The sequence below is a fragment of the Collinsella sp. TF09-1AT genome (genome assembly GCF_003436895.1).
In the GTDB taxonomy this organism is placed as follows: Bacteria; Actinomycetota; Coriobacteriia; order Coriobacteriales; family Coriobacteriaceae; genus Collinsella.
On the sequence record NZ_QSRC01000002.1, the window covers coordinates 114,278 to 171,948 of the forward strand.

The window sequence follows — 57,671 nt, forward strand, 5'->3', positions numbered from 1 at the left end:
GGCATGAGTGCTGGCGCCTGCGCAGTCAGCGCCATGTCGCCCATCATGATCATGAACTCGCTAGCCGGCTTCGACAATCAAAACGGATGGGAGCGCTATCGGGCAACGCTGCCCTTCTCGCGCAAAGACATCGTCTGCGCACGTTACCTGTGTATCGTTGCTTTCTCGGCCATCATGGCATGTGCGGCCGCGCTGTTGAACATCGTCACCATCCCACTCTTCAATAATGCAGGCATTTTCCCGACGGGACAGGTCGTATTTGAGATCGCAATTGCCTCGGCAGCCTCGATGCTCATCTCCCTCATGATGGTGTTTTTGGCGCAGCCGCTGTTCTTTCGTTTTGGACACATGGAGGCGCTGCGCCTGTCCGTTGGTCTGTTTGCCTTGCTCGGTTGCCTTGCTATGGCCACGCTGAGCTCCTCCAACCCCATCAGCAACTGGCTCATGTCGATTGCCGGGGCAAATCCCGATTCCGCCGTCCTCGGCTGCCTGTGCGCAGGAATTGCCGTCCTGGCCCTCGCGCTATGCGCAATCAGCTGCACCGTCAGCACCAAGGTTTATCGAGTACGCGACCTGTAATCGACAGCTAAAGGACTTGGGCGGCACCCCACCTCATTTACTAGATAAGACGAAGCAGTAACAACGTCGTTACCACCCTTCACGGCATGCCGTTCACTTCTCGGAAAAACATTCACCTTCAATTCGAGCCCTAACCAAATGGCTCCCCGGAACATGGCCCCGTCTCGCCGCGGCCATATCAAACCTTCATGGTGGGGCGGTATCCTTATGTCCATAAAACTCGCAGGATAAACCCATTATCCAAGGAGGCACCGCACCCGTGTCGTGGGTCGTCGCAGCATTTGCGTCAGCATTCTTTGCCGGCATCATATCCATCTTGGCCAAATGCGGTATCAAGCAGACCGACTCCGATATCGCGACGGCCATTCGCACCTGCGTGGTGCTCGTTTTCGCCTGGGCAATGGCGGGCATTTCTAGATCCATTGGGACCATTGGCAGTATCGAACCCAGATCCTGGCTCTTTCTCGTCCTCTCGGGACTCGCTACAGGTGCTTCGTGGATCTGTTACTTTAAGGCGTTGAGCATCGGAGACGTCAATAAGGTCGTACCGGTCGACAAGATGAGCACCGTGCTCGCCGCGCTGGTCGCCATCGCGCTTTTTGGTGAGACGAGCAACCTTGCGGTTAAGCTCGTGGGAACCGCTGTCATCACCCTCGGCACGTTTTTAATGATCGAGAAGAAGCAGTCCGCCGGACCCGAGCAGCAGCAAGACCGGACCTGGCTCGCTTACGCCCTCGGCGCCGCCGTGTTCGCGGCACTCACCTCCATCCTCGCCAAGATCGGCATCGAAGGCGTCGAGTCAAACCTGGCCACGGCAATCCGCACCTGCGTGGTACTGGTTATGGCATGGGCAATCGTGGCAGCCAAGGGAAAACTGGAGCAGGTCGCGCACGTTGACCGGCGCGAACTCACATTTCTCGTAACATCGGGCATCGCAACCGGAGCATCGTGGCTGCTCTATTACTACGCCATCGCTGCAGGCCAGGTGAGCGTCGCGGTGCAGATCGACAAACTATCGATTGTCGTATCGGTACTATTTGCGCGTCTGGCATTCAACGAAAAACTCTCACGACGCAGCGCCATCGGTCTCGCCCTCATCGTACTGGGCACCGCCGCGCTTGCAATTTGGAAGTAGCGCCGATACCGAACGAAATCCAGTCCACCCGCAAATCCGTGACACAGCGCCCGCACCGGACTTGAGATGTTTGTACTGACTGCGCGCTATCGTGCTACTTGCGCAGCGGCTTGGGCAGCGGAATGCCAGCGGCAATAACGGCGGCGATGATCATGCAGACGATACCCTTGAGTGGGAAGCACATGAGCAGCAGGCCCACGACCATGACCGGCTGACGCATGACCGCACCCATCGTCGATGCCGTGCAGACGGCGACGCAAAAGACCGGATCGGCGCCGGTGAGGACAGCAAGGCCGTAGCCCAGGCTTACGCCCGAGAAGATAACCGGGAAGAAGTGGCCGCCGCGCCAGCCCATGTTGATAAGGGCGGGCGTCAGCATGGCCTTGACAAGACCGGTTGCAATGAGTACGCCAGCGGGAATGGTCATATAGGTCTCCATGAGCACGTCGGCCTGCGTCTCGCCGGCAAACATGGTGTAGGGCAGGACCGTGCCGCAAATGGCGAGCGCCAAACCGGCCAGCATGGCCTTGATGACAGGGTGCTCCCCCATGGCGTGGGCCAGTGCCTCGCTCGCGTGCTCCGAAACAAAGTACAGCCAGCCACAGACAGTGCCGATGAGCGCCAGGGGAATAAGCCAGGCAAGCTCGAGGTTGCCCACCTGAGCAGCCTCGAACCTCGGCATACCCATACCGCCGCCCATAAGCTGGCCGAGCAACAGATAGGTGCCCAAGCCGCCGGCAATCGCGATGCCGTAGACCACGGTCTTTTGCGCCTTGGGCAGCTTGATGGTGATCTCGTCGGACGCTGAGTCCTCATCGTCGTCGGCGCCCTGGCCGTCGGCGCTGCCGGCGAGCGGCGCCACAAAGCCAAAGACAGGCGCGGTAAAGAGCGCCGTCAGGGCAGCCTGGGTACCCAGCAGCGTGAGTTGCCTAAACTCGGCGCCAAAGCAACGCATGCGGTCGCCGACCCAGCTGCACAGACCTGCAATGACACCGGTCAGGCCAGCCTCCGGTCCAATGCTTCCGCCAAACAGCAACGGCAGCAATGCCGCAAGAGATAGCTTGCCGAGGTTGTCGTACGGGTAGCGGCAGTCGCGCTTTACCTTGGCCATCACCTGGTTGAGGTCATCGGTCTTGGTGCCCGTCATCTTTTCGTACAGACCGATCAGCAGGCCGCCCAGCAGGCAGACGAAAAACGGGTACGGTAAAAAACCGAACGGACCGCTCGCGAGCTCGGGCGAAGCGACGCCCAGCATTTGCGGAATCTCGGTCCATAGATAGTCGATACCGTGCTCCATCGCAAAAAAGAACAGCCAGACCGCAGCGCCTGCGAAAGCGCCAGTCACAGCAACGCTAGCTAAAAACAGCGCACGGTTTTTGGGTTTTGCCAGGTTACCCATCGGGTCCTCCCGTGGTCAAAGTCAACATAGATACGCCTTATTGTAGGGCGAGCATTGTCCAGACGAGCCAACCATCTGCGCCCCAAACGACACCATTGAGTGCCAGGGCACTACGGATGCGAACCTCAACTCCCAATAATCGAGGCAATCTCGCGCAAATCGTCGGCAAAGTAGATGCCTTGCTGGCGCTGCGGACTCGATAAGCCCTTATCGATCATATGCCCGAGCAGCGCCTTGAGGTCGTTGTAGTAACCGTCCAGGTTATACAGGATGCACGGAGCACTCAGGTGTCCCAACGATACCGCAGACATGACCTCGGCAATCTCCTCGAGCGTGCCCGTCCCGCCGGGAAAGGCAATGAAGGCATCGCCAAGCTCAATCATCTTGGCTTTGCGCTCAGCCATATCGCTCGTCACGATAAGGTCGTCAATACCTTCGTGTTGAAACTCTGCCTCGATAAAAAAGCTCGGCTCAACGCCCGTCACATGCCCGCCAGCATCGAGCACGCTATCGGCAAGCGCGCCCATCAGGCCCGATTTAGACCCGCCGTATACCAGCGCGTGCCCGTTGGAGCCAATCCAGTTGCCCAGCTCTTGCACCGCAGGCAGAAACGCCGGGTCATTGCCGACGCTGGCGCCCAGATACACGGTGATATTCATATTCAGTCCCCCTCGTCGTGACGCACGGCGCCCGTTCTAGCGTTGGCGTCGGCGATATTCGCGTACGCGGCGCGACAGGTCAGCGAGCTCGTCACGATCGAGCTCTTCCAAATGCTCAAGATCATCCATAAAGCGCGCCATGGTGTCCTTTTGGCGCAGTTTAATGAGCGTATTGCAGTAGTTCACCGCCACACCCGTGAGCATGGCGATGTAGAAGATGCTGATGACGCTCAGGACGACGGTAATAGCGCGGGCGACCGGCGTTTCGGCCGGGATATCGCCAAAGCCGATGGTCGAGACCGTCTCAAAGCTAAACCAGAGACCATCGCCAAACGTGAGGGTCGTGGGCTCGGACAGCCAGACAGCCGTCGAGCACAGCAGGTAAAAGATAAGAAACAGGCCCGTGATGCGTGCAAAGCCAGCCTGTCGCAACACGTCGGCAAGCGTCCTCAACTTGTTCATCGCGACCCCTTTTCCCAGACGCCCAATCACATTCGCTCGGTATTGTCCCACGCCTTCCCCGCAAACGGAACCAGTCGTCGGGGACGCTTCTAAACGGCGGGTTATGAAGGACCGTCCCCGTGGCAAAACGGCATACGTTTCAATCTGCGACAAATAGGACATCCCCACAGGTCTCACGGCCCGAACGAGTATCTTGATATAGACATACCGCCCACCGCCGTGCCCGCAGCACGCAAAAAGAAAGGGAGTCCACAATGTTTAGGCCTCTTCGCAGAAAAAAGCGCGCCATCACCGATAAACAGGCGCGAGAGCTGCTCGCCGATTGCAAGCGCGGCGTTTTTGCCGTCAACGGCGACGATGGCTATCCCTATGCCATTCCCGTCAATTACTTCTTTGACACCGAGCACGACAAAATTTATTTTCATGGTGCCAAGGCAGGACACAAGGTCGACGCACTCAAACGAAACGACAAAGTCTGCTTTACCGTCTATGGCAACGATTGGTATAAGGATGACGACTGGGCACCCTATGTTCAGAGCACCGTGGTTTTTGGCCGCTGTCGCCTCGTGAACGATGACCCGGCATTTGTCGAAGATACAATCCGCCAGCTCGCCCTCAAATACTACCCTTCCGCCGAGGAGGCCGAAGAGGAGATCAAACAAAGCATAGGGGGCGTCCAGCTGTATGAAATTACGGTTGAGCACCTTTGCGGCAAGCAGATTCAGGAAAAATAGCAAACGCGGAAAACGTGCTCGCAGCCCTCTGTGCCCTCTGTGCCCTATGCGCCCACGCACGCTAACGGCGTGGGCGCAGACCGCGGCGGCCGAATCGCTTGCCCCCTATACCCCAAAAACGTAGCGGTCCAAGCGGTCGCACGCCTCCCTTACACGCGAAAGCGGCAGTGCTAGATTCACGCGAATGTGGCAAGATCCGTGGAACGGACGGCCGTCCTGATAGCCCACGCCCACACGCGCGCCCTCATCGAGCAGCCACTGAATATCGCGGCCATGCTCGCGGCACCACTCCGTGCAGTCTAGGAACACCATATAGGTGCCCTGCGGGCGCGAATAGGACACGCCCTCAAAATGCTCGTCCACGTAATCGCAGAAGTAGTCAATGTTGCCCTCGATGACCTCGTTGAGTTCATCGACCCACTCGTAGCCCTGCGGCTGGTAGGCGCCGATAAGCGCATGCATCGAAAGGACATTCATCTCGTTATAGTGGGTCATATTGGACACGGCGCACACGCGATCGCGCAGCGTCTCGTTATAGATGATGTGGTAGCTGCCGACCAGGCCCGCCAGGTTAAACGTCTTGCTCGGCGCATAGAGGGCGACCGTGCGCATGCGGGCATCCTCGCTCACCGACTGCGTCGGGATATGCTTGTGGCCGGGCATGATGATGTCGGACCAGATCTCGTCCGAGATCACCACGCAATCGAGCCGGCGATAGATGTCCATGGCGCGCTCAATCTCATCGCGCTCCCATACGCGGCCGCAGGGGTTATGCGGCGAGCAGAACACCGCGGCATGGATATGGTTTTGGACGAGCTTGCGCTCCATGTCCTCAAAGTCCATGCGCCACACACCCTGGTCGTCGAGCTTAAGCGGGCTGTGGACAATGCGATAGCCCGCGGCTTCGATAGACTTGGTAAAGCCGATGTAGGTAGGGCTGTGGACCAGCACCGCATCGCCTGGCTGAACATACGCACGCAGCGTCGACACGACACCGCCCAGCACGCCGTTTTCGTAGCCGATATGTTCAGGGCGCAGACCCTCGACGCCATTGCGGCGGCTCTGCCATTCGATGATGCGGTCGAAATACTCGGAGCGCGGGTTAAAGTAGCCAAACATGGGATGCTGAGCGCGCTGAATGATGTGCTCCTGGACCGTAGGCACCGTGGCAAAGTTCATGTCGGCCACCCACATGGGAATGCGGTCGAAGCCCTCGTCAGGCGCGTTCGGAGCCATGCCGGGGATCTCGCCCCAAGAGTCAGCGGCGATGGAGTCCATGCCGTGGCGGTCGATGATTGAAGTGAAGTCGTATTTCATGCTGGACTCCCGTGCAAAGTAGACTGTTTCGATAGGCGCTATTGTCCACCAGCGTGGGCGGTTTTGGCGCGGGGTTTGGCGCTTAATTTGACGGGTGCAGACGAATGGCAGGTTAGTCTTGCGCGTCGTTGACGGCAACTACGGTTAGCTGGGTTTCGTCGACCGTAAAAGATATGTCGAGCCCGGCGAAGGCCAGATGATAGACGCGGTTCGGCTCGTGCTTGCTGCCTGCGCGGCGCGGGTCTTGGCGCAGGACCTCGACCAGGCCGGGGAGCTTTGTGGGCGGGACCATATCCTGCAGCGTCTGCGGGAACTCGATGTCGAGCTCTTGCCACGGAGCATCCTCAATCCAGCCGCCGGTCGCATCCGGGTGACAGTCCGCAAACGGAATGTAGGGCTTAATGTCGTAGATGGGCGTGCCGTCGCGCAGATCGGCCCCCAGCACATGGATGATGGGGCCATCGTCGGTGAGCTCAACGTGATCGAGCCTTACGCAGGTAAGTCCGATAGGATTGGGGCGAAACGGGCTGCGCGTGGCAAAGACGCCCACGCGCTCGGCTCCGCCCAGACGCGGCGGGCGCACAGTTTTCGACCACTTGGCATTGGTGCCGGACCTGTCCTGCGTCTTGGCATCGACGGCGATGTCTTCGGCCGTGCCGCCGGGCGTTCCGTTTTCAAAGCGCCAGAGCAGCCACAGGTGAGAGAAGGAGTCCAGACCCTCAACTGACGCGCTGGAAGCATATTCCGGCTCAAAGACAATGCGCCCCTCAAGATGGGGCGCCAAAAAGCTGTTGCGCGGAATGCCGAACTTCTGCGGCAGGTCGGTATGTATGTGTGCGATAGGTTCCATGCCGGTCATTGTACGGCATGGAGGCGTGGGGCGTTGCGCGCAATTCTTCGCCGCGGTCCTCCGTCGTGCAACCAACGGTTGCTTGGAAGGGCACCTGCTGCCGCGTATGCTTAAGCCATCAACCAGCAGAAAGGAGCCGCTATGGCCTTTGCAGAAAAGCTCATCGCCGTCCGTCGCGCCCATCACCTTACCCAGGAGCAGCTCGCCGCCAAGCTCTTCGTCACACGCCAAGCCGTCAGCCGTTGGGAGCGTGGCGAGGTCATACCGGGCATCGACATGATGAAGCTCATCGCCGCCGTGACCGGCGAGCCACTGTCTCATCTGCTTGAAATGCCCGAGCACTATTGCCAGAGCTGCGGCATGATACTCACGCCCGACGACTGCGGCACCGATGCTGCGGGTACCGCGACCGACCATTACTGCAAGTGGTGCTACGACCATGGCCAGTACACCTACGACACCACCATGGAGGCAATGATCGAGGATTGTGCCCCGCGGCTGGCGCAAAACACCGGCATGTCGCTCGACGAAGCCGTCTCGCTCATGGGCGCCGTCCTGCCGCAACTGGAGCGCTGGCACACCGTGCAGGAAAACGAGGAGCGCTACGGCGCCGAAGCGCGGGCGCGCTATGGCGATGAGGCTATCGATGCAGCAAACGAAACATTGTTGGATATGGACCCCGAAACCTGGAACGACATGAAAGAACTCGAGCGCGCGATTCTGGGCCAGCTCTCGATTGCCATGGACGACGGCGACCCAAAGAGCGTCGAGGCCCAAAAACTTGTTGCGATGCATCGTCGTTGGATTAGCCTCAACTGGGGACGCGAGCCCCAAGACGACGCATACCTAGGCCTCGCCCACGGCTACCTTGCCGACCAACGCTTTGTTGACTACTACGACAAGCCCTGCGGCACCGGGGCCACAGCGTTTTTGGTTCAGGCCATCGAGTCGTCGCTGGCTCGCGCATAGACCGCGGCGGCTTTGGGTATCTCAATCGAAACCTCAACCGATTGGAGACCTATGGCTACTGATCACGAGCTCGAGCTGTACGTTATGACCGGCTGCCCGTATTGCTTAAAGGTCAAGCACTTTTTGGCCGATAACGGCGTGACCATTCCCGAGCGCAATATCTCGACCGATTCCGATGCCGAACAGACACTCATCGCCGTCGGCGGAAAACGCCAGGTTCCCTGCCTGTTCATCGACGGCAAACCACTCTACGAATCGAGCGACATCATCGCGTGGGTGCAGGAAAACCTGCTCTAGTACGCACGCTCTGTCCGTCCAGGGCCCCAACCCATACGACCCAAACATGTACACCAGCATCCAAAGTCGACATTTTTCGACATCTTTGGATGCTGGCGTACAGCTTTTTGGTAGTCATGGACGCTCTTGGCCGGCTAATTGTTTGAGGAGACCTTTGGATTATGGCTGTTTGACGCCTCTGGAAAGGTTTCCGAGAGGGCTGTGGTCAAAAAAGGGCAAATATGAGTACTGCTACCTGTTTAGTAGCAGCGATTTTGATCACTTCAGGAACTATTCAACGTTCCACTCGTCCGCAGACGACGTTATTTCTCCTCATATGTTCAATAAAAGTAGCTCTTAATGGGAACAAATCTCATCAGGAGCTACAATTTATAGCAAATAAATGCAACCATAATGGCAACAGTACTCATATTTGCCTTTTTTGACCACGACCCTCCAGAATAGTCGCTGAGAGCGACACTAAATGACAAAATCCGACACTTGAACGTTCTTATATGAGTAGCCATTGAAGGACACCTAACGACTACTCCCATTCGCGACACACTGTGTCGCGAATTAAGCTGGCCCCATTACCGAAGACCAGTGAGAGCTCCTGCCCAGAATCTCAATAGCTTAATAAAGGGCTCCCCTCCGGAAGTTCAATGAGCATCCAAATTCCAAGCTGAAAAGCAAAGGAGTATCGAAGCCGTCAATGCTCATTTCCTATCGAACAGGCAGGTCAAAACAAGCTAATTAGCCCGATGAACTGCTTGTATTTTTGTCTACAAAATTGTATACAAAAAGAGAATCCGAGAACCGGCGCTCGACATTATGTCGATCGATAGGAGGCGCCATGGATGCTAAGCAGCTCGAAAAGATGATGGGGTTTGCTCCCGGAGAGTTGAAGAAAGCCGCGGAAGCCTACGAAAAAGATGAGTGGCCGAAAGGTCGCACCATCAAGTTGGGAAGGCCACCAATCTCCGATGAGCCGAGCGTCGTTATATCAGCACGTGTGGGCGAATCGATTCTTGAGGCGTTTGGCGAAAAAGCCAAACGCCATGGGCAAACACGCACGGAGCGGCTCAGAGAGCTCATTACACTTGATGCACTGATTGCCTAGGCCCGCTCCCCCGTCGGACCCAAACATGTACACCAGCATCCAAAGTCGACATTTTTCGACATCTTTGGATGCTGGCGTACAGCTTTTTGCATGGGCCCAGCACAGGCGATCCGTTCTTCTCCGTCCCCAAGGGATCATTTAGCCACAAAAGCGGGCGATGGGCGCAAGTGGCTGCTCGCGAAAGACACGCTCGACGGCGGCACGGTATTCATCGACCTTTTTGGTCTTGCGTACGAGCTTGTGAACGGTCGCGGGATCGGCGAAGGCGCATTTGGCGTAGAACCACCACTCCTTCATGCGAAAGACCGCGTTGCCCCCAATCTCGTCCGCATAGGCCGCAAACAGCATGTCATGGAAGCGTTGCAGCTCAGCGGCGGTAGCGGCAGGGTCGCCCTTAACCATGCGAGCCAGCGCGGGATTCGCAAGCAAGCCGCGCCCCAACATTACGTGACGTGTTCCGGGATAGGCCTTCACCAGCGCATCCATGTCCTCAAGATCAAAGATGTCGCCGTTATAGGCCACGGGGAACGGCGCCCGTTCCAGCGTCTCGCCGTAAAACTCTTTGCGCGGTGAGCCCGTATAACGGTCCTTTTGCACGCGCGGATGCACGATCAACTCCGCCAGCGGCATTCGGCAATAGAGGTCGAGCACGCGCTCGTACTCGTCATCGCATTCGAGCCCCAGCCTGGTCTTTACCGACACCGGCAACGGCGACCGCTCGCACACATCGCTTAAGAACGCCTCGAGCTCGTCGAGATTGCGCAAGAAACCCGAGCCCTTGCCCTTGGCGACAACCGTTCCCGAAGGGCAACCCAGGTTGAGATTGACCTCGCGGTAGCCCATGTCGGCGAGCACCTGTGCCGCCCACACAAACTCGTCCGCATTCTTGGACATCAGCTGGGGCACCACGTTAAGTCCCTGGTTATTAGCAGGGTCGATCTCTTTAAACGCCTTGCCGCCAAAGCGATTGCCCACCCGCGGCGGCGGCAAAAACGGCGTGTAATAACAATCGAGCGCGCCGAAGCACTCCGCATGCACGCGACGGAACACATGCCCGGTAATCCCCTCCATAGGGGCCAGCGATAAATACATCAACATCCATTCTCAAATCAATGTGACAAAGGGACAGTCCCTTTGTCACATTATTCGGAGCGCAGGGCCTCCACGGGGTCTTTCTTGGATGCACTGCGGGCCGGCAGCAAACCGGCAACGACCGTCAGCAGCACCGAAATCGCGATGAGCACCAGCGCATCCTGCACGGGCAGGCTCATCAGATTGGGTACCTGTTTGGCAGCAAGCGCCCAGGCATTAACCGGAAAGCTCACGGCCACCACGACGACAATAGCAAAGACGCCGGCAATGAGGCCCTCGATAAAGGTCTCGGCATTGAACACGTTGGCCACGTTGCGCTTTGACGCGCCGATCGCGCGCAGGATGCCAATCTCCTTTTTTCGCTCCAGCACGCTGATGTAGGTGATGATGCCGATCATGATGGAGCTCACCACCAGGCTGATGCTCACGAATGCGATGAGCACCAAGCTGATGGTGTTCACGATGTCGGTCACCGAACCCATGATGATGCCCATGTAGTCGGTGTACGAGATCGCCTGTTCATCGTGGCCAGCAGCTTTGACCTGTTTGTTGTACGCATCGATGTGATCGAGTACGCGCTCCTTGGCCTCAAAGTCACGCGGGAAAATCTTGACCGAGATGGGGTCTGCCTCGTCCGCATAGCCCAACGTGCTCAGATTGTTATCGTAGGTGAGCTTTGACGCCTTGGCATAGCTCATCATGAGCGAGCTCAGGTCCTCGGCGTCCATGTTGAAGTGGATGGCGCGAGCGAAGGCACCCACATCCACGCGCATGGCGCTCGCCAAGTTGGCAAAACTCGAAGACATCTGCGTCGCCATTTGGTCCATAAGTCCCGCCGCACCCATCTTGAGCTGGGCCGATACCGTCGTCGCAATCTGTTCGCTGATTGTCTTGGTCACCTGGTCCATAGCCTGCTGCAGATACGGAGCCAGCTGCTTTTGCACATAGTCGGCCATCGCCTGCTGCAGGCGCTCGGCCAGGGCATCGCCGCCGAGGGCCTTGAGCTGAGCCAGGTATTGCTGGGCGGCGGCATCATGCTCAAGATACGTCGAGAATGCGGCAGCAAGCTTTGACGCGTCTTTAAGATCTTCGGGTGACAGCGCCTTAAACTGATCCGACTGCATAAAGCCCTCAAACAGCTGGTTGACAAGCGTTCCCACCTGCTGCATTTGCTCAGGCGTGAGTTCCAGGCCCTCAAAGATACCCGAGAAATCTGGAGCCGGCGCTTTGGCCATGATGTCGCTGAAGTCGACGTCCTTCCCAACGCCCGAAAGGTCAATGTCCAGACCGGACAAGTCGATACCAGAAAGGTCCATACCGCTGGCCGCACCCGAGAGCGCAGACGTATCGAGCGAGAACGCGCTCTTTAGCGCCGCCTCGTCCACGCTGAACATGCTGCCCAGATCAACGCCTTGCTTGGCCTCGCCTTGCAGCTCATCAAAGGTTTTACCCGTAAAGACATCCGTCTCGGGGCGGGCAAGCTGCTCCTGCACGATCTGCGAATCGGCAGCGCGCTCCATAAGCTGGCGAGTCAGCGCATGCGTGTAGGCAATGCCCGGGGACAATGCACTCGCGTTAGCCGTCTCGTTGGGTCGCACCACGCCCACAATGCGCACGTCGATACCGTCAGCAACCTTGGACGCCATAAAGTCGGCATCGCCAGACATGTCAGTCCACATGCCGGTCTCTTCGTTTTTGCGATAGGCATCGGCCGGCGACAACACCTTAAATGTCGTGGACAGCGCATCGTCGTAGGTAAAGTCGGTGCCGGTCTCGGGCGTCTCGACCTTGCCGTCGGCCGTCATGGCGCTGTTGACCAGGTCATTGAGCTCATCGATATCCAGCGCACCGATGCTATAGAGCGTATAGTCGCCCACCGTGCCGCGGCTCGAAAGCACCATCACGGCCTCGTTGGCGGACGTGGGCCAATGGCCGACAACGACATCGTACTGGCTGTCGAGCAGGCTCTGGTCGTCAATCATCTCGTTAAAGACCGAGGTTCCCATGGAATCCATGCTCACCGTTGCCGCCGAGCTCGCGCCTCCGCTCATGGCCTCGGTCATGGCGTTGGGCACCAGCCGGACAGGCTTCTCATCGCCCTTGCCGGCACGATAGACAACCGGCGATACACCGTAGCCGTACTGAATGGCGTTGACCTCTTTATCGATGCCGTCGCCACCGGCATCGAGCCATGCCTTAAAGCTCGTCATGTCATTGGACTTAACGCTCGCAAACATATCCTTTACGGCCGTGACCACAGGAATCTTATCGGTTCCCTTAGCCTCGCCGTCGGCACTGTCGTCGGACGAATCCACGCTTTCAGACGAACCGTCATCCGTGGCCCCCTCTCCGCCCATCATGGACGACAGGTCGTAATCCTGCTTGGAAATGGTGAGTGGGTAGCTCGAGAGCGTGTCCTCCTCAACCTTTTTGATGTAGCCGTTTACGCCATTGGAGAGTGCCAGGATCGCCGCAATGCCGATAATGCCAATCGAGCCCGCAAAGGCCGTCATGGCCGTACGGCCCTTTTTGGTCATAAGGTTTCGGGCAGAAAGCCCCAGCGCCGTCACAAAGCTCATCGAGGTTTTGCGCGTAGGCTTGGCCTCGCGGCGCGCGGCCTTGGCAACATCGAAGGGGTCGGAATCGTCGGTGATCTTGCCGTCCGCCAGGGTAACGATGCGCGTGGCGTACCTGTACGCCAGCTCGGGATTGTGCGTGACCATGATGACCAGACGGTCGCGCGCAACGTCCTTGAGCAAATCCATGACCTGCACGGATGTCGTTGAGTCTAGGGCGCCGGTCGGCTCGTCTGCCAGCACGATCTCGGGGTCGTTGATCAGGGCGCGGGCGATGGCCACGCGCTGCATCTGTCCGCCCGATAGCTGGCTCGGGCGTTTGTTAACGTGCTCGCCCAGGCCAACTTTCTCCAACGCCTCGCGCGCACGCTGGCGGCGCTCGGCATGCCCCACACCCGTGAGCGTGAGCGCCAGCTCCACGTTTTCCAAAATGGTCTGATGCGGAATGAGGTTATAGCTTTGGAACACAAAGCCGATGCGGTTGTTGCGGTAGGCATCCCAATCGCGATCGTAAAAATCCTTGGTCGAAATACCGTCGATCAGCAGGTCGCCGGAATCGAAATGGTCGAGTCCGCCGATGACGTTGAGCATCGTAGTTTTACCCGAGCCCGAGGGACCCAGGATGGCTACAAACTCGTTATCGCGAAAAGACAGGCTTACGCTGTCGAGCGCTACCTGCGTAAACGACTGCGTAACGTACCTTTTGCAAATATCTCTGAGATCCAGCATGGACGGCAACCTCTCTCGCGCGGGCGCGCTCGCCCGCTCCCCCGCCGTTCACGTTCGGCGCGTTTGTCCTACTCTATCCTCATTTTTGGCCGATACCAGTGAGAAATGTAACGAACCGCGCCAAAAAACGAACGGGACAGCACGCCGCATGGCGCACCATCCCGCGTATAACATCCCCGATGCGACAAAGAGGCTGTCACTTTGGCACATTCCAATGCGCGCTACTTTTCGAGCCCGCACGGCATAACGTTAGCGCTGCCGCGGCGAGCCTCAGTCACGGCTGCAAAGAAGCGATAGCCGCCCGAGAAGTTAAAGCACTCAAAGCCATGCTGCGCCAAAATGCGGCAAGCAATGTAGCTGCGAATGCCGCTCTGGCAAATCACGTAAACCGGCTTGGCCCGGTCGAGCTCGCCCAGGCGATTACGCAGATCATCGACGGGAATGTTTACGAAACCATCGATATGCCCGCGCTCATACTCCCCTTCCGTACGAACATCGAGCAGCTGCACGCTGCCATCGCGTGGCAAGTTGGGCTCATCCTCCCAATGCCACTGCGCCAGTATGCCGCGATTGAGGTTCTCGATCATAAAGCCCGCCATATTGACGGGATCCTTCGCCGATGAATACGGCGGCGCGTATGCTAGGTCCAAATCCTTAAGCCTATCGCCGCGCATGCCTGCCTGGATGGCAGTCGCCAGGACGTCGATACGCTTGTCCACACCATCGATGCCCACGATTTGCGCACCCAGCAGGCGCAATCCCTGCTTCTCGAAGACAACCTTCATGGTCATGGGCGTTGCACCCGGATAATAACCCGCATGCGAACCGGGCGACAGGACCACGCTGTCGCAGTCAATTCCCGCCGCGTGTGCTGCCTTTTCGGATAGTCCCGTGCTTGCCACCGTCAAATCGAATACCTTGATAACCGATGAGCCCAACGATCCGAGGTAGCAGCTGTCCATGCCAGCTATGACATCGGCGACGACACGCCCCTGCTTGTTGGCGGGGCCGGCGAGCGAAATGACCGCGTCCTCGCCGGTCACCTGATGCGTGACCTGCACGGCATCGCCCACGGCATACACGTCGGCAGCAGAGGTCTCCATGCGGTCGTTGACCACAATAGCCCCCTTGATGCCCAGTTCGAGCCCCGCCTCTTGCGCCAGATGGCTCTCAGGTGCCACGCCAATGGCAAGCAGCACCATATCGGCTCCGATAGGGTCATCGCCCGCAACATGGGTGACAACGCGGCCATCAACTTCCTCAAAACCTGTCACATCGGCCTTGAGGCGCAGATCGATACCGTGCTCACGCACCTCGGTATGCAAAAGGGTCGCCATGTCGTAATCCAGGTTGTTCATAAGCTGGACGGGACGCTGCAGAAGGGTCACCTGGAGCCCCAGCTCACACAGATTCTCCGCCGTCTCGACGCCAATGAAGCCGCCGCCGATCACGACGGCACTGCTCGGTCGCCGCTCTCGAACATAGCTGTGAATACGCAGCGTGTCCTCAACGGTGCGTAGGCTAAAGATTTTATCCGAGTCGATGCCCGGCAACGCAGGGCGGATCGGCTTTGCACCCGGCGACAGGATGAGCTTGTCATACGTCTCGACAAATTCCTCGCCCGTCAGCATATTGCGAACCTCGACCGTATGCGAATCGGGATGGATGGCAAACACCTCGTGACTCGTCTTGACCGCAATGCGAAAGCGATCCCAAAAGCCCTTGGGAGACTGCAGCGTCAATGCGCTCTCTTCTTCTATCACGCCGCCAATGTAGTACGGAAGCCCACAGTTGGCATACGATACAAAACCCGTGCGCTCAAAGATGACAATTTGGGCCTGCTCGTCGAGTCTGCGCAAACGTGCCGCCGCCGATGCGCCGCCCGCGACGCCTCCAACGATAACCACCTTCATAGCCAACGCACCACCTTTCCCGTGTAGCCGCTTATGCCGCCGATATTCTTGACACTGCCATACCCAGAACGCTTAAGAAAACTCACAGCTTGGTTGCTTCGCGCACCGCTCAGGCAATGCACGAAAAGCTGCGTGCCCTTGTCTGGATACAGCTCAAGCACCTGGTTGATACGATTGAGCGGAACGTTGACGCTGCCCGGAATGTGGCCCTGTCCATGCTCGTCAGCACTCCTCACGTCGAGCAGCACCGCCCCCTTAGAAGCCTTCCATTCCTGGACGCCCACATTAATGTCCGGTCCTGCAAACAAATCAAACAATCCCATAGCGCACTCCTTTGCTGGTTGCTTTGGGCAAGTATGCCAAGGCACTGCGGTCGCGTTCTGTGACCAAGTCACCAAACGGAAAAATTTGTTGCCGACGGCAGATGCAGCTGCGCGGTAGGTCTAGACCAACCGTGCTAACCCATCTACATCACGCACGATAATCCGTCCGCGCCTAATCTCGATGAGCCCGTCCTGCGCAAGACGTCGCAGAGCGCGCGTCACCGCTTCGCGCGCAGAGTTGATGTCGCGTGCAAGCTCGTCTTGCGTTACGGCAACTTCTGCTGTGCCCGCAGCTCGGCAATGCTCGAGCACGTAGCTGGCGACGCGCTGATCGAGGCGCTTAAAGAGCATCTGCTGCAGCACGCATACCACCTGGGAGTAGCGCTTCACCTCAACCTGGAGCATAAAGGCCTTAACGTAGACATTATCGCGGGCGAGCTGGGCACACACGCTCGCAGGCACCACCAAAAGCGATGACCTGCGTGCTGTAACCACCATGGTGTCAAATGAAATCTGCTCGATAACGCACGAGGCCGTGGTGACACAGCACTCTCCGCAGCCAACCCTAAACAGCGTGACCTCCTTGCCTTCCTCGGAAAGCAAGCTCACGCGAATGTCACCTTCGATAATAAAGACAATGCCAGTGCAAGAATTTCCGCTGCTACCGATTATCTGCCCGGCATCAAAGAATCGCAGCGACGAGCGCTCTGCCACGAGCGTCTGCTCATCGGATGTAAGTTGTCCCCAAAACGGCAACCGCTCGACCATGCTGCCGACCATAGCCGCCCCCTTTCGACGTATACCCATGATGCTACCCCGAAGCAGAAAAAAGAGTCGCTGTTTCCAGCGACTCCCCTTCAGTTGTCTGTCCCACGGACTTACTGTTCGCTCTTCGCGAGTGCCTGATCGATCAGTTTGTTGAGCGCCTCGCGCTGCTCAGCGGAGTTGACGCCGCCCATGATCGGCTCTCCCACAATGTTACCGTTCTGGTCGATCACATAGGTGGTCGGGAACGAGTAGAGGTTGGAGGTGAACTTTCCGGCCTCGCTGTCCGACTTAAACCAGATGTTCTTATACGTCACGCCCTTCTTGGAAAGCACGTCCTTGGCATCGGCCACCTCGTCTTTGTTGCCATCGAGCGTAAAGGAATTAACGCCCACGACCTGGCCGCCCTTCTCGGCAAGCTCCTTGTTGAGCTTCTCCAGATCGCCCAGCTCTCCCACGCACGGCTTGCAGGTGGTAAACCAGAAGTTCATGACGGTGACCTTGTTCTTGGAGAACAGCTCGTCGCTGTTTACATCGTTGCCGTCCAAGTCCTTGCCCTTAAAGCTGGGAAACTTCGTCTCCCCGCTCTCGCCGTTGGTCATGCCTGCGGTCGAGGCATCGACGATCTCCCCCTCGCCGGGCGTGCTGCCGCATCCGGGGAACTCCTTCTCCAGCGCCATGAGCTTGTCCTCGATCTCCTTGACCTGCTGCGCGCCGGCCTTAAGCGTCTTAAGCTCATCAGCCGCAAACTGATCCTTGGCGCCCTCGATGGTATCGAGCAAGAAGTCACCGTAGTTCTTGCCGTCCTCAATCATGGGAGTGTCTTTGTTGGCCGCAAGGAACACCTTTTCCCATAGGGCGTTATCGCTCGCAAAGATCTCGTTTTCCTTTTGCAGCAGCTGCTGGTACAGCTCGGCCGCCTCCTCGGCACTCGACGGCTTTTGCGCTATGAGCTCGGCAATCTGCGCATCGCCGCTCGTGGCATCCTTCGCGTCGCCCTTGGGGGCAGAGCACGCCGCGAGAGTCAGCGCCAGCACGGGCAGCATCAACAGAGCCGCAATTTTTGACAGTTTCATGGTTCCTCCGTTTATATCGAAACTTATATAGGTACCTATTTGTTTTCGCAGGCTTGCGTGGACTGCGCGGGTTTGTCGCCCGTCACACCCAGCCCGTAGCGAAAGCTAATAGCATCGACGGGGCACGCGCCCACGCATTTGCCGCAACGAATGCACTCGGCATGGTCGGGCGTACGCGTAACGTCCACGTCCATCTGGCACACCTTGGCGCACTTGCCGCACGAGACGCATTTACAATGATCAACCCGAATCCCCAGCAATGACACCTTGTTCATGAGCGCATAAAATGCGCCGAGGGGGCAAATCCATTTGCAGAAGGGGCGATAAAACAGCACGCTCAGCACCGCAACCACAATGAGGATCGCGAGCTTCCAGGAAAAGAGCTTTCCCAGCGCGGAGCGGATTCCCACGTTCATGATGGACAGCGGAATCGCGCCCTCGAGCACACCTTGCGGGCAGATGTACTTGCAAAAGAACGGGTCGCCCATACCCACATCGTTAACCACCAAGACGGGCAGCAGCACCACGGCAAACAGCAGCACGGCATACTTGATGTACGTGAGCGGCTTGAGCTTTTTCGTGGAGAGCTTTTTGCTGGGAATCTTATGAAAAAGCTCTTGTAGCCATCCAAACGGGCACAAAAAGCCGCATACAAAACGTCCCAGCAGCACGCCGATCAGAATGAGCGTTCCGGTGACGTAATACGAAAAGCTAAACTTAGACGAGCCCACCACCGACTGAAACGACCCGATGGGGCACGCACCCGAGGCCGCCGGACACGAGTAGCAGTTGAGGCCCGGCACGCAGACGGCTTTGCCCGCTCCCTGGTAGATGCCGCCCTTGGCAAAGTTAGGCAGGTGAATATTGGTCGCAAGCGTCGCCGCCGCCTGAATCAATCCACGAAATCGCGCTAAAAGATGCGATGCAGTGTTTTTTCTTTTATCCAATTCCGATACACTCCAAGCACAGCCTGATTGCCTTGGCCAGCACGGCATCTGCCTCGCCGCGCATAATTCCAAAGCCAACCATGGCTACCCCAACGATCAGCAAAGCCACCTGCGCCACAGGCTTAATCGCTTTGAACAATCTGACCACTCTTTTCGTTTCGCGACCCATTGGACCATACCGACTATAAAATCCGTGTTAAGCGTGAATGATTATGCAAGGAGAACGTTATACGTATCTTGGTCGTCGAGGACGAGCGGGCGCTGTGCGATGCGATCGCACGCAGCCTGCGCAACTTGGCCTATAGCGTCGACTGCTGCTACGACGGACAACAGGCCCTCGATCTGCTCGATGTCGAGACCTTTGATCTTGTTGTGCTCGACCTCAATCTCCCTCATGTCGACGGCATGACCGTGCTCAGGCAACTCAGGACAACTGATTGCGAGACCAAGGTGCTCGTGCTCTCGGCACGCGGCGAGGTCTCCGACAAGGTAGCGGGGCTCGGTGCGGGCGCCAACGACTACCTCACCAAGCCGTTCCATCTTGACGAGCTGGCGGCACGCATGCGCAGCCTCACGCTCGGGCGCTTTACGCAAAGCGACGTTGTTCTAACCTGTGGATCACTGAGCTTTGACACCAAGGCGCGCCTCGCCTCCGTGGGCGGCGAGGTTCTATCCCTCACGCGCAAGGAGACCGGCATCCTGGAATACCTGATGCTTAACCAAGGGCGGCCGGTGCGCCAGGAAGAGCTTATCGAGCATGTATGGGACAGCAGCGTCAACAGCTTTAGCAACGCGACCCGCGTGCATATCTCATCGCTGCGCAAAAAGCTGCGCGGCGCGTTGGGGCACGACCCCATCCGCAACCGAATCGGCGAAGGCTACGTTATGGAGGACGGCAAATGAAGCGGCTGTCGCTGCAGTGGCGCATCACGTTGATGACGGCCTTACTGATATGTTCGACCTGCGTACTTATGAATTGCCTGGTTGGTTACTCCGGCATGCGCTACATGGACTCGATTGGTGCAGAAGCGTCGGCGCACAACAAGGTGGAGACCGCAGCGCCCAGCTCATTTGACCCGGCAAGCAAAGAGCTCGACGATGAGTTGACCATCGTCGTGAGCGACGCCCAAGCATCGTTTAGCGCGACGAGCTGGTGCATAACCGCGGCGGCGACGCTGCTCGGTGGCGTGCTAGCCTACTTCGTGAGCGGATATGCGCTGCAGCCGTTGCGCTCCTTTGCGGCGCAAGTCGAGAGCGTGCGGCCCGACAACCTCGCCGACACAAAGATCAGCGAGGACGTGCCCTCTGAACTCAGGCGCTGCAGCGCGTCGTTTAACGACATGATTTCCCGCCTTGACGAGGGATTATCCGCACAAAGACAGTTTACGGGCAATGCGGCGCACGAGCTGCGCACGCCGCTCGCGCTCATGCAAGCCCAGGTTGAGTTGTTTTGCGCTGAGCACCCCGACGCCGATGCCGATACAGCGAGCCTGCTCCGGCTGCTGCAGGAGCAGACCGAGCGAATGACGCACATGACAAAGACCCTGCTCGAGATGAGCGAGCTGCGTAGTGTTCCCTGCAACGATGCGATTGACCTGGCGCCGATGATCGAAGAAGTGCTCACCGACCTGGCGCCCCTTGCCGAGCAAAAGGGCATCACGCTTGTAAGCAAGGGCGACGCGCAAACGATCGGCTGCGACACGTTGATCTATCGGCTACTGTTCAACCTGGTTGAGAATGCCATTCGCTACAGTGCGCCCAGCTCAACCGTGCAAATCGGCGCCCGTGCCGAAGGCGACCGCGTGCTGCTTCGCGTGCGTGACCAAGGGCCAGGCATTCCCAAGCAATACCAGACGAGCATCTTTCAGCCCTTCTTTCGCGTCGACAGATCGCGCAGCAGAGCATATGGCGGTGTGGGGCTGGGGCTTGCGCTGGTCTGGGAGATCGCCGCGCTTCACGGCGGCTCCATCGAGGTCGAAGAAAGCTCGAAGCGCGGAACGACCATGCTCGTGATTCTTCCCGCTCGCGCACCCGGCTCATTAAAATAACGAACGGGATGGCACGCCGTGTGGTGTACCATCCCGCACATAACATCGAAGATGTGACAAAGGGACCGTCCCTTTGTCACATCTGCTAGTTCTCGTCGCCTACCAGCTGAGTTAGCTTACTCCCACTCGACCGTGCCGACGGGCTTCGGCGTAAGGTCGTAGCAAACGCGGCAGATACCGGGGACCTCGGCGGTCACGCGTGCGGTAATGCGTTTGAGCAGCGCCCAGTCGAGCTCGGGCACCTCAGCGGTCATGACGTCGGCGGTATTGATGCAGCGAATAATGCAGGGCCAGTCGTAGGCGCGCTTGCCCTCGCGCACGCCGGTGGCGCGGAAATCGGGCACCACGGCAAAGTACTGCCAGATGGTCAGACCGGCCTTGTCGATCTCCTCGCGCACGATGGCGTCGGCCTCGCGCAGCGCCTCGAGGCGGTCGCGGGTAATGGCGCCAAGGCAGCGGACGCCCAGGCCAGGACCGGGGAACGGCTGACGCTCAACCATGTTCTCGGGCAGGCCGAGCTCGCGGCCCACGACGCGCACCTCGTCCTTGTACAGCAGCTTAACGGGCTCGCAGAGCTCAAACTGCAGGTCCTCGGGCAGACCGCCAACGTTGTGGTGGGCTTTCACGCCGTCCTGCGACTCCAGAATGTCGGGGTAGATAGTGCCCTGGGCGAGGAAGCTGACCTCGTCGCCAACCTTGCGGGCCTCCTCCTCGAACACGCGGATGAACTCGGCGCCGATGATCTTGCGCTTGGCCTCGGGCTCGTCGACGTCGACGAGTTTATCGAGGAAGCGGTCGGTGGCGTCCACATAGACCAGGTTGGCGTCCATCTGGTTCTGGAACACGTCGACGACCTGCTCGCTCTCGCCCTTGCGCATGAGGCCGTGGTTCACGTGCACGCAGATGAGCTGCTTGCCAATAGCTTTGATCAGCAGCGCCGCGACGACCGAGCTGTCAACGCCGCCGGAAAGGGCCAGCAGAACCTTCTTGTCACCGATCTGCTCGCGGATTGCGGCGACCTGCTCGTCGATGAACACCTGGGCAAGTTCGGGAGTAGTGATACGCACCATATCGTCGGGACGCTTGTTGGGATCCATGCAGGGCTCCTTTTCGGTTCGATGGAACGCGCCGCACATATGCAAACGCGCTGTCATATGCCCTCATTATATGCAGAGCAAGGTTCGTTTCCCATCGCCGCAACGGAGCTTTTTGCAGGGGTGGCAATTTTTCCTAATGTCGAGGTCAGCTAGGCTTCGGTAGCCACCTTGGGAGCATCGCCAATAGACTCTTCCTTATACGTTCGGCATAATCGTAGGCGATAACCACAAATTCCAGTCCCGAGCAACAGGAGTACAATTGCTGCTAATGTGGCCACCTGATGGAAGATGGAAGATGGACTACGATAGTTACCCGCTCATTCCCATGCCGTTGATGTGCACCGCCTTTGTGCCGGGGCAGATTGACGCTGCGGTTGCAGGCATTTCCGACCCCGATTCACGCACCATCGCCACGGCAGAAGCGCTGTACTTTCGCGGACAGGCCACCCTCGCTGCCAAGACGGCGCGCCCCTATCTTGACGCCACCGATCCCGCGCTGCGCTATTCCGCATGCTTTATCTGCGGATATGCCAGTCTGTCGCTCAACCGTATCGCCGATGCCCGTCGTTGCCTTACGGGCATCCTCGATACACCAACTGACGAGGAATCGCCCGCCGCTCACGCCACGCATATCCTGTTCGCCTCGGCCGCGAGTGTCCTGCTGCACTTGCCTTCCCCGTATTCTGCCGAAGAGTTTTATCCGCTTGCGGCGCATCTGCCCGAAGGCCTGCGCCTGTTCGCCAGCTACGTGATGGCGCATGCCCTGTACCTGCGCGGCGAATACGGCCGCAGTCTGGGCATGGCGGAAAACGCCCTGATCATGAAACAGGGGAGCTATCCGATCTCGGAACTGTTCCTGCACCTGGCAGCTTCCATGGCCTGTATGAGCCTCAAAGACGTCGACGCCGCAAAGGCACACTTCGGAGCCGCTTGGGACATTGCGCGTCCCGACGGCCTTATCGAGCTCATTGGCGAGCACCACGGCCTTTTGCAGGGGCTCATCGAGGCATGCCTAAAATCGCAATACCCTGACGATTTCGCACGTATCATCGAGATTACGTATCGATTCAGCTACGGCTGGCGGCGCATCCACAACCCCGATTCGGGCGAGGACGTGGCTGACGACCTGACGACCACAGAGTTCACCATGGCCATGCTCGCCTGCCGCGGATGGACCAACGCCGAAATCGCTCGTCATATGGGAGTATCGCCGGGCACTGTCAAAAACCGCCTATCCAGTGTGTATGCAAAGCTTGGCATCGGCACGCGCACCGAACTGGTCGCTCATATGCTGCGTTAGCGGCCAGACTGCCTAGCGCGGCACGTGCGCCCCGGAGCCCCGGCGCTTCGCTCGCTCAAATTGGACATTTTGGCCCTCGGACGGCACTACCGTGACAGGATGCCTTCTCGCAAAATTGGATTATTTCCACCGATACCTGCGGGATGGGAGCCAAAGATGCTTGATCGCCGTTCGTTACTTGTTGCCGGAGCGTCCTCGCTGGCGAGCATTATGTTGCCGCGCGTGCCGGGAAGCGCAAACGCCTTCATATTGCCGTTCGCCCCCGCCGAGGCATACGCCGACGAAGATGATCCCTTCAAGGTCTTGGTGCTCTCGCGCACCATGTTTGGTGTGGTCGTGGTCGACGTCGCCAACAAGAATACGCCCATCCCGGGTGCCCAGGTCACGCTCATATCGCGCTATGCCGCAGGCAAGCAGCTCACCGCCACGACCGATGACGAAGGCACGGCCATCTTTGAGGTCGCCCCTCTTTCAGAAGGCTACGTGGACGAGGCAACGCTTCTCGACGCGTACGACTTTAACGGCGGCATCTCCATTAGCATGGCAGGCTACCGCGATGTCGAGATTCCCCTTGCGCGTATCCAGGGCGGCACCGCTATTACCGCACCCACACGTCCGCTCTCCGATGGCGAGCCGTACTTTCGACAGCTCACGTTCGACGAATGGGACATCCAGTACGCCGACGCCACGTTTATGGCAATGCCAGCGGACGAAGCAGCAAACGACCAGCCCGACACGCACGCTTTTACCGTGCAGGCTCATCTGCCGCAGGGCGGGCAGGCAACGTTGCATATCAATAAAGTGATGCCCGCTGCGGGCAGCTCAACCGAAACCGTCACGCAGATCGGCCAGATCAAGGCCAGCGCATCGGGCGCGGATAATCTGGCGACGTTCACGCTCGAAGACACGTTCCTCGATGCAGCTTCGGGCCTTCTGGAGGAAGGGTGCAAGCTGCGCTTTATGCTCGACTACCAGGGCAAAACCTACACGCTCTCATCCCCTATGGCCGTTGTCACCGCGCCGGCCGCAAAGGCGGAATCGGGCTCGACCACCATCATTCCCACCACCATGGACCAAGAGATCACTCCGTTTGATTTCCCCGCGGCGTTTCCCGGTATCGGCGGCAATAAGTTCACGTGTTGGATGCCCACATTTCCCATTCTGTTCGATTTCTCGTTTGCTGGATACGTGCTGTTTGGCGGAGGGTACAAACCAGCTAGCTATATGAATGATTCGGGCAACCCTGATCCGGAATACTGGAAGAAATCGCCGCGCGAGTCGGGCGCCAAGCAGGCAAACCGCTACCTCGACGAGATGGAGGGGAAGTGGAATCAGTACAAGAGGATGAGTGCCGGTTCGGGCACCGATCCAAGAAACACCAAGCTCCTTCGCCACCATTGCACGCCGCTGTTCACGATGGATATCGCCACACAGCTGTACGGCTCGCTCGCCTACGATTGGGCGGGCAAAACCTGGGGTAACAACAACGACCCCGCATACGGCAATATTAAGGCCCTCTTCCAGGTAAGAACCGACCTCAATTGGACCGAGCAGTTTACCCTAGGACCGGTGCCGTTTTTCCTAAACGTCAACCCCTGGGTGTTGGCGAAGCTGGCGCTCGCCGTGGGTGCCCACACGCACGGCAGCGGCGCGGCGTTTTTTAAAAACATTTCGCTCGACTATTCAAACACGTCGGGCTCGTTTACCATCCAGATCGGGCTTGCCGTCACCTTTGGCGCCGGCGTTGCAGGCGTCGCTTCGTCTGCCGTGCGTGGCGCCGCGTCCCTCACACTGTTCATTGGATACGAGAAGGCGGACGGTCACCAGCTTCCGCGGCTGCGCGTGGGTGCAGACGTCGATGTCGATGTGATACTCCAGTTCGTAATGTTCAAGTGGACCACCAAGGCTTGGTCGGGGTCGTGGCCCACACTCCTCGATTCGTGGAATATGTCGGTGAGCAACGGCGACCAGTATGTACTCCAGCGCTCTGAGCTTGCATTGGGTGGGGATACGCCTTATACGCTGGATGCCTGCTTCGGCTCGGCCGGCAACGCCGAGGCGGGCGGCGTGCCGCAATTTATCGCATCGGCCACCATCGTCACCAACGCCGAGCTGCTCGCACGCGCCGAGGTTAATGCCACTGCCGCAAACGTTGCGCCTGTCGTGCGCGATTGGGATCAAGCGGTCACGCGCATTGAGCTCGTGGCGGATGCAGAAAGCGACGACACGGGACAGGTTGAGCATTTCGTCCACGCACTGATGGGAAACGACGAAAACGCCGCACCGATGTATGAGTACACCTATATCGGGCAGGCGACGAACGCCGTTGCGGACCCCAACGCCAATTCTGCCGGCGTGTCGGAGGACGAGCGTGGCGGCATAAAACCCTCGAGCGACAACGTGCTGTTTTCCGGCGTGCTCAGCGAAGCCCACATGAAGCTAACGATGATTGCCGGCGTGGAGTGCCTATTCCGTATCGCCTCGGTGCGCTACGGCGAGAATGGTCGTTCGCGCCTGGTGGTGCATACAAAGACGAACGGCACGTGGTCCGCTCCCACGCCCGTGGACTTCCCCCTTGGGTTTGGCGAGGGCGACGTGGAGCGCGACGGCATATTCGATTACGACTTCGACGTGGTGGAATATACAGACGGGAGGGGAAACCAGGACGCCTACGTGCTGCTGGTCTCGGGCGAGCGCCCCGACGGCGACAACACTTTTTTCGATACGGCAAGCACAGCCGGCATACTGTCCGTTGTGCGCCTGCGCATAAGCAACGACGGAGTTCGCGTGATATCGCACACGTCGTGGCGCAGCATCTCGCGCGGCCGCCTTCAGGAGGATGGCTATCATTGCCTGCAGTGCCCGCGTATCACGGTGGGCAAGACGCTGGTCGACGGACGTCTGTCGGGCGCCTACCTCCACCGCCGCGGAGCCACCGCAGAGAAGGCGCTCGGCAGCGAGGCCGAGGTTGCGCTGGAATGCTTTACCCTGTGGTCGGACGTTTCGAGCGACAGCCTGACGTTCCGCCAGATTCTCCGCTTTCCGCAAGCGCCATCGAGCATCGAGCTGGGCGTACCCGAGAATATCAACGGCAAAATGGTGGTGCCCGTTGCATACGAAACTGCAAACGGTTGTGGCTGCGCATCGTATGCCGTGATCGGCCAGTCCATCGCGGGTTGGGGCGTTATGCCACCAGATGCCACAGTACCCCACGCGGTGCCGTGGCCACAACATTCGGGCTTTTTGGCTACCGTCAACGAGCAACTGCAGCATATTACTTGGACGCGAGGAGCATCGGCATTTGCAACGCAGCCCGTGGGTGCCGCAGGCTGTGGCCCGGCATCGTTTAGCGTAAGCGACAACGGCAGGTGCGTGCTCTATGTAGAGAATACCGATGGCAAGGTGGGACAAACCTACGACGAAGAAGGCAACCCGGTAGCAGTGATGGGCAAGCACTTCCGCATCTTCGCCAGCACCTTGGCAGGCGATCTGTTCACGGAGCCGTTCGTGATGTGCGAGCTGGACCATCCCGTCGATCAGATAACGACATTTTTGACGTCGGGAGGCATGCTCTCCGCGCTCGCCACGCACATTGTGAGCGCGGAGAAGAGCGAGGCAAAGCTGCACGGCATCGAAGTGCCCTTGGTGGCGTGTGCCACTCCGACGGGCGCGGTCGCTACCTCGGGCGCGGTGGTGCCCGGAGCAGCAGGCGAATCCTTTTTGGTCACGGTGCGAAACGACGGCAACACCTTGCTGACCGCCGGCACGATCGATCTGTACCGAGAGGGCTCCAGCCAGCCGTTCTCCAGCGCATCCATCGGATTCGGAGCGAACGCACGCATGGCTTCGATCTACGATCCAGAGCTTGCCGAGGACGCTTCGGCCAACGATATGGCACGCGTGAAATACGCACTCGAGACGCTGGGCGCACGTTTTGCAACGCACCCGCTGGTTGCCGACAATGGAAACGCCGTGCTGGCACCGGGCTGCACGGCACAATTCCGCATGAGCTTTGCCATCCCGGAGAGCTGGGGCGACGAGGTGGGCAAACGCGTCACGCTGTATGCGAAGGCGCGTGACCTGGTGGCGCTCGATCCCGTAACGCTCGAGGAAATCCGACCCGGCGCAAACTCGGCACTGGGCGCCGTACTGCACGAGCTTCATGTGCCCGACGCGGCATGCGAACGCTCAGAAGTGCAGGTCGGCGTATGCGGCAGCGCGGATACGACAGGACTTCACGACGCCCCGATGACAGCAGACGGCGATGGTGGCTCGAGTGGCGGCGGCGCTGACGAGGGCGGCGGATCCGACGGAAGCAGCTCCGGCAGTGGCAAGGACCACGGCAATAACAAGCGTTCCGGAAAAGCGGGCGTGCTTGCGGGCACGAGCGATGTCAACGCTCCCCTCATGGCAGCCGCTGCAGCACTCGCCGCGGCAGGCGCCGGCCTCGTCGCCTACAGTGCCCGCCGCACGGCGCTCGAGATCGACACCGCCAATGAGGCCAATTCGGATAGGCCTCGCTAGCTCCTAGTTACTTTTGTGAGAGGCGCCGACTCGGCTCATCGAACATCAAATGGGCTGGTTCTGAATACCCAGAGCCAGCCCATTACGCATTAGATGTCGTCAGAGGAGTCGAGTTCTACCTCGAGCTTGGCACGGCGTCTTTTCGCCGTGAAAAACGTTGCGCACAGGGCAGCAAACGTGGCCGCGAAAATCGTCGCACCGCAGAACACGCCCGTGGCCAGGTTCGCCAACCAAAAGACGCTTTCGAGCGGTACGATCTGCGCCTCAGCGACACAGCGCATTGCGGCAATAACAAGCGCGAACGCGGCGCCGCTAAGACCGCTGACAAGCAGGAAATATCCAACAGGAAGATGCTCGGTTTGCCCAAAACGATTGGTATCGACATAGCCCTTCCGCGTTTGCAGCCCTGCGCAAATCAACATCACGAGAACGAGCCAAAAATACATGGCTGCCTCGAATGGCGTTGCAAAGCCATGCGACATTTCACTGGCGTCGCTGTGAACCCACGCAACCTGTCGAGCTATAAACTGGTAGAAAAAGATCATCAACATGCCAAACGAAAGCAGCACGAAACCAATCTTGTAGATCTTCGCGTTCTCAGCCTCCAGGCGTTCATCCTTTGGGCCGGCATATTCACGCCACTTTTGCACGATTTTCAGATCTTCATATTTCATAGTGAACTCCTAAAGAGTATTAGGGTCGGCGTCGGTTTCGTCTTCCCAAAACAAGTCGTTCAACGTAACGCGCAGCGCCTTACAGATTGCCACGCACAAATTGAGCGTGGGGTTGTAGCCGCCCGCCTCGATAAGGCCGATGGTTTGGCGCGCAACGCCCACGGCTTGGGCTAAGTCAGCTTGCGAAAGGCCAGCCGCCGCGCGTGCCGCCTTCATGCGTAGGTTCTTTTTGCCCGGCATGGAGTTCCTTTCGTAAATGTGGACAGATATCCGTTGCAACATGACAGAAATATATTGCATCCTTCACAAGATGTCAACTATATCTGTCATTATGGAAACCATGTCCGCCATCGCCATGTGGACATAACAATTTCGATTCGCTATTCAAACTTACTCGGACAAAACCGACTCGGTTTTGTCCGAGTAAACGCGAGCGTAAACTATCACTGTCCGCTATTCGACATCCGGCCCCTCCCCCATCAGCCATCGGGCGATGTCGACCACCTTAATCCCCTCATAATCAACAGCCTCGTGCTTTGTTCGCGCAATGACCATTTTGGGATACGCATCACGTATCGCAAGCAGGGGTGCCACTTCGCGTTCAAAAGTCTCCTGACGCGAAATGTCATCGCTAACTTGGATATACACTCGCTCATCGCGACGAATTGCCACGAAGTCGATTTCCTTCTTATAAAGCACCCCGACATAGATTTCCCAACCGCGTCTTAGGAGCTCTATGGCGACCATATTTTCATATACGTGCCCGAAGTCGAGCTTTTTAGTGCCCAGTTTTGCGTATCTGATTGCATGATCCGATAAATAGTATTTATCACCCGAAGTGAGGTACTTTTTACCGCCTACGTCATAGCGGCGCACTCGATAGAACGCAAAGGCCTGGCATAAATATCCGAGGTACTGGGCGAGCGTTGCCACGGAAACGCGTGTTCCGGCAGCATCCAGCGCAGCCACAATCCCGCTAACAGAAGATATGTTACCGATATTGACCATTAGGAAATCGCATGCACGTTCTAGCTGCACCTTGTTACGAACCCCATGCTTTTCTTCCACATCACGCAAAACCAAGACATCTAGCACGTTCGCAATATATCGATAGCGAGCTCGCTCGCTAGGATACAAATATGAGCCAGGCATTCCGCCCTCTCTCAAATATCGGTCAAGCGCTTCGTCCGGGTTATGAATTTCGTGATATGTCGAAAACTCCAGCAAGGAAAACGGAAATACTTCAACCTCATATGTCCGCCCGCGAAAAAGCGTCGCCAAATCACTCGAAAGCAAGAAAGCGTTGGAGCCAGTAACGTAGATATCGTATTTTCCCGATGCATGAAGGCTATTGACCACTTTTTCGAACCCAACGCAGGTTTGCACCTCATCGATCATCACAATGTTATCGAGGCCCTCGCAATAGCCTTCCTCAACGTAGCGATGCAATGCTCGATAATCCGTTAGTTCCTCGAATTCGAGGAGATTGAAATTGATGCGGATAATATTGGCATCGGGGTCGGCCTCACGAAAGCGATCAGCAAGAGCTTCCAGTAGAACAGATTTGCCGCACCTACGAATGCCGGTAATAACCTTGATGTCCGGCGTTCCCTTAGCGCCAAGAAGCGCTTCCATATATTGAGGACGTTCGATAATCTTCATATCTTCACCGTTCTATTAAATAAAAGCTCTCTTGATTCGTTTTCGTTTAATATATGTCTTATTCTACTAAATGAAATCAAATAACTCTTGATTTCATTCAGCTATTTCTCCCAATAAAGTAACATCAATCAATATACCACGAACGATTGTTCGATGGATTTCGTGTTGGGTGGAATCGTCTGTGGGCTGGGCTATGCTACTTTGACTATCTATATGACTTAAACGCAGCAAAGGAACACCGAGAGAGCGAGTATGGCAAAAAACACCGCAAACTATGGTAACGACAGTATCCGCCAGCTCAAGGACGAGGAGCGCGTACGCCTGCGCCCCGCCGTCATCTTTGGCTCGGACGGACTCGACGGTTGTGCGCATGCCGCCTTCGAGATCCTGTCCAACGCCGTTGACGAGGCGCGCCAGGGCTACGGCAAGCTCATCACCCTCACCGCTTTTCGCGATGGCTCTATTCAGGTAGAGGACAACGGCCGTGGCTGCCCGCTCGACTGGAACCCCTCCGAGAAGCGCTTTAACTGGGAGCTCGTCTTTTGCGAGCTCTACGCCGGCGGCAAGTACAACAACAACCAGGGCGGCGACTACGACTTCTCGCTCGGCACCAACGGCCTGGGCTCGTGCGCGACCCAGTACGCCTCCGAGTACATGGACGTCACCGTCTGGCGCGACGGCAACAAGTACTCCCTGCACTTTAAGAAGGGCAAGGTTGTCGGCGCCAAGAAGAAGGCACTCGAGATTGAGCCCAGCGACGAGAACCGCACCGGCACCACTATCAAGTGGCGCCCCGATCTTGAGGTCTTTACCTCGATCAGCATTCCCCACGACTGGTATCGCGAGACCATGCGCCGTCAGGCCGTGGTCAACGCCAACGTGACCTTCCGCCTGCGCATTGAGGGTGACGATGGCGAGTTTTCCGAAGAGGATTTTTGCTATCCCAAGGGCATCGAGGACTACGTGCTCGAGAAGGTCGGTACCGACTACCTTACCGAGCCCTTCTTTATTGAGGCCGATCGTCGCGGTCGCGATCGCGAGGACCTGCCCGATTACAACGTAAAAATCACTGCTTGCATGTGCTTCTCGCGTACTTTCATGATGCAGGAGTACTACCACAACTCATCATGGCTCGAGAACGGCGGCTCGCCCGAGAAGGCCGCGCGCAGTGCTCTGACCAGCGCCATCGATGCCTACATTAAGGGCCAAGGCAAGTACAACAAAAACGAGAGCGGCATTAAGTGGCAAGACGTTCAGGACTGTCTGGTACTGGTGACCAACTGCTTCTCCACTCAGACGTCCTACGAAAACCAGACCAAGAAGGCCATCAATAACCGCTTTATCCAGCAGGCCATGACGGCATTCTTTAAGGAGCGCCTCTCGACCTACTTGATCGAGAACAAAGACGCCGCCAACAAGATCATGGAGCAGGTACTCATCAACAAGCGCTCGCGCGAGAACGCCGAGAAGACGCGTCAGAGCATTAAGACCAATCTGCAGCAGAAGACCGACATGGCCAACCGCGTGCAGAAGTTCATCGACTGCCGTTCCAAGGACAAGAACCGTCGCGAGATCTACATCGTAGAGGGCGACTCGGCAGCAGGCGCCATCCGCACGTCGCGCGATGCCGAGTTCCAGGGCGTTATGCCCGTCCGAGGCAAGATCCTCAACTGCCTGAAGGAGGATTATCCGCGCATCTTTAAGTCCGACATCATCATGGACCTCATGCGCGTGCTGGGCTGCGGCGTGGAGATCAAGGACAAGCGCATCAAGAACCTTGGTGCCTTCGACTTGGACAACCTCAACTGGAACAAGGTCATCATCTGTACGGATGCCGACGTCGACGGTTATCACATCCGCACACTCGTGCTCACCATGCTCTACCGCCTGGTGCCCACGCTTATCGACGAGGGGTACGTGTATATCGCCGAGTCGCCGCTCTACGAGATCAACTGCAAAGAGAAAACCTACTTTGCCTACACCGAACTCGAGAAAAACGGCATCCTCAAAGAGATTGGCGGCCAGAAGTGTTCCATCAACCGCTCCAAGGGTCTTGGTGAAAACGATCCGGACATGATGTGGCTCACCACCATGAACCCCGAAACGCGCCGCCTGATCAAGGTGGAGTCCGAGGACGTCACCAAGATGGAAACCATGTTCAACCTGTTGCTGGGCAACGACGAGGCGGGCCGTAAGCGCCATATCTCCGAGCACGGCAAGGAATACCTGGACCAGCTAGATCTGCAGTAGCAGCAAATCAATAACGACGGCCCATAAGAAGTTCAAGAGGAAATCGTGGCAAAGAAGAAGACGAAGAACCAGCCAAAGAAAAAGCAGGTCAACGCCGAGAACGTCATCGGCCTGCACTCCGAGGTCACCGACCAGCCGATCACGCAGACGCTCGAGGTCAACTACATGCCCTACGCCATGAGCGTTAACGTGTCGCGTGCGTTCCCCGAGATCGATGGCTTTAAGCCCTCGCACCGCAAGCTACTCTACACCATGTACAAGATGGGCCTGCTCAAGGGCGAGCGCCAGAAGAGCGCCAACATCGTGGGCCAGACCATGAAGCTCAACCCGCACGGCGACGGCGCGATCTACGAGACGATGGTGCGCCTGGCCACCGGCAACGAAGCGCTTCTTGCCCCCTTCGTGGAGTCAAAGGGCAACTTTGGCAAGTACTATTCGGGCGACCTGAGCTACGCCGCCTCGCGTTATACCGAGGCCAAACTCGCGCCCATCAGCGCCGAGATCTTCAAGGACATCGACAAGGACCCGGTCGACTTTGTTGACAGCTACGACGGTGCCATGAAGGAGCCGCGCCTGCTGCCCACCACGTTCCCCAACATCCTCGTCTCGGCCAATAAGGGCATCGGCGTCGCCATGGCATCCGACATCTGCGGCTTCAACCTCAACGAGGTCTGCACTGCCACGATGCACTACCTCAAGGATCCCGACTGCGACCTGCTCGAGTACATGCCCATGCCCGACTTCTCGACCGGCGGCGAGATCATCTACCGCCGCGAGGAGATGGAGAAGATCGTCGAGACCGGCCTTGGCAGCTTCCAGATTCGCTCCCGCTGGCGCTGGATTCCCGAAGAGCGCATCATCGAGGTCTACGAGATTCCCTACACCACCAAGACCGATGTCATCATCGAGCGCATCGTCAAGCTCTCCAAAGAGGGCAAAGTCAAAGAGATCGCCGACATCCGCGACGAGACCGACCTTTCGGGCCTGCGCATCGCAATCGACCTTAAGCGCGGTGTCGACCCCGATAAGCTCATGGCCAAGCTCTACCGCTCAACCACGCTGCAGGACTCGTTCTCATGCAACTTCAACGTGCTGGTCGACGGCTACCCCCGCGTTATGGGCGTGCGCCAGATCCTGCACGAGTGGGTCGCATGGCGCATTCAGTCCACGCGTCGCCGCATTAACTTTGACCTGGGCAAAAAGTCCGAGCGCCTGCACCTGCTGCACGGCCTCGAGGCGATCCTGCTCGACATCGACAAGGCCATCGCCATCATTCGCGGCACCAAGCTTGAGGCCGAGGTCGTGCCCAACCTTATGAAGGGTTTCGACATCGACGAGACCCAGGCCGAGTTTGTTGCCGAGCTTAAGCTCCGCAACATCAACGAGGAGTACATCCTCAACCGCACCAAGGACATCGCAAAACTCGAGGGCGAGATTACCGAGCTCGAGGAGATCCTCTCCAGCGAGGAGAACATCAAGAAGGTCATCAGCGACGAGCTGGCCGCGGTCAACAAGAAGTACGTGATGCCGCGCCGCACGGGCAGGATCGAGCCCCATGAGGTTATCGAAGTAAGCTTGGAGCCCGAGGTCGAGGAGTACCCGGTCACTATCATGCTCTCGCGCGATGGCTACCTTAAGAAGATGACGGACCGCGTGCTCAAGAAGGCGACCACACTCAAGTACAAGGACGGCGACAAACCCTTTATCGAGTTCCCGTCCTCCAACACTCACGAGCTGCTGGTCTTTACCAACAAGAGCCAGGTATACAAGTGCAAGGTTGCGGCGTTTGAGGATACCAAGTCGGCCCAGCTGGGCTCATACCTGCCGACCGACCTCGAAATGGAACCCGACGAGAGCGTGCTCTGGGTCATCGACCCCGAGGATTACAAAGCCGACGTACTGTTTGTCTTTGAGAACGGCCGTGTGGTGCGCGTCGCACTTGCCGGATACGTCACCAAGACCAACCGCAAGCGCCTTAAGAACGCCATCTACGGCGGCAGTAAGCTGCTGTATGCGCAGGTACTCAAGGAAGATCGCGACATCGCGCTGGTCTCGAGCGACTATCGTTTGATGAACTTCAACACGTCGCTGCTTAAGACCAAGACGACCACCAACACGCAGGGCGTCCAGGCTTTCACGGCCAAGAAGGGCCGCTCGGTCACCACCGTCGGCACGACCGAAGAGATTCTTGGTGCCGGTGTCTCGGCCGAAAAGTTCACTGCGCAGAGCCTCCCCTCTGCCGGTGCCCTCATGAAGGAAAACGACATGCCGAGCCTGTTTGACTAAAACAACGGCAGAACCGCCATAAGCTCTTAAAACGGTGGGGCCCGGAACGCAGCAACATCGCGCTCCGGGCCCCGCTCGTTGCAACGTATATCATATGCCCCACACGGGAATCGCTTGGACATCCTTGGTAATAAGGTATGGATCCGGGGTTTGGCAGACAACGTGTCCAAACCCAATTTCATAGCCGGTCAGACCCTCGAGACAGGAAAAATTCTTCACCGCATCTTTGCCCACCGTGGCCGACATCTTCACCTCGACGGGATGGAGAATATGGCCCTCTTGGATGAGCAAATCAATTTCGCGCTTCTTTTGGTCTCGATAGAACCATACGTCGCGAAGGCTCTTCCCCGTGTTCATAAAGCTCTTCAAAATTTCCGAGACAACGAACGTCTCAAATATATGCCCCGCCGCGGCCCCATTGCGCAATTGCTCCGGCGTTATCCACCTCGTTAGATGACAAACAAGACCTGTATCCATAAAGAATATCTTAGGGGTCTTGGTCAGACGCTTATCGACATTAGGCCAAAAGGGCTCGACAATCCGAACGATGTTCGACGCCTGCAAAACCGAGAGCCAAGCCTTCACCGTCTTACGGTCAACGTCAACGGTGTTTCCAATATCGGTGGCATTTAACAGTTGCCCCGTTCTCGCTGCGCACGCGACCATAAAGCTGTAGAACTTCGCCTCATCCTTTACGTTTACAAGATCGCGAACATCGCGTTCGAGATATGCGGCAACGTAGTCGGAATAATAGGAGTCCCAATCGATAGTTGGGTCTTGCAGTTCGGGCATCGAACCCCTATGGATGATGTTCCAAATATTTCCCGAAGACATCTTAGAGGCCAAGGAAACCTTTTTGGGGATATACGGACGAGGGCCCTGGGGACCACCAACGAGTTCGCGCAAGCTTAAAGAGGGCATCTCCAGAATTCTAATCCTCCCCGCCAAGGATTCGCTCACCCCTTTCATAAGGTGATATGTCTGGGATCCCGTGAGGACGATTCGGCCCTTCTCCTCTGATTGATCGACAACCCACTTCACCGGAGAAAAAAGCTCAGGCACTCGCTGAATCTCATCAATGATGATCGGCAGATCATGAGACTCGAAAAACAGGGCGGCGTCCTCTTTTGCAAGAAGATAATCCCGCGGGTTCTCCATCGAAACATAGTCGAATCGGTCGCCTAGATGTTGCTTGAGAACCGTCGTCTTCCCAACTTGGCGCGCTCCGGTCACCAAGACAACTTTTCCCTGTCCCAGCATCGAATCTATCGTCTGTTCAATTTCGCGCTCGATGTACATACAATCGCCTCCCGTTATGGAGTCTATTATCTCGTACAAACGTTAATTGGTCAAAATCGGGAGCGCTACTCCCGATTTTCACTCACAGTCTTCTGCCCGATTCTGGCCCCAGCAGGGTCTCAGAAATTGCCAAGCGTATGGGCGTCGCCAGCAACTATGCAAGTCAATACAAACGCCGCCTCCTCGAGGACGGCGTTATCGGGGAACGTGGACGTGGCCTCGTCGGCTTCGACATCCCCGCGTTCAAGGAGTTCCTGAGCGAGAAGGCCTCCTAGCGCGCCAAGATTGTCCGCAAGGACTTCAACGCATGGCAATCAGCATTCCTCTTGGTAAGGACAGCAAGCATTTCCACTAGTGTTGATTGCCATGCGCTCTTCGAGCCCTTAGGCGAGCTTGCGAGCGAGCTCTCGCACCTTTTCCAGCTTGGGCGAGGAGGCCATGCTGTCGCGCTCGGTCATGCCGCTAATGGTGACAATGCCCTGGTCCTCCCACTTGCAGTACGCGCAGGCTGACTTGTACATAGCGATAGCCGCATCATAGACGCCCTCGCTGTGGCTATCGAGCAAAAGGGCCGTCTTGGTGAACGGGAAGCCCGTAGCACCGAAGGCGTACAGGCGGTCGATGACAGCCTTCTCCTGCGCAGTGATATCAAACCAGTAGATAGGCGAAGCGAAGACAACCATGTCGGTGTCTTTCAGCGACTCGATCACGTTGGCCATGTCATCCTTCTGCACGCAGACGCCCTCATGGGCGAAGCAGTATTGGCATCCCAAGCAGCCGGCGATCTTCTTGCTGGCAACGCGGACGACCTCGACCGCATTGTCGCCCTCACGCGCGGTCTCGGCAAACGCCTCAACCATGGTGTCGGTATTGGCGCCCTTGCGCGGGCTGCCGCTCAATACAACGATTTTCATAGGATTCCCTCTCCTTCATGCCGCAGGCGCGCAGCATGTTTTCTTGTAACCAAAACGAATGGAGCTATTCAGTCGTCTGTAGACCGCATCTCTCGTTCGTGCCCTCCAAAGAAGGTGCAAGCAGAAGCATCACGGGCATTGATCAGCGCCGATATGGATCACGACATGAAACCGTAAGGGTTGGCCAGAGGTTGCTAGATTCAATAACTCTCAGCAATGGAGCGAATGACGACTTCGGCGATATAATCCGTGTCATCTTGATTGTTCCTGCGCGGAAGGTACAGCTCATGTCCAAGCTCAACATCGACCAGCGATCGATTCGCGATCTTCTCACCGATAAGCGATCAGACTTCCTCATCCCCGACTACCAGAGGCCCTACGCCTGGGGCGAGGATGAATGCGCAACGCTGTGGGATGACCTGTTCTCGTTCGCTTTTCCAGGCGATGACTACGAGCGTTTCGACAGCGAAAACGACGAATACTTTCTAGGGCCCATCGTCACCTTTAAGAACCTCTCTGGCCAACTTGAGATCATTGACGGCCAGCAGCGCCTCACCACCATCATGCTGCTGCTCCGCGCGTTCTACGACAAGTTCACCAACATGAAGGATAAGCAGTCTGTGAAGATGCGCGAGGCAATCGCCCGTTGTGTATGGAAAACCGACGAGTTCGACGAGCCCGACATGGAGCGCCTCAAGATCGACTCCGAGGTTGCATCGGACAACGACAAGAATGAATTCCTCGAGATTTTACGAGAGGGCAACGTAGGCGATGGCTGGAAGAGCGCTTATGCCCGCAACTTCGCTTTCTTCCAGAGGAAAATTGAACAACTGGTGAGCGAGTGGCCCACCTACACCGTCTACATGGCCACACGCGTCATCAACAATGTGATACTGTTACCCATTGAAGCGGAGTCGCAGGACACCGCGCTACGCATCTTCTCGACTCTAAACGACCGAGGGCTGCCTCTCTCGGATGCCGACATCTTCAAAAGCCAGTTCTACAAGCATTATTCCGACACGGGGCGCAAGGACGAGTTCATCCGTCGCTGGAAGGCGCTCGAGGAGGGAGCGAACGCTATCTTCCGGCCCATGCGCGGTACACCAACCGATGAGCTATTTACGCGCTATATGTACTACCGCCGCGCGAAGAAAGGCATCCGCGACACGACCACCGCATCGTTGCGCGACTTCTTCGGTGCCGATGGCTACGCCATGCTCAAGGAGGACGCCACGCTCGACGATCTCGAGGCGCTGCTCGGCTTCTGGAAACGCGTCGACGCGCAGGAAGGGTTCAGCGAGCGCGTGCTCCGCAGGCTCTTCGTGCTGAACTACGCCCCCAACGGCATGTGGACCTATCTGCTAAGCGTCTGGTTCCTTGCCAACCGCGACAGCAAAAGTGTCCTCGATGACGAGGCACTCTACGGCTTTCTAAACAAGATCACGGCATTCGTTCTCGCCTACGCCATTGAGCGTCCCGGCGTAAATGCGCTGCGTTCGCCAGTGTATCCCGAGATGATCAACATCGTGGAGCACCGCCCGGTGGAGTTTCCCAACCACCACTTCAATCGCGCAAATATTGCTGAGCGATTCCGAACCTACGTGTTCACCAACGGCAGGCCTGTAACGAAGTCCATGCTCACTTGGTGGGCGTACGCAGACCCAGATCAACCACTCATGGACCTAGACACTACGCTCGAAATTGAGCACATCTATGCCAAGAAGCGCAACGAGGTAGACCCGCTCGTCGACCAATCCAACCTGGAGGCGCTGGGCAACAAGGCGCTGCTCGAGAAGCGTGTAAACATCCGCGCGGCCGACTACAGATTCTGCGATAAACGCAAGTACTATGAGGGATACACCGACGGCAATGGCAAGCGCAAAGCCGGAACAAAGATCGCGGAACTCAAGCGCCTGACACAAGTCATGGGAGACTTCACCGAAATAGACATCGCGACTCGCACGGCTCAGATCATCGATGCCTTCGTGGACTACCTGGGCGACAACGGACTTTTGAGCTAAGGAGCGAACATGTTCGAAAGACTAACCAAGCACGCTGGCAAGCTGGAGGACAGAAACATGAATGTCGAGCTTGGGGGCGGGACGCTCGGACTCGAGGATTTCGTCGACGATTTCTATGAACTGGACGGGTTCGCGGACACCAGCTACTTCGAGACGCTTGAACGCCATGGCATCGACACCTCGGAAGGCATAGACAGCTGCGACATCGACCATGGGGACATTGACCTGATACGTGCATGCATCACGTGGTGCGTTCGTGGCGACCGCTTCTGCGACGGACTCCTTGCCGCGCAAGCCAGGAGCGGGTTTCTGGACCGCTGCCTCTTCCGGCTGAAGGAGCTCGACGAGGGCTGAACGGCGGCCACGAAGACGTCTGGCGCTGCGACAGCACAGCGATGCGACAATGCCATGCCGTCGCACTCCGTCATGCCACCAAATCAAAAGCGGAACCATCGCTCAATCTTGAGATGCATTGACCAAAGGCTCACGTTTCTACCGAGAAGTCGAGAGCGCGGGGCACACTGTGGCGCTTTATCCTCAGCTCATAGCTGCACTGCTTACTTAAAATGAACCCGTGGTCAAGATGAACTACGAGAATCATAGCGGGCGGATACCGCCCGTATGCCCCCTTCGGAATAGGCGGGCTCGCCGGCGTTCACGGCACGGTAGATGGTGGAGAAGCTCACGACGCAGCGCCCGCCGCGCTCGAGGCGGGACCTGCCGTCTATCTGCTCGGGCGACCGGCGGTCGTCGACGATGCGCCTGCGCACCTCGGCCGCGAGGGCCGGGTCGGAGAGCCTCTTGCGGGGCCTGCAGGCCTTGCGGCGGGCGTCGGAGCGCGACTGGGCGGCGATGGCCCCGTAGCGCCCGTTCCGGCCGTTCCTGGCGATCTCCCTGCTCACCGTGGACTTGTTCCTGCCTATCGCAGCGGCGATAGCCGAGACCCCCTCATGCCTCGCGTGCATCTCCGCTATCCTGTCGCGCTCCTCGGCGCTAAGATGCCTGTAGCGGCGCATGTCCCCTCGCTCCGACGTTGACCTAGACAGCCAACATCGTAGCCCCCGGGAGTGCGCCACGCTCGTGAGCAGGCCCCATGCCGTTGCACTCAGAATGCTAATCCGCCGCCCTAAAAAACGCCTCGAAACCCCTTCTGAGATTTCGAGGCGCAGAACGCGCGATGCTTTTTTCCTTTTAAAGACAATAGCCTACCAAATGCCAAGCAGATGCTGCATGCCCAGGCTCACCAGAGCGATGCCGATCCAGCAGCACAGACCCATAAAGATGGGTTTGCCGCCCGTCTTAACCAGCTTGACTATATTGGTGTTGAAACCAATCGCCGCCATAGCCATAACAATGAAGAACTTGGAGAGCTCCTTTATGGGCGCGGTCACGCCCGCAGGTAGCGCGAAGACCGTGGTGATCACGCTGGCAAGCACAAAGAAGAGGATAAAGAAGGGGAAGATCTTCTTGATATCGAACGTGCCCGCAGCTTCGCCGCCCTCGCCGTTCGCGGCGGCGCGCTTGGCCTTGTGAACCTGCCAAAATGCCAGCGCCAGCGTGATGGGGATGATGGCGAGCGTGCGGGTGAGCTTCACAATGGTCGCCTCGTCCAACGTATTGGCGCCAGGGTGTATGCCGTCCCACGCGGCAGCGGCGGCGGTTACGGACGAGGTGTCGTTGACGGCGGTGCCGGCAAACAGGCCAAAGCCCTCGTTTGAAAGGCCAAGCATGCCGCCAAGAGCCGGGAAAATAAGCGCGGCGATGATGTTGAACAAGAAGATGACGCTGATGGCCTGCGCGATCTCCTCATCGTCCGCATCGATAACCGGAGCGGTCGCCGCGATTGCCGAGCCGCCGCAGATTGACGACCCCACGCCCACCAGAGTGGAAATCTTGGTGGGGATCTTGAGGGCGCGATGCAGGGCGAAAGAAATCACCAGCGACGTGGTGATAGTCGCCACGATAATGGGCAGCGAACGGGCGCCCACGCGCGCGATCTGGGAAAGGTTGAGGCCAAAGCCCAACAGGATAACCGCGTACTGCAAGATCTTCTTAGAGGTGAACTTGATACCGGGCGCAAACGGCAACGCCGCGTCGTCCTTAATAAACAGCGCCAGCACCATACCGATGAGGATGGCGAAGACCGGCCCGCCGATCACGTCGAAGCGCTTGCCCAAAAACCATGCCGGCAGAGCGATAAGCAGGCATAGCGCCACGCCCCTCCAGCTATCTTGAACCTTGTCCCACGTTCTTTCCGCCATATCTTCTTCCTCTCTATACGCGCCGTCCCTGCATGCGCGGAACCGCTCCGCCGCCTACGACATAAACCCAAATCTCTCTCGGCAAACAGCCAAGATTGAATGCATAGCGATAGTACTACCTTGGCTTATAATTCTTTTCACCCTATTGGTTATCACTCTATAAGTATTTGTTATATATGGACGATGTTATAGATGATTCTTGAGCATAGGAGTCAACGTGCTGGATTACCGCACCCATACGTTCTTGACGGTCTGCAGGCTGGGCAGCTTCACGCAGGCGGCAGCGGAGCTCCATATCACCCAGCCCGCCGTATCGCAGCATATCCGGCAGCTCGAGGCGCATTACGGGTGCGCCCTCTTCCACAAGGGCGGCCGGCGCGGCGAGCTCACGCAAGCGGGGGCGATGCTGTTTCGAGCGCTCGAAACAATGGAGAACGATGAGACGAGGCTCAAGGCGCAAGCGAAAGCCCTAACGCTGGAGCAGCCCGCCAAGGCTCCCCTGCGTTTTGGCTGCACGCGCACCATCTGCGACTATTGGATTCCCCGCGTACTCGCCCGCCATATGGCAAAACATCCCGACGAGATGGTGCAGATGAGCGTTGGCAACACGCAGGAGCTTGTGGAAGGCCTGGAGGCCGGTACTATTGATTTCGCCTTGGTAGAAGGATCCTTTAACAGGGCCCTCTTCGACTCCGCCCCGGTATCGCGCGAGCGCTATGTAGCTGTTGGGAGCGCAGATGAGTTCGACGCGTCCTATAAGCCGGTATCCATGGCCAGCCTACTCGACCGCAGGCTCATCCTACGCGAAGCGGGGTCGGGCACGCGCGAGATCCTAGAGAAGCACCTCGCCGCGCGCGACCTCGATCTTGACGACTTCGCAGGCACGTTCGAGGTCGCCAGCATCCCCGCCATCAAGCTGTGCGTCCGGGCGGGGACTGGCATTACGTTTTTGTACCGCGCAGCGGTTGAGCGCGAGCTCGATCAGGGCGAGCTGCGCGACATCACCCCAAGCGACTTCTTTGTCGAGCACGACTTTCGCCTGATCTGGCAACGTGGCAGCCTCGCTGCGCGCCGCTACCAGGAAATCGCCCGCTCCTGGAGGCGATAAAGCCCGCAGTGCCCGCGCACGTACACGGGCAGAAGCCCGGCTCCGCGCCAAAAACGGCCTCCGATGGCGCCTAAAAACCAAAATCGACCTCCAGTGGCAAAAACCAACGCCAAAACAGGCCTCCGATGACACTTTTACCATTGCCATCGGAGGTCGATTTTGGCAAGCTGCAGGTAGAGACGTCGCTCATTTTTATGGCAAGCGCTCGTATTTGCCACCGAAGGCCAAAAATGGGCTCTTCGACGTTTCTAGTGGGTAGCGCATGTCAGCTTCTTCTGGGCCGTGAAGTCCAGGCGGCCCAGCCGGAGGAAGATTATCGTCCTGAAATAGGCGATGCTCCTGAAGCCCCTTGCAGCGCTGCGGACCGACTGGACGACGGGGTTCAGCCCTTCCAGGAACGAGTTTGTGGAGCCCCTCTTCCACCAGTTCAGGATGCCCTCCCGCTCCTTCCTGAGCATCCTCGCCACGGTCTTCATCTCCCTGACATTGGAGTGCATCTGGCCTCCACGCCGCCTCCGAGGCCGCGAGCGCCCATGGGGGTTCCGTCTCGCTCGCCAACAGCCCCTCGGGCGGCGCGGTGGCCACCATCGCGGTCCCCCTGTGCGGGGCCTGACGACTCAGGCCCTCACACCGGCGTGTCTCGCAATCAAACGCTTCCCGGATAATAATGCCCGTTGCAGGGCTCGCCCTGGCTAGTCGCCGCCCATGTGCATGAGCATGTCAGCAATGCGAGTCGCCATCTCGTCCGCCGCTGCACGGATGTTGGCGACCCAGGACGCAAGGCCGGTCTGATCGGATGCCTCCGCTTCAAGCACGTCGTAGTTCGCGGTCACCGCCATGAGCGGGGTGACGAGGTCGTGCGAGGCGGTGCAAACGAACGCGCGCTCCCGCGCCTCGGCCTCCGCCACCGGTCGCAGGGCACGTCCCGCTGCCGCCCACGCCACGGCGAGCGCCCAAAAGCCGAAGCGATCGGCGTCACTCGCTTCGCTAAATCAACTTTATGGGATGACGGATCACGGTCTTGAGCTTCTCCGGCGCGCACTTGCGCGGGTCGGAGAGGTAAATCTCGTGATGCAGACAGGCTTAGGAGAAGTCGGGGGCGTAGCCCCGTTCCGCTGCAAATGTGCGCATGGCGTCTATGGTCGCCGGTTCGTCGTTGTAAGGCCCGGTATGCATGCGCTGAATGCAAAGACCCTCGTCGACCCTCAGCAGCTCGACCGACGAGAAGTCCAGCTTCTTCTTGGCAGCGGCTTCCGAGACGGCCCAGTCGAAGTCCTCGCGAGTGACGAAATCGGGCAGGCGGATGCATGAGATGAGGTTGAAGTCGTCCTTCCGCGCGTAATCGATCCCGCCATCGGTGTGGTCTTGCCACCAGAAGCCCTCGAGCGGAGGCACGACGAAGTCGAAATAGCCTTCGATCTCTCGCGGGCCGTTTTTCGACATCTTGATGGTATAGGCGACGCCATAGGGCATCGGCAACGCGTTCTGCTACGCGCCGCCTTCGGCATTGGGATCGCCCTTGCCCCGCACGGCAACGTAGCTCATAGACGGAACGATCAGAAAGCTCGGCTTGTCAGGCGGTTTGCCCGCGATGTTGTAGCGCACCGTAGACGCTGATGGAGATGGCTGCGCGCAGGCACGAGTGCGCCGCCGCACCTCATGGCCTGTTTCTCGGGTATTTGGGGCGCGCGGCGTTCAAAAATGTGAAGCGGTTCCGCATGGCTCGGGATTGAGCCGAGGTGCCCTACTTCTCGCCCTCCAGCAGGCCCACGATGCGGTCGATGTCGACGGCGAAGCGGGGCCTTCCTTCGCGCTCGTAGCGGTCGAGGTACGCCTGGCACTCGGAGACAATGCGCTTGGTGTTGCCGTCGATGATGCGCTGGAGCGTCTCGTAGTAGGCCGAGCCCTCGGTCCTGAAGCGACGCTGGTAGGACTTGGTTATGGGGAACATCTTGATGTAGTGGATGCCGTGGCGGCAGCCGGGGCGCGTCGTGGGGCGGGGTGGCAACGCAAAGTACTGGTCTTTGGGCACGTTGGGGGCGATGTTGGAACGCAGCGGCACGGCGAAGTCCCTGCGCTTCCCGCGGAAACGCAGCCTCACCACCACGATGCAGGGGAGATTGTGCTTAAGCATGAGCTCGCGGTCGCCCTCGACGAGGTCGAAGAAGTCCTGGGAGATGGATACGATCTTCATCGGTTACGCCCCCTTCATACGAAGCGGGGCCCGCATCGCTGCAGGCCCCTACAGGTGGGCGATATTCTACGCCTTGCGGCACCCCGTCGCCCACGGAGGTTAAACGTACACGTAAGCCGTACTCTGAAAGCCGCGGCTTCCGGCAAGTAGTTTATACCACGAAAGGTCGCTTTCAATGCGCATAGCTCGCAAAACAACACTCGCTGGGCCGCCACCCCTGGCAGTTACCCACCAATCTTCATTGGAGTCAGCAGGTCAATTCATATAGTTATGGGGGTGCATCCTAAAGGAAATCCAATTTATACCCCCATAACTAAGGTATTTTCTATTCCCACTCGATGGCTTCGGTTCTGTCGTCCCGTCATTCCAGTTGCACCCAGTTTTCGGCATCGACACGGAACGCGTGCCGCCGAATGACGCGATGTCGCGTTTCGTCGGCTTCGTGGACAAAAGTTGGGACAACCTCAAAACTTTTTTTCAAACTCAGGGCATTGAGTTTTTGTTTTTGTCCCAAAGGAGCTTCCGGCCGTGATTCGGGTGCCCGATTGGGCGGAATCGCCCGTTTCTGAAACTCAACCGCAGCATCACGCGCAAGCCACTCGCAACAACTGCAAATGATTGGTCGCGGGCGGCTTCCAACGCGATTCCAAAGCCGCAGGTCAGGCGACTGCGCTGCTGACAGGGAAAGGGAGTCGTATCAGGCGGCTTGCCCATGAGTCGACGATGAGGCCTCCATCGAATGTCGAGAACATGCTGGTAAAATAGGCAATACTTTTTATGACAGGAGACCGAGCATGGCCGAACCCCACGATAGGAAGCCGATCCTCACGATCGAGCAGCAGATAGAGCACCTCAAGCAGAAGGGCGTAGCCTTCGAGCTGTGTTCCGAGGAAGAGGCCGCGGACTACCTGCGTGACAAGTGCAACTTCTTCAAGCTCGCATCCTACCGCAAACTCTTCTCGAAATACGAGGGAGGCCCGCGCGACGGCCGCTACGTAGACCTCGACTTCGGCCAGCTGCGCCTGCTCGCGGCGCTCGACCAGGAGCTGCGCCACGCCCTGCTCGGCATGACGCTCGACATCGAGCATTTCCAGAAGGTGACACTGCTTCGCGAGATGGAGGACCGCGGAGAGGACGGCTACGCCATCGTGGCCGACTATATGGCATCGCTTACCACTGCAAACAGGGAGTACCGCCTGCGCGAGCTCAAGATGAGCGGCCGCAGCCCCTACAGCTCGAGCCTCTACGCGAAGTACTCCGGCGACATGCCCGCCTGGGCCTTCCTTGAGCTCACCTCGTTCGGCACCCTCATCGACTTCGTGCGCTTCTGCGCCAGGCGATGGGACGACAGGCGCCTCGAGGCCTCCCACTACGACCTCAAGCGCGTGAAGTCCGTCCGCAACTGCGCCGCGCACGGCTCGTGCCTGATCAACTGCTTCGCCGAGAGGGGCGCCGCCCGGGGCTCGGCGTCCAGCGGTGTCTCCCGAAGGGTCGCCGCCGTGGGAATTCCCAAGGCGACCAGGAGGAAGTGGATGGGGAATACGGCCATGCAGGAGGTCGCGACCGTGCTCGTGGCGCACTCCGGCTTGGTACCCGAGGGCTCCTCGCGCTCGCGCGCCGCATCCGAGCTCGCCGAGATGTTCGCCAGGGCCGACGGCGGAACCGAGGCGCTGCCCGACAAGGGGCCCGACGCCGCAGCTCGCTCCGCGCTCGAGTTCCTTCGCAGGTTGACAGAATCGCTCGGGTTGGTAGAATAGCCTGCAGATAGCAAAACCTTCACGGTTTTAGGGGCGGACTTGCGCAAGCGACTCTGCCCTATTTTTATATTCACTCGCTATAGGAGACGGGTGATACCTGGGTCAATGACAGAACTGAGAAGCCCGGAATAATGGAGCCGGTTAGAAACCCTCGGGTTTGCGGGGCGGGATCGTGAGAGCGATTCTGCCCTATTTTTTTCCTCCGTCTGCCCCAAACCAAGTAGTTCGAAGATAGCCTGTAGGTGTCCTCGTGGGCGCCTTTTATTTTCAGGGAATCGGCCGCTTCATGAACGAGTGACCGGCTTGACCTAGATCGAACCGCCTTCATCTCTGTCTAGGCGCCGGCGATCAACATCGTAAATCCGCGCGTGCTACAATGCGGACATCAGAGATGAAAACACAGTCCCCGTCGGGTAGTCGTGGGCGTGCGGATATCCGCATCAGTAACCTGCCTCCTTGGTTGTCCCTTCTCTGCATGGTCATCTACATAAAGGAGGAACCAACCATGCAGATCAGCGTGTCGTCCACCCTGACCGTATATCACGACGGCCAATTCTGGGTCGGGCTGGCGGAGCATGTCGAGAACGGCAGATACGGCGTCGCCCGCATCGTCTTCGGCGCGGAGCCATCCGATGAGGAGATCCTGCAGTTCGTTGTCGGCAAATGGGAGAAGCTCTCGTTCTTCGGCGACAATCCGACCGAGGCGAGCAAGCCCGCGAAGAACCCCAAGCGGCGCGCCCGCGAGGCGGCGAAGGCCCTTAAGCGGCCGGCAGTGAGCACCAAGGCACAACAGGCGCTCGCGGCACAACGGGAAGCGATGAAGCAGGCGTCGGCTCATACAAGAAGCCAACGCCGCGCGGATGAGGCGGAGGCGCGCTTCGAGCAACGGAAGCTGAAGCGCAAACAGAAGCATCGCGGTCATTGATACCGCTATCGACCAGTATATATAGCAGCAGGCGTAGCTTCGATTGAAACTACGCCTGCCACCTGGTGCTATAACGTTATACAGAACGTATGTTCTATTCCAACTCTTTCAAGTCCATTTGCCGTGGCGACATTCCAATTGGGTCTAGTTTGGTTGTCGATTTGTCCACCTTGCCGCCGAATCCCTCCGCGTGTCCTCGCGTAGGCGTTTGGGACAAACCCTGGGACAAATTCGCAAACTATTTCGAAACCGCAAGCTCGCAGTTTCATTTTTGTCCCGGGGACAAAAACGACAAGGCTTTGAGGCCCGGAACCGCTCGAAAGGGGTGCCAAAACGGCTGTTTTCCCTTTTTGACGCCTGTTTAGCAAAGTGAATCGTAGCCAGCGGCTTTGCCGCCTTGCATTTCCGCAGGTCAGATGAGATGCACAAGAGCGATGACCGAAAGAATCGTCGCAGGTGGCTTATCCACCCAAGAGTTCAACGATTCCACTTTCAAATGCATGAGGAAATGCGAATGACCTCAATGCGCTCCCGAACTCGACGCTAACGTAAACGCCGACTCCGTCGAGCGAAGACTGGCCGATATGAGTCACAACACCGTCCCCAAGGCTGATATGCCTAAGATGGCTTCCAACTGGGGGCGGGGTTTGGCAATAGGAACCACACGAAGAAATGCAGTCCCCTTGGAGTCCTGCTCGGTGATTCCGCCAGCGTTCTTCTCAAGGCAATCCAGAAGAGCAATCGGATCGCCCATCACGTCAGGTGGCGGAGTTGGCATGGAGGGCAGGTTCTTGTTGGTTTCCGCCTATTGTACGCCCGTCGTCGTGCACGACCAATCGGACAGCATCCCGGATTCGATAGCTGCATGCGAGGGGTTTCGAGCTAAGTGCTCTTGAGCATAGCGTTTCACGTGCCGGTGTTCATGAGCGGCAAGGATTGCTGTTTCGGGCTCGATCCGAGGATGCGTGACTACGGTCTCTCTTGCTGTTCAGCTCGCCCAGCCTGCATCTTGGTTCCTCGACAGCGCAGCTTGGTTAAACGCCGAAGGTTCAGCTATCTTCGTCAGCTAGCATGAGAGCAGTCCGAAAGGAGGACGCATGAAGATCACAATCGAAGAGCGAGAAGCAGCTCAAGATATAGAAGTCACGATCGTCTGTGTAAGGGTCGATCGCCGCGTGCTTGATATAGCGGCTCGGCTGCGCATGCTTGACAGGAAGGTGACGGGCACGGCCGACGGCTGCACGCGCGTGCTGAGCGCAGAAGACGTCCTGTTCATCGAGTCGGTCGACAAGCACACGTTCATTTATACGGCCGACACGGTTCTCGAGACGGGCCTGCGCCTTTACGAGATGGAGGAGCTCCTGGCGGACTGCGACTTCCTGCGCATCGCGAAAGGTTGCATCGTCAACTTCCGCGCGATCACCGCCCTCAAGCCCGACGTCAACGGCAGGATCATCGCCACCCTGGAAAACGGTGAGCAGGTCGTTATCTCGCGCCAGTATGCGCCCGACGTCAAATCGAAGCTCGGTCTGAAGCAGTCGAAACGAAGGAAGGAAGACTGAAATGATTAACAGGGACATTATCGACACCGATAAAAAGACGCCCGTGGAAAACCTCGGACAACTCGTGAAAAGCACCTGTATCGGCTTCACTGTCGCCATGATAGCCTTCTTGGCATTAGGGACTTGTTTCGCTGATGACGCCGCCAAGCAGGGCATTAACTATTGCTGGTCGATTCTCGCCGCGTGCGTCACCGTCCCCGCGCTGCAGTTCGTGTTCTTCACGCCCGCGGTGATCAGACGGATGGCGTATCCCGCGCGCCTGGTGCTGTTCAGCGTTTGCCTCTACGCAGCCCTCTGTGCATTGGCGTTTGTCTTTGCTTGGGTTTCCGCGGACAACCCCGGGGCGTGGGTTACCTTCACGGTTGTCTATCTCGCCATCCTGGCGGTCCTCACTCTTGCTTTCAACGCCAAGCTGAGCCGCGAGACCCGCGAATTGAACGACAGGCTCGCGGAATACCGCAAGAGCAGGGAGACGGAATAAGGGTATAGCTGAGCATTATCGATGCTGGGCAAATCCTTACTCCCGATCCTCGGATTACCGCCCAGCGCGAGGGCCTGATGCCAAGGCCGGCGCAGGGCGATGCTCGGCCCCGTTCGCTACCCCAAGCGCTTCCTGCGCGGTCATGCCCTTGTAGCCCTCGTTTGCGCGCATAAGCGGGTTCATGTGCAGGGGAATGTCGATCCAGGTGCTGATTGCTCGGTCAGCCTGATCGGATTGGAGGAAGACGACCTCGTGTCCAGCATAGACGATGGCGAAACTTCCTCCACCGCAGTCATACCGAGGGGCGGATACTCCTGTGCGGGCGATGATATGAAGTTGATGATTATCCGCCAGGAGGGTTTCCAAGTGCCGGGCCGTTTCCCTCGGCTGTTTCTCATCCGGGAGAACCCCGCGATAGCCCCACGCTGCGCTCAGAACCCCTGCTCGCCGAGCAGTCACCTCGTATGTTGCGGTAACGCGAGCTCGTCGCAATTTATGGCTGGTCAGGCCATAGGGACGCCCATGGTTGCTTCTCAAGCCACGCCGCTCGTCCTTTTTCCCGCAGCATAATCATCTTCCTAGTCAGGCCATGTCCCAACGGATGGGTACCATTTACCCGGGTGCACCTGGGGCAACGGGCCGGCAGGCCCGCGAAAGGTCGCTCGCATAACACGCAACATCAAACACGACAGAAGAGGCGAACGACAGATGCCGGACCCCGGACGACAGCACCGCGGAAGACGAGCATTCCGACCACAACCAAACAAACTTCGATCCTAGGCAGGCGCCCGCATGGGCGCCTTTTACTTTTCAGGGACTTGGCCGCGAGCTAAGGCACGCGGCTCATGGCCGTTTCGTGAAGACCCGACCAGCTCGACCTACCTCGACCCGTCTCCGCTCCCGTCGGACACGCCAACCGCAATCAGGTGGTTCAATCGTCGTGCAGACGAAAAGGGACACGGTGCCGTGCGGGGTGCTCGCGCGGTGCCGTGCGGGAAGATTGGAGGAACCATGGCACGCACAGCCGAATGCGTCGCGCCCGAGGGCAACCAAGACCGCGACGAATGGATGACGGTAATCGAGATGCAGGAGTACATGAGGGCAAGCCGAAACAAGGCGTACGACCTCATCTGGTCGGGGGAGATCGACTCGTACAGGCTCGGCAGGAAGCTCCTGGTTTCGAGGGCGTCCGTGGACGCCTACATCGAGTCGAGGAGCGGCCGGAAATGACGGCGGCGACCGCCCCGGGAGCCGCCCGCGGCCGGGCACGTGAGGGAGCCTCGAGACGAAAGGAGCTCAGGCACGCCTTCGTGGATGGTGTCACTGCGCCTCTGAATCAGGTTCGGACAGACAAAGGCAAGCTTCGGGTTGTTATCGCAAGCCAGCTCCGACGATCAATTCTCGTGTTCCGTAATCTTGAAGAAGCTGCAAATCTATTTCAGGGGCACTATCAACAGCAGCTTCGTCCCGCTCCCCTCTTGTATTCACTGTCAGCGCATGCTATAAGGTTGTTGGTGGCTCATTGAGCTACCTCCAAGTGCCGGGGGAGTCCCCCGGCTATTTTTTTATCCATTCCATTAGGAGTCCCCATTGGCCAAGGAGCTCAGCATCTTTGTCGACGAGAGCGGCGACCGCGGCGGCAAAGCTCGCTACTACCTGCTCACACTCGTCTTTCACGATCAGGCAGACAGTATCGCCGAAGCGGTCACGGGCTATGAGTCAAAACTCGCCAGGGCCGACCTCCCCAATATCCCGTTCCACTCCGAGCCCCTCATGAACGGGCACAAGGATTATGAGTTTCTTAACATCGAGCAGCGCAAGGTGATGCTCGCCTACTTCTCCTCGTTCGTCCGCAAACTTCCCATTTCCTATATCACGTTCGTCTACCGCCGCAGCCAGTTCGAAGACCCGGCAAGGCTAATGGAGCGCATGGGGCGCGACATCTCCTCCGCCATGATTGAACACCTGGGCTTCTTCCAGTCCTTCGACGATGTGAAGGTCTATTACGACAACGGTCAGGACATTGTCAAGCAGGCGCTCGACCGCTCGGTGGGCAAAATCCTCTCAAAAGGGGTCGTCCGACGCCGCAAGACCTCGATGACCGACTACCGCCTCGAGCAAGTGGCGGATTACCTCTGCGCTATCGAACTTGCCTTGGTCAAGTACGAAGCCAAGGAGAACGGTGAGACGTACAACAAGTTCTTCGGAGGTATAGGCCCTTTCAAGAGGAACTGGCTCAAGCAAGCCCGCAGCAAGCGGATATAGCTGGTCTCGCGGTTTCGCAAGGAACGGTCAGCTCTCCTCTGGCGGGGAACTCCGGGCGACGTGCTTCGAGCAGCGGAAGCTGAAGCGCAAGCAGAAGCAGCGCGGGCAATGATCGATGCCGACATCGGCTCAGACGTGAACAGTGCTACGCTCCCTGTTCACGGGGCGCGAAACCGCAAAGGTTGCACAGAGGTTGCAAAATAAGAAGCCTCCGACCTGTTGTCGCAGTTCGGAGGCTTGAAATCAACGAATATCGCTTATTCCCACTCGGTGGTTATAGTTTTGCCGTCTCGTCACTCCAGTTGCACCCAGTTTTCGGCGGCATCTCGAAGTGAGTGCCGCTGAATGACGCGACGTCGCGTTTCATCGGCTTCGGGGACAAAAGCTGGGACAACTTCAAAAACCATTTTCAAACTCAGAGTATTGAGTTTTTATTTTTGTCCCAAGGGGCACGGAGAGCCGCCTTTGGAGGCTCGATATCGCCGAAAAACGCCCGTTTTGAAACTCAACCGCCTTTGAGCCTGCAAACCACCAGCTTCAACAGTAAGTGAGTCGACGCGGGTGGCTTACGAGCCGTTCACAAAACCGCAGGCCACAGGTCTTTGTCAACGATAAGCAAAGTGAATAGTCTCAGGTGGCTTGCCCATGAGTTGGCGTAAGCCTGTTTAGCAAAAGGCTAATCGGACACGACAGGCCGCCCGCATGGCGACGGCGTTTCCCGTGCGGGCACAAACAGCCCTGCGTGCCCTGTCGCGCGATATCCCAATGCGACGTTCAGAACCCTACCCGCCAAGCAGCCACCTCGCGAAATTCAGCACGAGCACGCCCTCCCGGGTATGGGGCTCATGCCTCGTGCGAGTGATGAGAATCTTCGGGAATGCATCCCCGATGGATAGAATCGGCGCAATCTCCCTCTCGAGCGTCGAATCGGCGCCGATATCGTCGCTCACATACACTTTCCTTCCCGGTTTCGAAACTTGGAAGGCAGTATGCGCAAGGATGCGTCGAGGTGCGATCCCAGTCGTACCATGCCAGCAGAGATGTCGAGGCACATTCGTTCATGCTGCAATGCGGGCATCGGAGATGAAAAACAGCCCGTCGGGTAGTCATGGGCGTGCGGGAGCCCGCATCAGTAACCTGCCTCCTCGGTTGTCCCTTCTTTGCATGGTCGTCTACATAAAGGAGGAACCAGCCATGCAGATCAGCATGCTTGCCCTTCTTGGGTCACGGACCGGGGAGGCGAGGGCCTCCGTCGGGACCGCCCCGAGCAACCGGCATATCCAAGGAATGACAAGGCTCGATCGCTGTGCTGGTCAGGATGCCGAAGCGGGCCGTCCGCCAATCGGAATGCGGGTCAGGATGCTGCAACGTGATTCCAGCTGCAGGATACGGCTCCTTTGCGGTTGCCGCAAAACCTGCTGGCAACATTCTTACTATCCGAATGATGTACGCATCCCTTGGGATCGTTTCGCCTGACCAGGGCCATCTTCAGCGCCTCATCGGCCAGCTCGGCAGGCGCCTCTTCCACGCGTAATAGCCCTGGCGGGTCACCTATGCAACCATAGATACAAAAGGAATCGAATGGCCAGAGAGGACTGCGCTTTCCGATGGTCGATTCTTGACAGGCAAACTCAAGCCTCGTTAATATTACATGGTTTGCCAGACCGAATTAACAAAGGAGGGGTGTCGTGGTTGGTCTTTTCCGCACGTGGATGAGCGCCTAGAAAGCGGCGCTGTTGTGGCGTCGCGCTGTTTTTCTGCACGCCATTTCACGATTGGACATAACCATGATATTTGAAACCTCTCGGGGCAGGTCTGCTCTGCTGTGCCATTCATGGCAATTCAAGCTTTGTTTCGTATGGGGCGGCGAGCTCGTTTCGACATTGACGAGTTCGATTCTCCAAATGGGTCTTATTTGGCATCTCGCCCTCACGACAGGGTCGTCTTCTCTCCTCTCCTTAGCATCGCTGGCAGGCTTTCTGCCGATTGCTTTGTTCGGAATCCTTGCGGGCGCCGTTGTCGACAGACTGCCTTTGAAACGTGTCCTCATCGGCGCCGACCTCTTCATTGCCGCGGTGGGTGCCGCCTTGGCGATTGCCTCGTTGGCCGGCAGCTTACCTGCATGGCTAATTCTCATCACCCTGTTTCTCCGTGCAGTTGGTACTTCGTTCTACACGCCAGCCTCCCAATCTCTCACGCCCCATCTCGCCCCACCGGAGCATCTCGTTCGCCTATCGGGGGTGACTCAGGCGATTCAGTCCGGCGGATACATTCTTGGCGCCGCGCTTGCAGCAGTGATTTATCCCGTGGCGGGTATTACCGCTATGATTGTCCTCGACGTGCTGGGAGCGCTTTTCGCTTCTTTAGCCATCCTCGCCGCACAGATAGACGCAGGGAGCCTCGACGAAGCCGACCGCAGCTTGTCCTTTTCCAATAAGGTTCGAGAGCTCTTCTCTGAGATTTCGGACGGCTACAAGCTGATTAGGGGGTACAGGGGGCTGTTCGCCCTTCTTTGGTGCGGGTTCGTCTTCGCTTTCGCGTTCTCTCCGCTCGCGGCATTGTTCCCAATAATGACCTTGGGGCATTTTGGCGGTAGCACGGGGGATGCCGCTTTGGTGGAAATCCTTTTTTCTGCAGGCATGCTGGCTGGGTCCGGTATCTTGGCGGTTACGGGAGGGTTCCGCAATAGGTCGTTCACCATGGTCGCCGCGATTGCCGGCTTCGGCATTGCCGCAATCGTATCCGGATCGCTCGGCCCGTCATTGTTCGCTGCTTTCCTGCCGGTGAGCTTTCTTATGGGCGCATGCTCCCCGTTGTACGCGGGAACCCAGACTGCCCTTATGCAGGAGCAGATACCTTCTGAGTACCTAGGCCGCGTTTTCGGCCTCTACGGAACCATCATGGCTTGGGCCATGCCCATGGGCCTCGCAGCCCCCTCCGTTTTTGCGGATCTGCTTGGAGCTCCGTTATGGTTCGTCGGCTCTGGAGCGACCATGGTACTGCTTGCGATGGCTATGCTGCTTGCTCCGAGCGTCCGAAACGTGGGGAAAAGAGATACCGGGCAGATTCAATAGCCCAAGTATTCGAAAAAAAGAGGCAGCAGCCATCGGTTCAAGCGTCAGCCTTCAAGCCCTTGCGACGACGAGGTATTGCACTGACATCCCACATCGCGCTCCTTATTCGTCGCCAACTATCATTTTCGGATTTGCCGGCTTGCGCAAGGCCAAAACGCTCGCGCCGGCAATTGGGCAAAGGCGAAAAATCGACGTGAGCAATCTTTTTTGGCATGGCTGCGCTTCCAGTAAAACGCTAATACACAAAAGGCGGTTCAACCTATGGAACTCATAGTCAAAGCTAAAGACATCTTTTTGGAATATGCCGGCCGCGATATCCTAGATATCGAAGAGTTGGAAATCTACTCCTACGATCGCATCGGCTTGGTGGGAGACAATGGCGCAGGCAAAACCAGCCTGCTTAAAATTCTGAGCGGCAATCTTACCATTGCGGACGCCGACGTCAGGCGTTTCGGCAGCATTGCCCTCATCGGCCAACTCGATGAACTCGACCTTGATGCGGCTCAGGGCAGTGGTGAGATGCTCTCCCGTCTCAACGTCGCCGGAGTGGCGCAGGAGACGATGAGCGGCGGAGAGGAGACACGCGCCAAGATTGCCTCTGCGCTCTCCCAGCAGGCAAGCGCGATCTTTGCTGATGAGCCTACGAGCCACCTCGACCAAGACGGCATCAGTCTTCTCGTCGGACAACTCAAGGCATTTGATGGAGCCCTGCTCATTGTGAGCCATGACCGTTATTTTCTCGATCAGGTAGTGGACAAGATCTGGGAGCTCAAAGACGGCGGTATTTCCGAATTCTGGGGTGACTACTCCGACTATCTGCGACAGAAAGAAGAAGAGCGCAAAGTTCAGGCGGCTCGATACGAAGAGGCGATGCGCGAGCGCGAGCGCCTTGAAGCCGCCATCGAAAAACAACGGAAAAAAGCACGGCAGGTCGACGCCAAGCAGAAGGGCGCAAAGAAAAGCAACGAGAATGCAGGTCGATTGGGACATCAGAAAGCAACCGGCACCAAACAGAAGAGGATGTACCAGGCGGCTAAGAACATGGAGAAGCGCCTCGAAGCGCTCGAAGGGATTGAGGCCCCTGACAGCATTCGCACCGTGCGGTTCCGCCAGAGCAAGGCCCTGGAACTGCATAGTAAATTTCCCATCTCGGCAGACGATTTCAACTTGAGCTTCGGCAACTGCATGCTCTATGACCACGCGAAATTCGAGATACCGCTCGGTGCCAAAGTGGCCATCACCGGTGGCAACGGTACAGGAAAGACCAGCCTGCTGAAGGCAATCGCTCGACGCGCCGACGGTATCAACATCTCTCCCAAGGCAGAGATCGGTTACTTCGAGCAAACAGGCTACAAGTTCGACGCCCGTCAGTCTGCGATCTCGTTCATGCAGGATGGTTGCGAGTACAGCATGACCGAAATCCGAAGCATCCTCGCCTCTATGGGAATCGGACCGCGTGACCTGGCAAAGGACGTTGGCGTTCTCTCGGGAGGCGAAGTCATCAAGCTGCTGCTCGCGAAGATGCTGCTGGGCAGATACAACATCTTGCTCATGGACGAGCCTGGAAATTACCTGGACATCAAGAGCGCCGAAGCCCTCGAGCAGATGATGAGCGCCTATGCCGGAACGATAGTGTTCGTCTCCCACGATAAGAGGCTGGTCGAGAACGTCGCAGACATTATTTACGAAATAAAGGACACCAAGCTAGTCAAAATCTTTCAGCGCGAATAGCCCTAAATGAGCAAGAAATAATCCCCGAACGGAGACAAGGGAGTAAAACGGCAAAGAAAGAGCCTCCGTCCCAACGCAGGGAACGGAGGCTCTTTAATCGCTTTTACTCATCTCCGTCGCTGGTGGCTTTGTCATGACTCTCGTACGAAACGAAACTCAGCGGCATAGTGCGGCACTCAAAATCGCAGGTCAGAACCCTGTCGTCCTACTCCCACTCGATGGTCGCGGGCGGCTTGGACGTGATGTCGTAGCACACGCGGTTGGCGCCGGGAACCTCGGCCACGATGCGGCCGGAGATGCGGGCCAGAACGTCATAGGGCAGCTTGGCCCAGTCGGCGGTCATGGCGTCGCTGGACTCGACGGCGCGCAGGATAATCGGACGCTGATAGGTACGCTCGTCACCCATAACGCCGACGGACTTAATGTCGGGCAGGACCGCAAAATACTGCCAGCAGCTGTGTTCGGAGTTGCGCTCGCCGGTCTGCTCAAACAGGCGCTGGTTGTAGGCGTCGAGCTCCTCGCGCACGATAGCGTCGGCGTTCTTGAGAATCTCGAGCTTCTCCTTATCGACCGCGCCGATGATGCGGATGGCCAGACCCGGGCCCGGGAAAGGCTGACGGAACACGATGTGGCCCGGCAGGCCCAGCGCCAGACCAAGTGCGCGGACCTCGTCCTTAAAGAAGTGGTCGAGCGGCTCGATGAGGTCGAAGTGCACGCCCTCGGGGAACGGGATCAGGTTGTGATGGCTCTTGATGGTGGCCGTCTTGCCGCCCGTCTTACGAGCGCCGGACTCGATGATGTCGGGGTAGATGGTGCCCTGAGCCAGGTACTTGACCGGCTTGCCATCGCACTCGAGCTGCTGGGCCACAGCGAAGAACTCTTTCCAGAACTGCGTGCCGATGATACGGCGCTTCTCCTCGGGCTCGGTCACACCGGCCAGAAGTTCGGCATAGCGGTCCTCGGCGTGGACGTGAATAAAGTCGACGTCGAACTGCTTGGTGAAGACCTCCTCCACCTGCTCGGGCTCGCCCTTGCGCAGCAGGCCGTGGTTGATGAACACGCAGGTCATCTGCTTGCCCACGGCGCGGGCGCCCAGCGCAGCCACGACGGAAGAGTCGACGCCACCGGACAGGGCCAGAATCACGCGGTCGTCGCCGACCTTCTCGCGGAACTCGGCCGTCATGGTCTCGACCAGGTTGTCCATGCTCCAGTTGGGCTCCAGGCCGCAGATCTCAAACAGGAAGTTGCTCAGCAGCTGCTGACCGTACTCGGAATGCTTGACCTCGGGGTGGAACTGCGTAGTGAAGATCTTGCGCT

General features: G+C 58.0%; 49 protein-coding genes and 1 pseudogene (2 of these 50 running past the window's edge). 23 read left to right on the forward strand and 27 right to left on the reverse strand.

Going from position 1 to position 57,671, the window contains the following annotated elements; all coding sequences use genetic code 11:
- Together DXC90_RS02200 and DXC90_RS02205 are read left to right on the forward strand one after the other, a co-directional pair.
- Positions 1-579 carry the 3' portion of an ABC-2 transporter permease gene (locus tag DXC90_RS02200; RefSeq protein WP_117734574.1) on the forward strand. The gene continues 120 nt to the left of window position 1, outside the view, so 579 of the gene's 699 nt are visible here — the last part of the coding sequence; its start codon lies off the left edge, out of view; its stop codon occupies positions 577-579.
- A 259-nt stretch (positions 580-838) separates the two neighbouring features.
- Entirely contained in the window at positions 839-1,714 is an 876-nt protein-coding gene (locus DXC90_RS02205; protein ID WP_117734575.1) for an EamA family transporter, read from the forward strand.
- A 94-nt stretch (positions 1,715-1,808) separates the two neighbouring features.
- Here the strand turns inward: DXC90_RS02205 and DXC90_RS02210 are convergent, their stop codons facing one another.
- The 3 genes from DXC90_RS02210 to DXC90_RS02220 all read right to left on the reverse strand — a co-directional run bounded on the left by DXC90_RS02210 (position 1,809) and on the right by DXC90_RS02220 (position 4,234).
- A complete protein-coding gene (locus DXC90_RS02210) occupies positions 1,809-3,113 on the reverse strand; it encodes a chloride channel protein (RefSeq protein WP_117734576.1) in 1,305 nt (434 codons plus the stop codon).
- Between the two features lie 125 nt (positions 3,114-3,238).
- Positions 3,239-3,772 (reverse strand): TIGR00730 family Rossman fold protein, encoded by a 534-nt coding sequence (locus DXC90_RS02215; RefSeq protein WP_117734577.1) that lies wholly within the window; start codon positions 3,770-3,772, stop codon positions 3,239-3,241.
- Between the two features lie 36 nt (positions 3,773-3,808).
- Positions 3,809-4,234 carry a potassium channel family protein gene (locus DXC90_RS02220; RefSeq protein WP_158550201.1) on the reverse strand — a complete coding sequence of 142 codons (426 nt, stop codon included), beginning with the start codon at positions 4,232-4,234 and terminating at the stop codon, positions 3,809-3,811.
- Between the two features lie 254 nt (positions 4,235-4,488).
- Here DXC90_RS02220 and DXC90_RS02225 point away from each other — a divergent pair, with 254 nt between their 5' ends.
- On the forward strand, positions 4,489-4,968 hold the full coding sequence (locus DXC90_RS02225) for a pyridoxamine 5'-phosphate oxidase family protein (RefSeq protein ID WP_117734579.1): 480 nt from the start codon (positions 4,489-4,491) through the stop codon (positions 4,966-4,968).
- A 105-nt stretch (positions 4,969-5,073) separates the two neighbouring features.
- Here DXC90_RS02225 and DXC90_RS02230 read toward each other — a convergent pair whose 3' ends face one another.
- The gene (locus DXC90_RS02230) at positions 5,074-6,285 is read right to left on the reverse strand and encodes a MalY/PatB family protein (RefSeq protein ID WP_117734580.1); all 1,212 of its coding nucleotides are present in this window, start codon (positions 6,283-6,285) and stop codon (positions 5,074-5,076) included.
- Between the two features lie 112 nt (positions 6,286-6,397).
- Positions 6,398-7,135, reverse strand: coding sequence for a tRNA (N6-threonylcarbamoyladenosine(37)-N6)-methyltransferase TrmO (gene tsaA / locus DXC90_RS02235; protein ID WP_233502110.1), 738 nt, complete (start codon positions 7,133-7,135; stop codon positions 6,398-6,400).
- 141 nt (positions 7,136-7,276) lie between these two features.
- Here tsaA and DXC90_RS09495 point away from each other — a divergent pair, with 141 nt between their 5' ends.
- The 3 genes from DXC90_RS09495 to DXC90_RS02250 all read left to right on the forward strand — a co-directional run bounded on the left by DXC90_RS09495 (position 7,277) and on the right by DXC90_RS02250 (position 9,500).
- Positions 7,277-8,104 (forward strand): TipAS antibiotic-recognition domain-containing protein, encoded by an 828-nt coding sequence (locus DXC90_RS09495; RefSeq protein WP_158550202.1) that lies wholly within the window; start codon positions 7,277-7,279, stop codon positions 8,102-8,104.
- A 51-nt stretch (positions 8,105-8,155) separates the two neighbouring features.
- The gene (locus DXC90_RS02245) at positions 8,156-8,401 is read left to right on the forward strand and encodes a glutaredoxin (RefSeq protein ID WP_117734582.1); all 246 of its coding nucleotides are present in this window, start codon (positions 8,156-8,158) and stop codon (positions 8,399-8,401) included.
- A gap of 832 nt (positions 8,402-9,233) precedes the next feature.
- Positions 9,234-9,500: a hypothetical protein gene (locus tag DXC90_RS02250; protein WP_117734583.1), complete on the forward strand. Its 267-nt coding sequence runs from the start codon at positions 9,234-9,236 to the stop codon at positions 9,498-9,500.
- A gap of 138 nt (positions 9,501-9,638) precedes the next feature.
- Here DXC90_RS02250 and DXC90_RS02255 read toward each other — a convergent pair whose 3' ends face one another.
- From DXC90_RS02255 to DXC90_RS09840, 8 genes are all read right to left on the reverse strand, one after another.
- Positions 9,639-10,592, reverse strand: a complete 954-nt coding sequence (locus DXC90_RS02255; RefSeq protein WP_117734584.1) for a tRNA-dihydrouridine synthase — start codon at positions 10,590-10,592, stop codon at positions 9,639-9,641.
- A gap of 50 nt (positions 10,593-10,642) precedes the next feature.
- The gene (locus DXC90_RS02260; protein ID WP_117734585.1) at positions 10,643-13,897 is read right to left on the reverse strand and encodes an ABC transporter ATP-binding protein/permease; all 3,255 of its coding nucleotides are present in this window, start codon (positions 13,895-13,897) and stop codon (positions 10,643-10,645) included.
- Between the two features lie 221 nt (positions 13,898-14,118).
- Positions 14,119-15,810 (reverse strand): FAD-dependent oxidoreductase, encoded by a 1,692-nt coding sequence (locus DXC90_RS02265; protein ID WP_117734586.1) that lies wholly within the window; start codon positions 15,808-15,810, stop codon positions 14,119-14,121.
- A complete protein-coding gene (locus DXC90_RS02270; protein ID WP_117734587.1) occupies positions 15,807-16,133 on the reverse strand; it encodes a rhodanese-like domain-containing protein in 327 nt (108 codons plus the stop codon). Before DXC90_RS02270 ends, DXC90_RS02265 begins: the two co-directional genes overlap by 4 nt.
- A gap of 120 nt (positions 16,134-16,253) precedes the next feature.
- Positions 16,254-16,913 (reverse strand): Crp/Fnr family transcriptional regulator, encoded by a 660-nt coding sequence (locus DXC90_RS02275; RefSeq protein WP_158550203.1) that lies wholly within the window; start codon positions 16,911-16,913, stop codon positions 16,254-16,256.
- Between the two features lie 98 nt (positions 16,914-17,011).
- The gene (locus DXC90_RS02280) at positions 17,012-17,974 is read right to left on the reverse strand and encodes a redoxin domain-containing protein (RefSeq protein WP_117734589.1); all 963 of its coding nucleotides are present in this window, start codon (positions 17,972-17,974) and stop codon (positions 17,012-17,014) included.
- 35 nt (positions 17,975-18,009) lie between these two features.
- On the reverse strand, positions 18,010-18,921 hold the full coding sequence (locus DXC90_RS02285) for a 4Fe-4S binding protein (protein ID WP_233502111.1): 912 nt from the start codon (positions 18,919-18,921) through the stop codon (positions 18,010-18,012).
- Positions 18,914-19,090, reverse strand: coding sequence for a CD1871A family CXXC motif-containing protein (locus DXC90_RS09840; RefSeq protein WP_117734591.1), 177 nt, complete (start codon positions 19,088-19,090; stop codon positions 18,914-18,916). The genes DXC90_RS02285 and DXC90_RS09840 overlap by 8 nt, the downstream gene beginning before the upstream one ends.
- A gap of 59 nt (positions 19,091-19,149) precedes the next feature.
- Here DXC90_RS09840 and DXC90_RS02295 point away from each other — a divergent pair, with 59 nt between their 5' ends.
- Positions 19,150-19,824, forward strand: a complete 675-nt coding sequence (locus tag DXC90_RS02295; RefSeq protein ID WP_117734592.1) for a response regulator transcription factor — start codon at positions 19,150-19,152, stop codon at positions 19,822-19,824.
- Positions 19,821-20,969, forward strand: a complete 1,149-nt coding sequence (locus DXC90_RS02300; protein ID WP_117734593.1) for a HAMP domain-containing sensor histidine kinase — start codon at positions 19,821-19,823, stop codon at positions 20,967-20,969. The genes DXC90_RS02295 and DXC90_RS02300 overlap by 4 nt, the downstream gene beginning before the upstream one ends.
- A gap of 116 nt (positions 20,970-21,085) precedes the next feature.
- On the opposite strand, the gene guaA (DXC90_RS02305) is transcribed toward DXC90_RS02300, so the two are convergent.
- Positions 21,086-22,066, reverse strand: a complete 981-nt coding sequence (gene guaA / locus DXC90_RS02305; protein ID WP_117734594.1) for a glutamine-hydrolyzing GMP synthase — start codon at positions 22,064-22,066, stop codon at positions 21,086-21,088.
- Between the two features lie 295 nt (positions 22,067-22,361).
- Between guaA (DXC90_RS02305) and DXC90_RS02310 the strand changes: the two genes are divergently transcribed.
- Entirely contained in the window at positions 22,362-23,366 is a 1,005-nt protein-coding gene (locus DXC90_RS02310) for a helix-turn-helix transcriptional regulator (protein ID WP_158550204.1), read from the forward strand.
- Between the two features lie 156 nt (positions 23,367-23,522).
- The gene (locus tag DXC90_RS02315; protein WP_117734596.1) at positions 23,523-27,890 is read left to right on the forward strand and encodes a hypothetical protein; all 4,368 of its coding nucleotides are present in this window, start codon (positions 23,523-23,525) and stop codon (positions 27,888-27,890) included.
- A gap of 89 nt (positions 27,891-27,979) precedes the next feature.
- On the opposite strand, the gene DXC90_RS02320 is transcribed toward DXC90_RS02315, so the two are convergent.
- The 3 genes from DXC90_RS02320 to DXC90_RS02330 all read right to left on the reverse strand — a co-directional run bounded on the left by DXC90_RS02320 (position 27,980) and on the right by DXC90_RS02330 (position 30,226).
- Entirely contained in the window at positions 27,980-28,564 is a 585-nt protein-coding gene (locus DXC90_RS02320; protein ID WP_117734597.1) for a hypothetical protein, read from the reverse strand.
- A gap of 9 nt (positions 28,565-28,573) precedes the next feature.
- On the reverse strand, positions 28,574-28,804 hold the full coding sequence (locus tag DXC90_RS02325) for a helix-turn-helix transcriptional regulator (RefSeq protein ID WP_117734598.1): 231 nt from the start codon (positions 28,802-28,804) through the stop codon (positions 28,574-28,576).
- Between the two features lie 213 nt (positions 28,805-29,017).
- Positions 29,018-30,226, reverse strand: a complete 1,209-nt coding sequence (locus DXC90_RS02330) for an ATP-binding protein (protein ID WP_117734599.1) — start codon at positions 30,224-30,226, stop codon at positions 29,018-29,020.
- A gap of 252 nt (positions 30,227-30,478) precedes the next feature.
- On the opposite strand from DXC90_RS02330, the gene DXC90_RS02335 reads away from it, so the two are divergent.
- Both DXC90_RS02335 and DXC90_RS02340 read left to right on the forward strand, forming a co-directional pair.
- Positions 30,479-32,476: a type IIA DNA topoisomerase subunit B gene (locus tag DXC90_RS02335; protein ID WP_117734600.1), complete on the forward strand. Its 1,998-nt coding sequence runs from the start codon at positions 30,479-30,481 to the stop codon at positions 32,474-32,476.
- A gap of 45 nt (positions 32,477-32,521) precedes the next feature.
- A complete protein-coding gene (locus DXC90_RS02340; RefSeq protein WP_117734601.1) occupies positions 32,522-34,762 on the forward strand; it encodes a DNA gyrase subunit A in 2,241 nt (746 codons plus the stop codon).
- A 90-nt stretch (positions 34,763-34,852) separates the two neighbouring features.
- On the opposite strand, the gene DXC90_RS02345 is transcribed toward DXC90_RS02340, so the two are convergent.
- Both DXC90_RS02345 and DXC90_RS02355 read right to left on the reverse strand, forming a co-directional pair.
- On the reverse strand, positions 34,853-36,061 hold the full coding sequence (locus DXC90_RS02345) for an ATP-binding protein (RefSeq protein WP_117734602.1): 1,209 nt from the start codon (positions 36,059-36,061) through the stop codon (positions 34,853-34,855).
- Between the two features lie 383 nt (positions 36,062-36,444).
- Positions 36,445-36,975: a flavodoxin family protein gene (locus tag DXC90_RS02355; protein WP_117734603.1), complete on the reverse strand. Its 531-nt coding sequence runs from the start codon at positions 36,973-36,975 to the stop codon at positions 36,445-36,447.
- 287 nt (positions 36,976-37,262) lie between these two features.
- On the opposite strand from DXC90_RS02355, the gene DXC90_RS02360 reads away from it, so the two are divergent.
- Complete coding sequence (locus DXC90_RS02360; RefSeq protein ID WP_117734604.1) at positions 37,263-38,996, forward strand: DUF262 domain-containing protein; 1,734 nt, start codon at positions 37,263-37,265, stop codon at positions 38,994-38,996.
- 9 nt (positions 38,997-39,005) lie between these two features.
- Complete coding sequence (locus DXC90_RS02365) at positions 39,006-39,350, forward strand: DUF6508 domain-containing protein (RefSeq protein ID WP_117734605.1); 345 nt, start codon at positions 39,006-39,008, stop codon at positions 39,348-39,350.
- Positions 39,351-39,574: 224 nt separating this feature from the next.
- Here DXC90_RS02365 and DXC90_RS02370 read toward each other — a convergent pair whose 3' ends face one another.
- Positions 39,575-40,012 (reverse strand): helix-turn-helix domain-containing protein, encoded by a 438-nt coding sequence (locus DXC90_RS02370; RefSeq protein WP_117734606.1) that lies wholly within the window; start codon positions 40,010-40,012, stop codon positions 39,575-39,577.
- A gap of 189 nt (positions 40,013-40,201) precedes the next feature.
- The gene (locus DXC90_RS02375) at positions 40,202-41,257 is read right to left on the reverse strand and encodes a YeiH family protein (RefSeq protein ID WP_117734607.1); all 1,056 of its coding nucleotides are present in this window, start codon (positions 41,255-41,257) and stop codon (positions 40,202-40,204) included.
- 217 nt (positions 41,258-41,474) lie between these two features.
- On the opposite strand from DXC90_RS02375, the gene DXC90_RS02380 reads away from it, so the two are divergent.
- Positions 41,475-42,365 carry a LysR family transcriptional regulator gene (locus DXC90_RS02380; RefSeq protein WP_117734608.1) on the forward strand — a complete coding sequence of 297 codons (891 nt, stop codon included), beginning with the start codon at positions 41,475-41,477 and terminating at the stop codon, positions 42,363-42,365.
- A gap of 248 nt (positions 42,366-42,613) precedes the next feature.
- Here DXC90_RS02380 and DXC90_RS02385 read toward each other — a convergent pair whose 3' ends face one another.
- From DXC90_RS02385 to DXC90_RS02400, 4 genes and pseudogenes are all read right to left on the reverse strand, one after another.
- On the reverse strand, positions 42,614-42,862 hold the full coding sequence (locus DXC90_RS02385) for a transposase (protein WP_117734609.1): 249 nt from the start codon (positions 42,860-42,862) through the stop codon (positions 42,614-42,616).
- Between the two features lie 195 nt (positions 42,863-43,057).
- Complete coding sequence (locus tag DXC90_RS02390) at positions 43,058-43,273, reverse strand: histidine kinase dimerization/phospho-acceptor domain-containing protein (protein WP_006720091.1); 216 nt, start codon at positions 43,271-43,273, stop codon at positions 43,058-43,060.
- Between the two features lie 79 nt (positions 43,274-43,352).
- Positions 43,353-43,970: pseudogene (locus DXC90_RS02395) on the reverse strand (GyrI-like domain-containing protein).
- 139 nt (positions 43,971-44,109) lie between these two features.
- Entirely contained in the window at positions 44,110-44,559 is a 450-nt protein-coding gene (locus DXC90_RS02400; protein ID WP_117734610.1) for a hypothetical protein, read from the reverse strand.
- Between the two features lie 794 nt (positions 44,560-45,353).
- On the opposite strand from DXC90_RS02400, the gene DXC90_RS02405 reads away from it, so the two are divergent.
- The 6 genes from DXC90_RS02405 to DXC90_RS02440 all read left to right on the forward strand — a co-directional run bounded on the left by DXC90_RS02405 (position 45,354) and on the right by DXC90_RS02440 (position 51,549).
- Positions 45,354-46,316: an Abi family protein gene (locus tag DXC90_RS02405; protein WP_117734611.1), complete on the forward strand. Its 963-nt coding sequence runs from the start codon at positions 45,354-45,356 to the stop codon at positions 46,314-46,316.
- Between the two features lie 505 nt (positions 46,317-46,821).
- Positions 46,822-47,241, forward strand: coding sequence for a YjdF family protein (locus DXC90_RS02410; protein ID WP_117734612.1), 420 nt, complete (start codon positions 46,822-46,824; stop codon positions 47,239-47,241).
- 1,097 nt (positions 47,242-48,338) lie between these two features.
- The gene (locus DXC90_RS02420) at positions 48,339-48,803 is read left to right on the forward strand and encodes a LytTR family DNA-binding domain-containing protein (RefSeq protein ID WP_117734614.1); all 465 of its coding nucleotides are present in this window, start codon (positions 48,339-48,341) and stop codon (positions 48,801-48,803) included.
- 1 nt (position 48,804) lies between these two features.
- On the forward strand, positions 48,805-49,284 hold the full coding sequence (locus DXC90_RS02425) for a DUF3021 family protein (RefSeq protein WP_117734615.1): 480 nt from the start codon (positions 48,805-48,807) through the stop codon (positions 49,282-49,284).
- 1,011 nt (positions 49,285-50,295) lie between these two features.
- On the forward strand, positions 50,296-50,514 hold the full coding sequence (locus DXC90_RS02435; RefSeq protein WP_117734617.1) for a helix-turn-helix domain-containing protein: 219 nt from the start codon (positions 50,296-50,298) through the stop codon (positions 50,512-50,514).
- A 360-nt stretch (positions 50,515-50,874) separates the two neighbouring features.
- The gene (locus tag DXC90_RS02440; protein ID WP_117734618.1) at positions 50,875-51,549 is read left to right on the forward strand and encodes a DUF3800 domain-containing protein; all 675 of its coding nucleotides are present in this window, start codon (positions 50,875-50,877) and stop codon (positions 51,547-51,549) included.
- Positions 51,550-52,331: 782 nt separating this feature from the next.
- Here DXC90_RS02440 and DXC90_RS02445 read toward each other — a convergent pair.
- Positions 52,332-52,499: a hypothetical protein gene (locus DXC90_RS02445; protein ID WP_157966984.1), complete on the reverse strand. Its 168-nt coding sequence runs from the start codon at positions 52,497-52,499 to the stop codon at positions 52,332-52,334.
- An 837-nt stretch (positions 52,500-53,336) separates the two neighbouring features.
- Between DXC90_RS02445 and DXC90_RS02450 the strand changes: the two genes are divergently transcribed.
- Both DXC90_RS02450 and abc-f read left to right on the forward strand, forming a co-directional pair.
- A complete protein-coding gene (locus DXC90_RS02450; protein WP_117734619.1) occupies positions 53,337-54,623 on the forward strand; it encodes an MFS transporter in 1,287 nt (428 codons plus the stop codon).
- A 261-nt stretch (positions 54,624-54,884) separates the two neighbouring features.
- Positions 54,885-56,354, forward strand: a complete 1,470-nt coding sequence (gene abc-f, locus DXC90_RS02455) for a ribosomal protection-like ABC-F family protein (RefSeq protein ID WP_117734620.1) — start codon at positions 54,885-54,887, stop codon at positions 56,352-56,354.
- 205 nt (positions 56,355-56,559) lie between these two features.
- Here abc-f and guaA (DXC90_RS02460) read toward each other — a convergent pair whose 3' ends face one another.
- A protein-coding gene (gene guaA, locus DXC90_RS02460; RefSeq protein ID WP_117583320.1) for a glutamine-hydrolyzing GMP synthase crosses the window boundary here: on the reverse strand, positions 56,560-57,671 show its 3' portion. It continues 487 nt past the right edge of the window; the window shows 1,112 of its 1,599 coding nt (coding positions 488-1,599); its start codon lies off the right edge, out of view; the stop codon is at positions 56,560-56,562.

Coding starts and splice junctions, on each gene's coding strand:
- DXC90_RS02210 (WP_117734576.1), bottom strand. CDS start 3,113: ATGGGTAACCTGGCAAAACCCAAAAACCGTGCGCTGTTTTTAGCTAGC.
- DXC90_RS02215 (WP_117734577.1), bottom strand. CDS start 3,772: ATGAATATCACCGTGTATCTGGGCGCCAGCGTCGGCAATGACCCGGCG.
- DXC90_RS02220 (WP_158550201.1), bottom strand. CDS start 4,234: ATGAACAAGTTGAGGACGCTTGCCGACGTGTTGCGACAGGCTGGCTTT.
- DXC90_RS02225 (WP_117734579.1), top strand. CDS start 4,489: ATGTTTAGGCCTCTTCGCAGAAAAAAGCGCGCCATCACCGATAAACAG.
- DXC90_RS02230 (WP_117734580.1), bottom strand. CDS start 6,285: ATGAAATACGACTTCACTTCAATCATCGACCGCCACGGCATGGACTCC.
- tsaA (WP_233502110.1), bottom strand. CDS start 7,135: ATGGAACCTATCGCACACATACATACCGACCTGCCGCAGAAGTTCGGC.
- DXC90_RS09495 (WP_158550202.1), top strand. CDS start 7,277: ATGGCCTTTGCAGAAAAGCTCATCGCCGTCCGTCGCGCCCATCACCTT.
- DXC90_RS02245 (WP_117734582.1), top strand. CDS start 8,156: ATGGCTACTGATCACGAGCTCGAGCTGTACGTTATGACCGGCTGCCCG.
- DXC90_RS02250 (WP_117734583.1), top strand. CDS start 9,234: ATGGATGCTAAGCAGCTCGAAAAGATGATGGGGTTTGCTCCCGGAGAG.
- DXC90_RS02255 (WP_117734584.1), bottom strand. CDS start 10,592: ATGTATTTATCGCTGGCCCCTATGGAGGGGATTACCGGGCATGTGTTC.
- DXC90_RS02260 (WP_117734585.1), bottom strand. CDS start 13,897: ATGCTGGATCTCAGAGATATTTGCAAAAGGTACGTTACGCAGTCGTTT.
- DXC90_RS02265 (WP_117734586.1), bottom strand. CDS start 15,810: ATGAAGGTGGTTATCGTTGGAGGCGTCGCGGGCGGCGCATCGGCGGCG.
- DXC90_RS02270 (WP_117734587.1), bottom strand. CDS start 16,133: ATGGGATTGTTTGATTTGTTTGCAGGACCGGACATTAATGTGGGCGTC.
- DXC90_RS02275 (WP_158550203.1), bottom strand. CDS start 16,913: ATGGTCGGCAGCATGGTCGAGCGGTTGCCGTTTTGGGGACAACTTACA.
- DXC90_RS02280 (WP_117734589.1), bottom strand. CDS start 17,974: ATGAAACTGTCAAAAATTGCGGCTCTGTTGATGCTGCCCGTGCTGGCG.
- DXC90_RS09840 (WP_117734591.1), bottom strand. CDS start 19,090: ATGGGTCGCGAAACGAAAAGAGTGGTCAGATTGTTCAAAGCGATTAAG.
- DXC90_RS02300 (WP_117734593.1), top strand. CDS start 19,821: ATGAAGCGGCTGTCGCTGCAGTGGCGCATCACGTTGATGACGGCCTTA.
- guaA (WP_117734594.1), bottom strand. CDS start 22,066: ATGGATCCCAACAAGCGTCCCGACGATATGGTGCGTATCACTACTCCC.
- DXC90_RS02310 (WP_158550204.1), top strand. CDS start 22,362: ATGGACTACGATAGTTACCCGCTCATTCCCATGCCGTTGATGTGCACC.
- DXC90_RS02315 (WP_117734596.1), top strand. CDS start 23,523: ATGCTTGATCGCCGTTCGTTACTTGTTGCCGGAGCGTCCTCGCTGGCG.
- DXC90_RS02320 (WP_117734597.1), bottom strand. CDS start 28,564: ATGAAATATGAAGATCTGAAAATCGTGCAAAAGTGGCGTGAATATGCC.
- DXC90_RS02325 (WP_117734598.1), bottom strand. CDS start 28,804: ATGCCGGGCAAAAAGAACCTACGCATGAAGGCGGCACGCGCGGCGGCT.
- DXC90_RS02330 (WP_117734599.1), bottom strand. CDS start 30,226: ATGAAGATTATCGAACGTCCTCAATATATGGAAGCGCTTCTTGGCGCT.
- DXC90_RS02335 (WP_117734600.1), top strand. CDS start 30,479: ATGGCAAAAAACACCGCAAACTATGGTAACGACAGTATCCGCCAGCTC.
- DXC90_RS02345 (WP_117734602.1), bottom strand. CDS start 36,061: ATGTACATCGAGCGCGAAATTGAACAGACGATAGATTCGATGCTGGGA.
- DXC90_RS02355 (WP_117734603.1), bottom strand. CDS start 36,975: ATGAAAATCGTTGTATTGAGCGGCAGCCCGCGCAAGGGCGCCAATACC.
- DXC90_RS02360 (WP_117734604.1), top strand. CDS start 37,263: ATGTCCAAGCTCAACATCGACCAGCGATCGATTCGCGATCTTCTCACC.
- DXC90_RS02365 (WP_117734605.1), top strand. CDS start 39,006: ATGTTCGAAAGACTAACCAAGCACGCTGGCAAGCTGGAGGACAGAAAC.
- DXC90_RS02370 (WP_117734606.1), bottom strand. CDS start 40,012: ATGCGCCGCTACAGGCATCTTAGCGCCGAGGAGCGCGACAGGATAGCG.
- DXC90_RS02375 (WP_117734607.1), bottom strand. CDS start 41,257: ATGGCGGAAAGAACGTGGGACAAGGTTCAAGATAGCTGGAGGGGCGTG.
- DXC90_RS02385 (WP_117734609.1), bottom strand. CDS start 42,862: ATGCACTCCAATGTCAGGGAGATGAAGACCGTGGCGAGGATGCTCAGG.
- DXC90_RS02400 (WP_117734610.1), bottom strand. CDS start 44,559: ATGAAGATCGTATCCATCTCCCAGGACTTCTTCGACCTCGTCGAGGGC.
- DXC90_RS02405 (WP_117734611.1), top strand. CDS start 45,354: ATGGCCGAACCCCACGATAGGAAGCCGATCCTCACGATCGAGCAGCAG.
- DXC90_RS02410 (WP_117734612.1), top strand. CDS start 46,822: ATGCAGATCAGCGTGTCGTCCACCCTGACCGTATATCACGACGGCCAA.
- DXC90_RS02420 (WP_117734614.1), top strand. CDS start 48,339: ATGAAGATCACAATCGAAGAGCGAGAAGCAGCTCAAGATATAGAAGTC.
- DXC90_RS02425 (WP_117734615.1), top strand. CDS start 48,805: ATGATTAACAGGGACATTATCGACACCGATAAAAAGACGCCCGTGGAA.
- DXC90_RS02435 (WP_117734617.1), top strand. CDS start 50,296: ATGGCACGCACAGCCGAATGCGTCGCGCCCGAGGGCAACCAAGACCGC.
- DXC90_RS02450 (WP_117734619.1), top strand. CDS start 53,337: ATGATATTTGAAACCTCTCGGGGCAGGTCTGCTCTGCTGTGCCATTCA.
- abc-f (WP_117734620.1), top strand. CDS start 54,885: ATGGAACTCATAGTCAAAGCTAAAGACATCTTTTTGGAATATGCCGGC.